This window comes from Pelagibacterium montanilacus (assembly GCF_003992665.1).
GTDB classification, from domain to species: Bacteria; Pseudomonadota; Alphaproteobacteria; order Rhizobiales; family Devosiaceae; genus Pelagibacterium; species Pelagibacterium montanilacus.
Map to the genome: position 1 here is coordinate 167224 of NZ_RZMX01000014.1, position 56071 is coordinate 223294.

At 62.2% G+C, this 56071-nt stretch carries 53 protein-coding genes, 3 tRNA genes and 2 pseudogenes (1 of these 58 cut by a window edge); 33 read left to right on the top strand and 25 right to left on the bottom strand.

The features are described from left to right. Positions 1–545: the 5' portion of an ATP-binding protein gene (locus EO136_RS05715; RefSeq protein ID WP_127143685.1), read on the bottom strand. It extends 286 nt beyond the left edge of the window; 545 of the gene's 831 nt are visible here — the first part of the coding sequence; the start codon lies at positions 543–545; its stop codon lies beyond the left edge, outside the window. Positions 546–755: 210 nt separating this feature from the next. On the opposite strand from EO136_RS05715, the pseudogene yajC reads away from it, so the two are divergent. From yajC to EO136_RS05740, 5 genes and pseudogenes are all read left to right on the top strand, one after another. Further along, positions 756–1085 (top strand): annotated as a pseudogene (gene yajC, locus EO136_RS05720) (preprotein translocase subunit YajC); the annotation flags it as partial. A gap of 312 nt (positions 1086–1397) precedes the next feature. Next, positions 1398–3938 carry a protein translocase subunit SecD gene (gene secD, locus EO136_RS05725; RefSeq protein ID WP_127143502.1) on the top strand — a complete coding sequence of 847 codons (2541 nt, stop codon included), beginning with the start codon at positions 1398–1400 and terminating at the stop codon, positions 3936–3938. Between the two features lie 5 nt (positions 3939–3943). Then, positions 3944–4333, top strand: a complete 390-nt coding sequence (locus EO136_RS05730; RefSeq protein ID WP_127143503.1) for an Mth938-like domain-containing protein — start codon at positions 3944–3946, stop codon at positions 4331–4333. A gap of 33 nt (positions 4334–4366) precedes the next feature. Then, positions 4367–5197 carry a phytoene/squalene synthase family protein gene (locus tag EO136_RS05735; protein ID WP_246018279.1) on the top strand — a complete coding sequence of 277 codons (831 nt, stop codon included), beginning with the start codon at positions 4367–4369 and terminating at the stop codon, positions 5195–5197. 102 nt (positions 5198–5299) lie between these two features. Further along, positions 5300–5602 carry a DUF6958 family protein gene (locus tag EO136_RS05740; RefSeq protein ID WP_127143505.1) on the top strand — a complete coding sequence of 101 codons (303 nt, stop codon included), beginning with the start codon at positions 5300–5302 and terminating at the stop codon, positions 5600–5602. A 7-nt stretch (positions 5603–5609) separates the two neighbouring features. On the opposite strand, the gene trmFO is transcribed toward EO136_RS05740, so the two are convergent. The 3 genes and pseudogenes from trmFO to EO136_RS05755 all read right to left on the bottom strand — a co-directional run bounded on the left by trmFO (position 5610) and on the right by EO136_RS05755 (position 7925). Next, positions 5610–6989, bottom strand: a complete 1380-nt coding sequence (gene trmFO / locus EO136_RS05745) for a methylenetetrahydrofolate--tRNA-(uracil(54)-C(5))-methyltransferase (FADH(2)-oxidizing) TrmFO (RefSeq protein ID WP_127143506.1) — start codon at positions 6987–6989, stop codon at positions 5610–5612. Between the two features lie 82 nt (positions 6990–7071). Further along, positions 7072–7632 (bottom strand): annotated as a pseudogene (locus EO136_RS05750) (type 1 glutamine amidotransferase domain-containing protein). Positions 7633–7775: 143 nt separating this feature from the next. Further along, positions 7776–7925 carry a DUF1127 domain-containing protein gene (locus EO136_RS05755; protein ID WP_127143507.1) on the bottom strand — a complete coding sequence of 50 codons (150 nt, stop codon included), beginning with the start codon at positions 7923–7925 and terminating at the stop codon, positions 7776–7778. A 146-nt stretch (positions 7926–8071) separates the two neighbouring features. Here EO136_RS05755 and EO136_RS05760 point away from each other — a divergent pair, with 146 nt between their 5' ends. Continuing rightward, on the top strand, positions 8072–8722 hold the full coding sequence (locus EO136_RS05760; protein WP_164730460.1) for a glutathione S-transferase family protein: 651 nt from the start codon (positions 8072–8074) through the stop codon (positions 8720–8722). Between the two features lie 96 nt (positions 8723–8818). Here EO136_RS05760 and EO136_RS05765 read toward each other — a convergent pair whose 3' ends face one another. Together EO136_RS05765 and uvrA are read right to left on the bottom strand one after the other, a co-directional pair. Then, positions 8819–8968, bottom strand: a complete 150-nt coding sequence (locus tag EO136_RS05765) for a DUF1127 domain-containing protein (RefSeq protein WP_127143509.1) — start codon at positions 8966–8968, stop codon at positions 8819–8821. A 567-nt stretch (positions 8969–9535) separates the two neighbouring features. Next, positions 9536–12430, bottom strand: coding sequence for an excinuclease ABC subunit UvrA (gene uvrA / locus EO136_RS05770; RefSeq protein WP_127143510.1), 2895 nt, complete (start codon positions 12428–12430; stop codon positions 9536–9538). 395 nt (positions 12431–12825) lie between these two features. Here uvrA and ssb point away from each other — a divergent pair, with 395 nt between their 5' ends. Next, positions 12826–13305 carry a single-stranded DNA-binding protein gene (ssb, locus tag EO136_RS05775; RefSeq protein ID WP_127143511.1) on the top strand — a complete coding sequence of 160 codons (480 nt, stop codon included), beginning with the start codon at positions 12826–12828 and terminating at the stop codon, positions 13303–13305. A gap of 61 nt (positions 13306–13366) precedes the next feature. Here the strand turns inward: ssb and EO136_RS05780 are convergent, their stop codons facing one another. The 3 genes from EO136_RS05780 to EO136_RS05790 all read right to left on the bottom strand — a co-directional run bounded on the left by EO136_RS05780 (position 13367) and on the right by EO136_RS05790 (position 15982). Further along, positions 13367–14206 (bottom strand): YihY/virulence factor BrkB family protein, encoded by an 840-nt coding sequence (locus EO136_RS05780; RefSeq protein ID WP_164730461.1) that lies wholly within the window; start codon positions 14204–14206, stop codon positions 13367–13369. Positions 14207–14322: 116 nt separating this feature from the next. Next, the gene (locus tag EO136_RS05785; RefSeq protein ID WP_127143513.1) at positions 14323–14775 is read right to left on the bottom strand and encodes a baeRF12 domain-containing protein; all 453 of its coding nucleotides are present in this window, start codon (positions 14773–14775) and stop codon (positions 14323–14325) included. 61 nt (positions 14776–14836) lie between these two features. Next, positions 14837–15982, bottom strand: a complete 1146-nt coding sequence (locus tag EO136_RS05790; protein WP_127143514.1) for an MFS transporter — start codon at positions 15980–15982, stop codon at positions 14837–14839. A gap of 125 nt (positions 15983–16107) precedes the next feature. Here EO136_RS05790 and EO136_RS05795 point away from each other — a divergent pair, with 125 nt between their 5' ends. From EO136_RS05795 to map, 11 genes are all read left to right on the top strand, one after another. Continuing rightward, complete coding sequence (locus EO136_RS05795; RefSeq protein WP_127143515.1) at positions 16108–17127, top strand: LacI family DNA-binding transcriptional regulator; 1020 nt, start codon at positions 16108–16110, stop codon at positions 17125–17127. Between the two features lie 197 nt (positions 17128–17324). Then, the gene (gene gyrA / locus EO136_RS05800; protein WP_246018280.1) at positions 17325–19991 is read left to right on the top strand and encodes a DNA gyrase subunit A; all 2667 of its coding nucleotides are present in this window, start codon (positions 17325–17327) and stop codon (positions 19989–19991) included. A gap of 100 nt (positions 19992–20091) precedes the next feature. Further along, positions 20092–20712: a LysE family translocator gene (locus tag EO136_RS05805; protein ID WP_127143517.1), complete on the top strand. Its 621-nt coding sequence runs from the start codon at positions 20092–20094 to the stop codon at positions 20710–20712. A 13-nt stretch (positions 20713–20725) separates the two neighbouring features. Next, positions 20726–21214, top strand: a complete 489-nt coding sequence (coaD, locus tag EO136_RS05810; protein WP_127143518.1) for a pantetheine-phosphate adenylyltransferase — start codon at positions 20726–20728, stop codon at positions 21212–21214. Beyond that, positions 21214–21828: a peptidylprolyl isomerase gene (locus tag EO136_RS05815; RefSeq protein WP_127143519.1), complete on the top strand. Its 615-nt coding sequence runs from the start codon at positions 21214–21216 to the stop codon at positions 21826–21828. The genes coaD and EO136_RS05815 overlap by 1 nt, the downstream gene beginning before the upstream one ends. Before the next feature lie 27 nt (positions 21829–21855). Continuing rightward, complete coding sequence (locus tag EO136_RS05820) at positions 21856–22332, top strand: peptidylprolyl isomerase (protein ID WP_127143520.1); 477 nt, start codon at positions 21856–21858, stop codon at positions 22330–22332. A gap of 2 nt (positions 22333–22334) precedes the next feature. Next, positions 22335–22715 carry a hypothetical protein gene (locus EO136_RS05825; RefSeq protein ID WP_127143521.1) on the top strand — a complete coding sequence of 127 codons (381 nt, stop codon included), beginning with the start codon at positions 22335–22337 and terminating at the stop codon, positions 22713–22715. Beyond that, positions 22716–23795, top strand: coding sequence for a tRNA preQ1(34) S-adenosylmethionine ribosyltransferase-isomerase QueA (gene queA / locus EO136_RS05830; RefSeq protein ID WP_127143522.1), 1080 nt, complete (start codon positions 22716–22718; stop codon positions 23793–23795). Continuing rightward, positions 23788–24921, top strand: coding sequence for a tRNA guanosine(34) transglycosylase Tgt (gene tgt, locus EO136_RS05835; RefSeq protein WP_127143523.1), 1134 nt, complete (start codon positions 23788–23790; stop codon positions 24919–24921). Before queA ends, tgt begins: the two co-directional genes overlap by 8 nt. 10 nt (positions 24922–24931) lie before the next feature. Beyond that, positions 24932–26581 (top strand): glucose-6-phosphate isomerase, encoded by a 1650-nt coding sequence (gene pgi / locus EO136_RS05840; protein WP_127143524.1) that lies wholly within the window; start codon positions 24932–24934, stop codon positions 26579–26581. Further along, positions 26578–27327, top strand: a complete 750-nt coding sequence (gene map, locus EO136_RS05845; RefSeq protein ID WP_127143525.1) for a type I methionyl aminopeptidase — start codon at positions 26578–26580, stop codon at positions 27325–27327. The genes pgi and map overlap by 4 nt, the downstream gene beginning before the upstream one ends. 18 nt (positions 27328–27345) lie before the next feature. Here map and EO136_RS05850 read toward each other — a convergent pair whose 3' ends face one another. From EO136_RS05850 to EO136_RS05865, 4 genes are all read right to left on the bottom strand, one after another. Further along, positions 27346–27882, bottom strand: a complete 537-nt coding sequence (locus EO136_RS05850; protein ID WP_127143526.1) for a hypothetical protein — start codon at positions 27880–27882, stop codon at positions 27346–27348. Between the two features lie 131 nt (positions 27883–28013). Beyond that, on the bottom strand, positions 28014–28442 hold the full coding sequence (locus tag EO136_RS05855) for a DUF2147 domain-containing protein (RefSeq protein ID WP_127143527.1): 429 nt from the start codon (positions 28440–28442) through the stop codon (positions 28014–28016). Positions 28443–28507: 65 nt separating this feature from the next. Then, positions 28508–29035, bottom strand: a complete 528-nt coding sequence (locus tag EO136_RS05860; protein WP_127143528.1) for a hypothetical protein — start codon at positions 29033–29035, stop codon at positions 28508–28510. A gap of 65 nt (positions 29036–29100) precedes the next feature. Beyond that, positions 29101–29177 (bottom strand) — tRNA-Arg (locus EO136_RS05865). Positions 29178–29358: 181 nt separating this feature from the next. On the opposite strand from EO136_RS05865, the gene EO136_RS05870 reads away from it, so the two are divergent. From EO136_RS05870 to EO136_RS05885, 4 genes are all read left to right on the top strand, one after another. Beyond that, positions 29359–30114, top strand: a complete 756-nt coding sequence (locus EO136_RS05870; RefSeq protein ID WP_127143529.1) for a sugar phosphate isomerase/epimerase family protein — start codon at positions 29359–29361, stop codon at positions 30112–30114. A 3-nt stretch (positions 30115–30117) separates the two neighbouring features. After that, complete coding sequence (locus EO136_RS05875; RefSeq protein WP_127143530.1) at positions 30118–31254, top strand: Gfo/Idh/MocA family protein; 1137 nt, start codon at positions 30118–30120, stop codon at positions 31252–31254. Between the two features lie 133 nt (positions 31255–31387). Beyond that, complete coding sequence (locus EO136_RS05880; protein ID WP_127143531.1) at positions 31388–32443, top strand: sugar phosphate isomerase/epimerase family protein; 1056 nt, start codon at positions 31388–31390, stop codon at positions 32441–32443. A 9-nt stretch (positions 32444–32452) separates the two neighbouring features. Further along, on the top strand, positions 32453–33601 hold the full coding sequence (locus tag EO136_RS05885; protein ID WP_127143532.1) for a Gfo/Idh/MocA family protein: 1149 nt from the start codon (positions 32453–32455) through the stop codon (positions 33599–33601). A gap of 64 nt (positions 33602–33665) precedes the next feature. On the opposite strand, the gene EO136_RS05890 is transcribed toward EO136_RS05885, so the two are convergent. Beyond that, complete coding sequence (locus EO136_RS05890; protein ID WP_127143533.1) at positions 33666–34460, bottom strand: DUF4394 domain-containing protein; 795 nt, start codon at positions 34458–34460, stop codon at positions 33666–33668. A 186-nt stretch (positions 34461–34646) separates the two neighbouring features. Here EO136_RS05890 and EO136_RS05895 point away from each other — a divergent pair, with 186 nt between their 5' ends. Together EO136_RS05895 and EO136_RS05900 are read left to right on the top strand one after the other, a co-directional pair. Next, the gene (locus EO136_RS05895; RefSeq protein ID WP_246018268.1) at positions 34647–35201 is read left to right on the top strand and encodes a sigma-70 family RNA polymerase sigma factor; all 555 of its coding nucleotides are present in this window, start codon (positions 34647–34649) and stop codon (positions 35199–35201) included. Further along, positions 35198–35914, top strand: coding sequence for an anti-sigma factor (locus EO136_RS05900; protein WP_127143534.1), 717 nt, complete (start codon positions 35198–35200; stop codon positions 35912–35914). The genes EO136_RS05895 and EO136_RS05900 overlap by 4 nt, the downstream gene beginning before the upstream one ends. Positions 35915–35966: 52 nt before the next feature. Here the strand turns inward: EO136_RS05900 and EO136_RS05905 are convergent, their stop codons facing one another. Then, positions 35967–36272, bottom strand: coding sequence for an ETC complex I subunit (locus EO136_RS05905; RefSeq protein ID WP_127143535.1), 306 nt, complete (start codon positions 36270–36272; stop codon positions 35967–35969). Between the two features lie 29 nt (positions 36273–36301). Continuing rightward, positions 36302–36378: transfer RNA gene (locus EO136_RS05910), tRNA-Pro, on the bottom strand. A 96-nt stretch (positions 36379–36474) separates the two neighbouring features. On the opposite strand from EO136_RS05910, the gene EO136_RS05915 reads away from it, so the two are divergent. Next, positions 36475–37269: a phosphatase PAP2 family protein gene (locus EO136_RS05915; RefSeq protein WP_127143536.1), complete on the top strand. Its 795-nt coding sequence runs from the start codon at positions 36475–36477 to the stop codon at positions 37267–37269. Here EO136_RS05915 and metC read toward each other — a convergent pair. Next, positions 37245–38432, bottom strand: a complete 1188-nt coding sequence (gene metC / locus EO136_RS05920; RefSeq protein ID WP_127143537.1) for a cystathionine beta-lyase — start codon at positions 38430–38432, stop codon at positions 37245–37247. The two genes, EO136_RS05915 and metC, sit on opposite strands and share 25 nt — an antisense overlap. A 244-nt stretch (positions 38433–38676) precedes the next feature. Here metC and EO136_RS05925 point away from each other — a divergent pair, with 244 nt between their 5' ends. From EO136_RS05925 to EO136_RS05945, 5 genes are all read left to right on the top strand, one after another. Further along, complete coding sequence (locus EO136_RS05925; protein WP_127143538.1) at positions 38677–39696, top strand: amino acid ABC transporter substrate-binding protein; 1020 nt, start codon at positions 38677–38679, stop codon at positions 39694–39696. Positions 39697–39813: 117 nt separating this feature from the next. Next, entirely contained in the window at positions 39814–41019 is a 1206-nt protein-coding gene (locus tag EO136_RS05930) for an amino acid ABC transporter permease (protein ID WP_127143539.1), read from the top strand. Between the two features lie 3 nt (positions 41020–41022). Then, positions 41023–42180 carry an amino acid ABC transporter permease gene (locus EO136_RS05935; protein ID WP_127143540.1) on the top strand — a complete coding sequence of 386 codons (1158 nt, stop codon included), beginning with the start codon at positions 41023–41025 and terminating at the stop codon, positions 42178–42180. Between the two features lie 5 nt (positions 42181–42185). Then, a complete protein-coding gene (locus tag EO136_RS05940) occupies positions 42186–42980 on the top strand; it encodes an amino acid ABC transporter ATP-binding protein (protein WP_127143541.1) in 795 nt (264 codons plus the stop codon). A 164-nt stretch (positions 42981–43144) separates the two neighbouring features. Beyond that, positions 43145–44185, top strand: a complete 1041-nt coding sequence (locus tag EO136_RS05945) for an amino acid ABC transporter substrate-binding protein (RefSeq protein WP_164730462.1) — start codon at positions 43145–43147, stop codon at positions 44183–44185. A 56-nt stretch (positions 44186–44241) separates the two neighbouring features. Here EO136_RS05945 and cls read toward each other — a convergent pair whose 3' ends face one another. From cls to EO136_RS05960, 3 genes are all read right to left on the bottom strand, one after another. Then, the gene (gene cls, locus EO136_RS05950; protein ID WP_127143543.1) at positions 44242–45681 is read right to left on the bottom strand and encodes a cardiolipin synthase; all 1440 of its coding nucleotides are present in this window, start codon (positions 45679–45681) and stop codon (positions 44242–44244) included. 9 nt (positions 45682–45690) lie between these two features. After that, positions 45691–46734 carry a cysteine synthase A gene (locus EO136_RS05955; protein ID WP_127143544.1) on the bottom strand — a complete coding sequence of 348 codons (1044 nt, stop codon included), beginning with the start codon at positions 46732–46734 and terminating at the stop codon, positions 45691–45693. A gap of 155 nt (positions 46735–46889) precedes the next feature. Next, positions 46890–48290, bottom strand: coding sequence for a cryptochrome/photolyase family protein (locus EO136_RS05960; RefSeq protein ID WP_127143545.1), 1401 nt, complete (start codon positions 48288–48290; stop codon positions 46890–46892). 201 nt (positions 48291–48491) lie between these two features. Between EO136_RS05960 and cysD the strand changes: the two genes are divergently transcribed. Both cysD and cysN read left to right on the top strand, forming a co-directional pair. Next, complete coding sequence (gene cysD / locus EO136_RS05965; RefSeq protein ID WP_127143546.1) at positions 48492–49406, top strand: sulfate adenylyltransferase subunit CysD; 915 nt, start codon at positions 48492–48494, stop codon at positions 49404–49406. 2 nt (positions 49407–49408) lie between these two features. Further along, the gene (cysN, locus tag EO136_RS05970) at positions 49409–51301 is read left to right on the top strand and encodes a sulfate adenylyltransferase subunit CysN (protein WP_127143547.1); all 1893 of its coding nucleotides are present in this window, start codon (positions 49409–49411) and stop codon (positions 51299–51301) included. 42 nt (positions 51302–51343) lie between these two features. Here cysN and EO136_RS05975 read toward each other — a convergent pair whose 3' ends face one another. The 3 genes from EO136_RS05975 to EO136_RS05985 all read right to left on the bottom strand — a co-directional run bounded on the left by EO136_RS05975 (position 51344) and on the right by EO136_RS05985 (position 54242). After that, positions 51344–51778, bottom strand: coding sequence for an SRPBCC family protein (locus EO136_RS05975; RefSeq protein ID WP_127143548.1), 435 nt, complete (start codon positions 51776–51778; stop codon positions 51344–51346). Positions 51779–51787: 9 nt separating this feature from the next. Beyond that, positions 51788–52984, bottom strand: coding sequence for an MFS transporter (locus EO136_RS05980; RefSeq protein WP_127143549.1), 1197 nt, complete (start codon positions 52982–52984; stop codon positions 51788–51790). Between the two features lie 211 nt (positions 52985–53195). Next, on the bottom strand, positions 53196–54242 hold the full coding sequence (locus EO136_RS05985) for a TerC family protein (protein ID WP_127143550.1): 1047 nt from the start codon (positions 54240–54242) through the stop codon (positions 53196–53198). A gap of 361 nt (positions 54243–54603) precedes the next feature. On the opposite strand from EO136_RS05985, the gene EO136_RS05990 reads away from it, so the two are divergent. After that, a complete protein-coding gene (locus EO136_RS05990; protein ID WP_127143551.1) occupies positions 54604–55071 on the top strand; it encodes a hypothetical protein in 468 nt (155 codons plus the stop codon). A 219-nt stretch (positions 55072–55290) separates the two neighbouring features. Here EO136_RS05990 and EO136_RS05995 read toward each other — a convergent pair. After that, positions 55291–55366, bottom strand: a tRNA-Lys gene (locus tag EO136_RS05995). Between the two features lie 78 nt (positions 55367–55444). Next, positions 55445–56011, bottom strand: a complete 567-nt coding sequence (locus EO136_RS06000; protein WP_127143552.1) for a hypothetical protein — start codon at positions 56009–56011, stop codon at positions 55445–55447. Positions 56012–56071: the final 60 nt, after the last annotated feature.

The window sequence follows — 56071 nt, forward strand, 5'->3', positions numbered from 1 at the left end:
TCGCGCGGCATCAAATGGCGCCGGTTCGAGGTCGCATAGAACAGCGTGTTGCGCGGCCGGCCCTCTAGCCCGCCATCGAGCACGGATTTGAGCGCCTTGTAGCTCGTCTCGTCGCGGTCAAAGCTCAAGTCGTCGCAATAGATCACGAACCGCTCGGGCCGGCTGGCGATGAAGCGCAGCAGGTGGGGCAGGGTGCCCAGATCCTCTCGGTTGATCTCGATGAGAATCAGCGTCTCGAGCTCTTCATCTTCCATCCCGTTGATGTGGGCGTGAACCGCCTTGACCATCGAGCTCTTGCCCATTCCCCGCGCGCCCCACAGCAGCGCGTTGTTGGCCCCGTGCCCGCGGGCGAAGGCCAGCGTGTTCTCGAGCAGGATGGCCTTGAGGTTCTCGACCCCGGCCAGCAGGTCGAGCGGCACCCGGTTGACCGACCGCACCGGCACGAGCTGTCTCGCCCCCGCATCCCAGAGATAGGCATCCGCCTCGGCGTCGAGCGCGATGGGCCGGTCGTCCCCGCCTGCGATCCGGGCGAGCGATCGCGCCATGCTTTCGAGATTGGCTGCGATGCCGGCGAGGTCGGGAAGGGTGGTCAACGGTGGTCCTCCTTGGCGCGGTCCGATAGGCTTTGCGTTTCGCAGGCCTCGCTTGTATAGTCCGCGCAAATTTTCAGGGGCATGTTCGGCCTCTGTTTAAACGCGCCCCTATATGGGGCAAGCCGTTGCGCTTTGACAAGCAGCCTCAAGGAGTCGTTGTTTATGTTCGTTTCTCCCGCTTTCGCCCAGGGAGCAGCCGCCCCTTCCGGTGGAGACTTTATCGCCAGCTTCGTTCCGATCATTCTGCTGATCGCCATTTTCTGGTTCCTGATCTTTCGTCCGCAGCAAAAGCGCATGAAGCAGCACCGGCAGATGCTCGAGGCCATCAAGCGGGGAGACACCGTGGTCACCAGCGGCGGCATCGTCGGCAAGGTGACCAAGGCGACCGATGGCGAAGACCTCGAAATCGAGATCGCAGCCGGCACCAAGGTCAAGGTCGTGCGCTCGATGATTTCCGACGTGCGCACACGGACCGAGCCGGTCAACGACAATGGCGGCCAGGCGCCCGCAGCCGAGCCCAAGCGTCAGGACAACAAGCGCCAGGAAAAGAAAAAGGGCGGTCGCAGGGCCGAAGCCGACAGGATCGAGCCCCAGGCCGAGCAGGTCGAGCCCGCCCCGGCCGTCGAGCCTGCGCCCGAAACCGAGACCACGAGCGAGCCTGCATCCGGGGATGACAAGAAGTCCACCTGAGCCGATCGCGCACGCTCTGGCCACAATTGAGGTTCAGGGCAGTCGACATTTCCAGCTTCTGGGCCGCGCGCATGCGGCCCAGCATGCTTTTCCGGGCCATTCAGGACACCACGCATGAAGTTCAACCCCATCCGGACCGCCGTCATCATACTGGTCGCACTCGCAAGTGTGCTGATGCTGGCGCCAAATTTTCTTGACGACGACACCGTCGCGGGCTGGCCGGATTTCATGCCCAAGCAGCAGATCGTGCTTGGCCTCGACCTGCAGGGGGGATCGCACCTTCTGCTTCAGGTCAATCGCGACGATATTGTCGAGGGCCGGATAGGCGACATCCGCCGCGAGGCGCGTTCGATCCTCATCGATGAAGGCATCGGCAGCGTCATCACCACTCAGGGCCAGACTCTCTCGGTCGAACTGACCGACAATGCCCAGGCCGCTGCCGCGCTCGCGGCGCTCGAGCCGCTGACCGAGGTCGGCGACGGCACCATGTTCGCTGGCACCGCCATCCAGGAAGTGACGCTTGAAACAGCTGGCGACGGCATCCTCAGCATCGCGCTGAGCGACGAGGCGGTCGCTGACCGCATGTCTACCCTCGTCGCCCAGTCGGTCGAAGTCATCCGCAACCGTATCGACGAGGTGGGCACCACCGAGCCGGTCATCCAGCGCCAGGGACAGGACCGCGTTCTGGTCCAGGTGCCGGGTTTCGATGATTCCGAGCGTCTCAAGGACCTCATTTCGCAAACCGCCCGCCTGACCTTCCACATGGTCTATCCGGGCATGACCGCCGAGCAGGCTCAGGCCCAGGGCGTGCCGCCGGGAACCATGATTCTGCCGAGCAACGACGGCACCAACGAACTGCTTTATGAGGACGTCAGCCTGGGCGGCGAGCAACTCGTCGACGCCCAGCCCGCGTTCGACGACCGCAACCAGTCGGTCGTGACGTTCCGGTTCAACACCCAGGGCGCCATCACCTTCGGGGAGATCACGACGCAGAATGTCGGGCGGCGCTTTGCGATCGTCCTTGACGACCAGGTGATCACCGCACCGGTGATCCAGCAGGCCATCACCGGCGGCACCGGTCAGATTTCGGGCAATTTCACGCCCGAGACAGCCAGCGATCTTGCCGTTCTGCTCCGCGCAGGCGCTCTGCCGGCCACGCTCGATGTGGTCGAAGAGCGCACGGTGGGCCCGAGCCTTGGTGCCGATTCGATCTCGGCCGGTTTGACGGCCGGTGCCGTGGGGCTCGTTGGCGTGGTCATCTTCATGGTCGCCGCCTATGGCCTGTTCGGCGTGTTCGCCACCGTCGCGCTTATCCTTAATGTGGGCATGATCCTGTCGGCGCTCTCGACATTGGGGGCGACACTGACCCTGCCTGGCATCGCGGGCATCGTCCTGACCGTCGGCATGGCAGTGGACTCCAACGTGCTCATCTTCGAGCGCATACGTGAGGAAGCGGCAGCCGGACGATCTCCTTATCAGGCGCTCGAAACGGGCTTCAAACGCGCGATGACCACCATTGTGGACGCCAACGTCACCACGCTGATCGCGGCCGTCGTCTTGTTCTTTTTGGGTTCGGGTCCTGTTCAGGGCTTTGCCGTCACGCTCGCCATCGGCGTCGTGACCACCGTCTTCACCGCCTACCTCGTGACCCAGCTCCTCGTCGGCTACTGGTTCCAGTTCAAGCGGCCCAAGACGCTCAGGGTCAACATGCTCGAAAAGGTCATCCCGCTCGAGCCCAAGATTCCGTTCATGAACTGGCGGATGATCGGCTTTGCGGTGACAGGGCTTTTGTTCGCCGGCACGCTTGCGCTCGAAACCACGCGCGGGCTGAATTTCGGCATCGATTTTACCGGCGGCAGTGCCATCGAGTTGCAGGCAAGCGAGGGGGCGGCCGATATCGCCGATCTGCGCGAGCGGCTCGGCGGGTTGGGGCTTGGTGAAATCCAGGTTCAGGAGTTCGGCACGCCCGAAGACGTTCTGGTCCGTATCGGCACGCAGGAGGGCGACGACGCCCAGCAGGCCGCCGTGGCCCAGATCACCGAGGAAGTGGCCGAGGATTATGAGGTCCGGCGCGTCGAGGCGGTCAGCGGGACCGTGTCCAGCGAACTGGCGTTCAACGGCGTGGTCGGCATCCTCGTGGCCATGCTGGGGATCGTGGTCTATGTCTGGTTGCGATTCGAGTGGCAGTTCGGCGTGGGCGCGATCGTTGCGCTGATCCACGACGTCATATTGACCGTCGGCCTGTTTGCCTTGCTGCAACTGGAGTTCAACCTCTCGAGTATCGCGGCGGTGCTGACGGTCATCGGCTATTCGCTCAACGATACCGTGGTCATCTACGACCGAATTCGAGAGAATCTGATCAAGTACAAACGCATGTCGTTGATGGAGATCATCAACCTCTCGCTCAACCAGACTCTGGCCCGCACCATCCTAACGGGCGGCACAACGGCTCTGGCGCTCATCGCGCTGGTGGTCTTTGGCGGCGAGGTCATCCGCAGCTTTACCCTCGCCATGGCCTGGGGCGTGTTCGTGGGCACGTATTCGTCGATCTTCGTCTCGGCGCCAATTCTCATGTATCTGGGAGTCAAGACCCGCAGCCAGGCCGAGGTCGAGGCACCCAAGCCCGAGCGCCGTGCTGATGGAGCATCGGTCTGAGTGCGATGAACTGGGAGAAGGGGCAGGGCCACTATCCCCATCAGGCAACAATCGATGCCTATGGGAACGAGGGCTTCCGCTTCGCGGACATGTCCCATCGCGGCTCTGTCCTCTGCCTGCCCTCGGGCATGTATGCCTGGCCCGTCACCTCGAGCGCGGAGATCACGCTCGAGGCGCTGGCAAGGGTGTTCGAGGAACCGGCACTCGATGTGTTGCTGGTCGGCATGGGCCCCGATATCGCCCGGCTCGATCCAGCCATCCGCTCAGCTTTGCGCGAACGCGGCATCATCGCAGAGGCCGTTTCGACGGGCAGTGCCGTGAGAACCTACAATGTGCTGCTCAACGAGCACCGGGCTGTCGGTGCGGCGTTGGTCGCGGTCGATAACCCCCGGTAGAGCCGTTTGACAGATGAGCGCACCTTGACCGACGTGGAGCATGCGGCGCGCATGCTGCGCGATCTCGATTTCGGCCATTACGCCGCCAGCCTTGCCATCCCCAAAGCGCACAGGGGTGCTGTTCAGTCCCTCTGGGCGTTCGCCGCCGACGTGGCCGCCATCCGCGAGCGCGTCAGCGAGCCCGCCCCCGGCGAGATCAGGCTGCAGTGGTGGGTCGATGCCCTCGAAGGCGAGGGCCACGGCACGGTGCGCGCCAACCCGGTCGCCGCAGCGCTGCTCGACACCGTCGATCATCACGGCCTGCCCGCCGGCCCGCTGCTTCGGCTCCTGGCCGCGCGGCGGTTCGATCTTTTCGACGATCCAATGCCCGACATGGACCAGTTCGAGGGCTATGCCGGTGAGACGATCTCTGTGCTCTATCAATATGCCGCCATGATGCTGAGCGGTGATACAGCCGAAGCCGCAGCTGATGCCTCGGGTCATCTGGGCGTCGCCCATGCGCTCGCCGGCCATGTCCGGGCTTTCGGGTTCAATGCCTCACGCGGACAGATCTACCTGCCCCTGTCGGTGTTCTCCGCCCATGGGGTGCGCGAAGTCGATATCCTTTCGGGCACTCCGGGTCCGGAGATCGACGCCGCGCTCGCGCAATTGAGGGAAATCGCCGGCGACCACCTCGCAAAGGCGAAGGCGCAGATTGGGGCCTTGTCTGCAAACGTCCGCCCGGCCTTCGCTTCCACCGCGCTCGTCGAGCAATTGCTGCGTGCCGAATCGCGCCGCACTGGCCCGGACGTCTTCGCGATCCCGGCGGAGATTCCCGCTTTCAAACGCCTCGTTGCCGTGTTCTGTTGGATGGTGCGGCAATAGCATCGCGTCGGTGCCAGACCCGAACGCGCTTGGCTTGATCGAGACCACAGTCCAACTTAGCCACCTGCAGGACGGCAGTCATCGCAACATTGGGGGAGTCTGATGGCCAAAGGCGCCGACACGATTGAGATCGAAAGCATCACGACCCCGGGCCGCAGTGCGCGCGTCGATCGCGCGAAATACGAGGCAATGCGCACCGCGCTGCTCGCTGTCCTGCCCAAAACGGCCCCGGGCATGACAGTGGCTGAGGCAAAAATGGCACTCATGCCACATTTGCCTCAGGACCTTTATCCGGACGGGGAGAAGGCCGGCTGGTGGCTCAAGGCCGTGCAACTCGATCTCGAAGCCAAGCACATCATCGCCCGCGAAGAGACCAAGCCGCTCAGGCTGCATCAGGTCGCTTAAGCCGGACCTACAGCCACCCCGCCAGATCGGCGAGCGCGCGGGTCGTTGTTGCCTTTTTCTTGGCCTTGGCCTTTTCCGGGCCACGCCAGCGGCCGGTCAGGCCTTCGGGCTTTTTGATCTCGACGGTCGGGAGCAGCCCGAAATTGACGTTCATCGGCTGGAAGCTCCGCGCGCCCGAATACGCCTCGGCTTCGAGGTGGCCACCGGTAATGTGTGCCAGCAGCCCGCCGAACGCGGTTGTGGCCGGAGGAGGCGTAATCGATTCGCCTCTGGCCTTGGCCGCCGCGAATCGACCAGCCAGCAGGCCCATCGCGGCGCTCTCCACATAGCCCTCGACGCCCGTCACCTGGCCGGCAAAGCGCAGCCGCGGGTCGGCCCGCAGGGTCAGATCGGCCGACAGCACCTTGGGGGAATTGATGAATGTATTCCGGTGCAGGCCGCCCAGCCGTGCGAACTGAGCGTTCTGGAGCCCGGGGATCTTCCGGAATATTTCGGTCTGGACGCCGTAGCGCATTTTGGTCTGAAAGCCGACCATGTTCCAGAGCGTGCCCAGTGCATTGTCCTGCCGCAGTTGCACGATGGCATAGGGCTTGGTTTCCGGATCGCGCGGATTGGTCAGGCCCACCGGCTTCATGGGGCCATGGCGCAGCGTCTCGCGCCCACGTTCCGCCATCACTTCGATCGGCAGGCAGCCGTCGAAATAGGGGACCTTCTCCCAGTCCTTGAACTCGTGCAGCGGCGCTGAGAGCAGCGCGTCGATGAAGGCGTTGTACTCGTCCTCGGTCATCGGACAATTGAGATAATCCGCGCCTGTGCCGGCCGGGCCGGGCTTGTCGTAGCGCGATTGGGCCCAGACGATATCCATGTCGATGCTGTCGGCATGCACGATCGGCGCGATCGCATCGAAGAACGCCAGCGAATCCTCGCCCGTGAGCTTCTGGATCGCATCCGCCAGCGCGGGAGATGTCAGCGGGCCGGTGGCTATGATGACATTTTCCCAATCCGCAGGCGGAAGTCCCGCCACTTCCTCGCGGGCGATGGTGATTCGCTCATGGCTTTCGATGGCCTGGGTCACAGCCTGGGAAAACGCGTCCCGGTCGACCGCCAGAGCTCCGCCAGCAGGAAGGGCATGGGCATCGGCGCATTTCATGATGAGCGAGCCGGCGCGCCGCATTTCCTCATGGAGCAGTCCGACGGCGTTGTGCTCGTGGTCGTCGGACCGGAAACTGTTGGAGCACACCAGTTCGGCCAGCCCATCGGTGTGGTGGGCGTCGGTGGGGCGCACGGGGCGCATCTCGTGGAGCACCACGTCGACGCCGCGTCCGGCGACCTGCCAGGCCGCTTCGGACCCCGCGAGCCCACCACCGACGATATGCACGACTGTCATGGCCTGTTATGCCTCTCTTGCACGTAGATCATGCCCTGATATACGCGCGCCGGCCGTGCAAACCAACCTCAGTCTGGCGCGCTCACGCGACGCGCTTTTCGTGTTTTCCTTCAGCGATTTCTTCCGCGATCTTGGCACAGAAAGCGTCCAGATCGCCCGGATTCCGGCTGGTCACCAACCCCTGATCGGTCACCACCGCGCTGTCTTCCCACTTCCCACCGGCATTGATCACATCGGTCTTGACCGATGGGTAGGAGGTCACCTTCCGGTCCCGCACAATGCCAGTCTCGACCAGCAGCCACGGCGCGTGGCAGATGGCGGCCACGACCTTTTTCTATGTCCAGAAGTCCTTGATAAAACTCAGAACTTTGTCTTCGACCCGCAGCAGGTCCGGATTGATCTGACCGCCCGGGAGCACGATGGCGTCGTAGTCGTCGGCGCTGACCGAATCGATTGTCTTGTCGACCGGGACGGCCCGTCCCCAGTCGTCAGTGTCCCAGCCCTTGATATCGCCGGCTTCCAACGCAATCACCTCAACGGTGGCGCCAGCCTGCTTCAACCGGTCCCGCGGCACCTCGAGTTCGGACTGCTCAAACCCGTGAGTCGCCACGATCGCGATCCGCTTGCCTGAAATGTCATGCATGTCGTTTCTCACACTCTCAATTATTGGGTGTGGTGAAACGATCATATCCCGCCCGCGTTCCGAACAACCTGAGAAGGAAAAAATAAAGGCACCCGGTACGCCCGGATGCCCTTCAAGCTTGGCAATTATGTGAGGTTATCAGCTCAGAGCGATCCGGCATGATCGCGTGCAATGCGCTGAATGTCTGCCCGGTTGATGCCGAGATCACTCAGCTCGCGATTGCCCAGAGCATTCAGCTCACGAACGGTTTGCTGATACATCGACCATCTCCTGAACGACTTGCGAATATCCATGTTCCTACTCCTTTGCGTCTTGCATGGTCTAGATAGACCAGGAGGGCGGTGATGAGCAGATGGGGTTTGCTCAACTCGGGCTTGCAATCTATGCATGACTTCCCGCTGGCGGCGGTAACGCAGTGTTAACAGGAGAGGAGGCGCGCGTGAGCAATCCGGAATTGGTGGTCTGGGGCAGGGAGAGTTCGGTCAATGTGCAGAAGGTCCTCTGGGTGCTCGAGGAGATGGGCATCGCCTATGAGCGCAGGGATGCCGGCGGAAAATACGGCAAGGTCGATACAGACCACTTCGCGGCAATGAACCCCAACCGGCTCGTGCCTGTCATCGAACATGAGGGGCTGGTGCTCTGGGAGAGCCATGCCATCGTTCGCTACGTCTGCGCGCGCTTCGGGCAGGCAGGCCTTTGGCCCGAAGACCCGGTGGATCGAGCGCTGGTCGATCAGTGGACGGACTGGACCGGATCCACGTTCCAGCCGGCATGGCTCAAGCTGTTCATCTTGCTGGTGCGCACCCCGTCATCCAAGCGAGACCCGCAGGCGGTGATCGAAGCGCAGGCGGCGGCGACCCGGTGTGTTGTGAAACTCGAAGACCGGCTGACCCAAACGCCATATCTGGCCGGGGAGACGCTGAGCTATGCCGATATCGTGGCCGGATCGTCACTATACAGGTGGTTCACCATGGATATGGAGCGCCCGCCCATGCCGGCCCTCGAGACTTGGTACGCGCGACTTCGCGAGAGGCCCGCGTTCGAAAAGACGGTGTGCGTCTCGTATGAGGAGCTGCGGGCGGTCGAATAGGCCTCGGTAAGAAGCCCGGCAGACCCCGGGAATCAAAAAAGGCATCCTTGATCGGGATGCCTTTTTTCTGTCCGCACGTTGGAGGTCGTATCGAACTTAAAGCTGGCTTGCATGGTCGCGAGCGATGCGTTCGATGTCGCCGCGGATGATGCCGAGGTCGTTCAGTTCACGGTTGTCCAGAGCCTGAAGCTCGCGCACCGTGCGCTGGTAGGCCGACCACTTCTTGAAGGTCTTGCGAATGCTCATGTTTGTCTCCTTGCTTTCGATGAGAGCTATATAACCTGACTTACACTACCTTTGTAGTCGTGTTTAAGCAGCGCCGACATGCATTTTTTGCAAGGCTCATAGCTGGAGGGCGTCGGTTCGAACGAAATCAACGCCGAGGGCTGCTGCGGATCGAGCCTGCAGACCGAGTTCGGGCGGCTTAGAGCATATCCTCTGATCACATCAGAACTGGAGCTCTAAGACTTTGATTTGTCGGGTTTACGAACCGGAGAACTGTTTCAGTTCCACCCGGAGCCGTTCTAGTCGTGCGGATCGAAGAGGGAGCGGGTCATCCGGCCGAAGTCGGTCGGGGGTACTCCCAGGTCGCTCGCAGCCCTGCGGCCGGGCAGGGAGGGGCGCCGCAACTCGGGTTGTGCGGCGGGGCCGGGTCGGTCTTTCCAGATCAGGCGGACAAACATGGATCCCTCCATGTGGATGACCAGTGGCCTCAGTCTACCGGCGAATCATGACCGTGCGATATTGGGCGGAGCGCATGCTGCCCATGCATCCCGCGCAATGATCGAGACCGGTTCTGAAAGACTCGTCGCCCTATTCGGCGGCGCTGGTCATGCCGTCGTGCCTTCGGGCCATGACTTCCCGAAGGAACCGGCCGGTGTGGGAGCGCTCGTTCGTGGCAACCTCTTCCGGTGTTCCTGCCGCAACGATTTCACCGCCGCCATCGCCGCCTTCCGGCCCCAGATCGATAATCCAGTCGGCGGTCTTGATAACCTCCAGATTGTGCTCGATCACCAGCACGGTGTTACCCGTTTCCACGAGTTGCTGCAGAACCTCGAGCAGCTTGGCGACATCGTGGAAATGCAGGCCCGTCGTCGGTTCGTCCAGAACATAGAGCGTGCGGCCGGTGGCCCGCTTGGAGAGCTCCTTGGCCAGCTTCACACGCTGGGCCTCGCCACCCGACAGGGTCGTTGCCTGCTGGCCGATTTTGACGTAGCCCAAACCGACGCGCTGGAGCGTGACAAGCTTGTCCCGGATCACGGGCACGGCAGAGAAAAAGTCTACGCCTTCATCCACGGTCAGCTCGAGCACGTCGGAAATCGACTTGCCCTTGAACTGCACCTCCAGCGTCTCGCGGTTATAGCGCTGGCCCTTGCAGACGTCGCAGGTGACGTAAACGTCGGGGAGAAAGTGCATTTCGATCTTGAGCACGCCGTCGCCCTGGCAGGCCTCGCAGCGGCCGCCCTTGACGTTGAACGAGAAGCGGCCCGGCGCATAGCCGCGCGCCTTGGCCTCCGGCATGTTGGAGAACCACTCGCGAATGTGCGTGAAGGCGCCGGTATAGGTCGCGGGATTGGACCTCGGGGTACGCCCGATCGGGCTTTGATCGATGTCGATAACCTTGTCGAGGAACTCCAGACCCGTGAGGCTCTCATGGGGGGCCGGATTGACGCGCGCGCCGTTCAGACGCCGGGCAACTGCCTGGTAGAGCGTATCCACGATCAGCGTCGACTTGCCACCGCCCGAAACACCGGTGACGGCCACGAACATACCGAGCGGTATGTCGACCGAGACGTTCTTGAGGTTGTTGCCCGTTGCCCCCGATACGGAAAGCGCGCGGCCTTTCTTGGCCTTGCGGCGCTCTGCGGGCAGAGGGATGGCCTTGCGGCCGGAAAGGTACTGGCCTGTGAGGCTGTCGGGGTGAGCGAGAATGTCGCTTGGTGTGCCCTGAGCCACGATCTCGCCCCCATGCACGCCCGCTCCGGGCCCGATGTCGAGCACATGGTCAGCCGTGAGGATCGCATCCTCGTCGTGTTCGACCACGATCACTGTGTTTCCCAGATCGCGAAGCCGCCTGAGCGTATCGAGAAGTCGTGCATTGTCGCGCTGATGCAGGCCGATCGACGGCTCGTCGAGAACATAGAGCACGCCCGTGAGTCCTGAGCCGATCTGGCTGGCCAGCCGGATGCGCTGGCTTTCCCCACCCGACAGCGAGCCGGAATTGCGCGACAGCGTAAGATATTCGAGGCCAACATCGTTGAGAAAGTCTAGGCGTTCACGGATTTCCTTGAGAACCCGCTCGCCGATCGCGTACTGGGTTTCATTGAGGTCCGCCGGCAGCTCCGTGAACCAGGTCGCGGCGGCCTTTATGGAAAGGTCGGAGACCTCGCCGATATGCCGGCCGGCGATCTTGACGGCCAGGGCCTCGGGCTTGAGGCGATAGCCATCGCACGAAGGGCAGGGCGCAGCCGACATGTAGCGTTCGATCTCTTCGCGAGCAGCCGAGGATTCCGTTTCGCGGTACCGGCGCTGAAGGTTGCCCACCACGCCTTCGAACGGCTTTCGGGTGGTGTATTTGCGCATGCCGTCGTCATAGACAAATTCGATCGCGGTCTTGTCCGTCCCGAACAGAATCGCGTGCTGCACTTCGAGCGGGAGGTCCTGCCAAGGAGTGCCGGTGGACGCCTTGTAGTGCCGCGTTACGGCCTTGAGCGTCTGCAGGTAATAGGGCGAGGAGGTCTTGGACCAAGGCAGGATTGCGCCGTCCCGAAGCGACAGGTTGGAATCGGGGACCACCAGGTTGGGATCGATCTTGGCTTCAGTGCCAAGGCCTGCGCAAACCGGGCAAGCACCGAATGGATTGTTGAACGAGAACAGGCGCGGCTCGATCTCCGCAATGGTGAAGCCGGACACTGGACAGGCGAACTTTTCCGAGAACGTCATGCGCCGCGGCGCGCCGTTGTCGTCGGTCTCGTCGGCAAACTCTGCGATTGCAATGCCGTCGGTCAGTCGCAAGGCAGCCTCGAAGCTCTCGGCCAGCCGTGATCCGATCTCGGCATTGACCACGATGCGGTCCACGACGACTTCGATGTCGTGCTTGAGCTTCTTGTCCAGCGCCGGGGCCTCTTCTATCTCGTGGAATTCCCCGTCGATCTTGACGCGCTGGAACCCCTTCTTGAGCAGTTCGGCCAATTCCTTGCGGTACTCGCCCTTTCTGCCCCGGACGATCGGCGCGAGCAGGTAGAGACGGGTGCCTTCATCGAGCGCCAGCACCTTGTCGACCATCTGCGAGACGGTCTGGCTTTCGATGGGCAGTCCGGTCGCCGGGGAATAGGGGATGCCTACACGGGCGAAAAGAAGGCGCAGATAGTCGTAGATTTCCGTGACCGTGCCCACGGTCGAGCGTGGATTGCGCGACGTGGTCTTCTGCTCGATGGAAATGGCCGGGGACAGCCCGTCGATCTGCTCGACGTTTGGCTTCTGCATCATCTCCAGAAACTGGCGGGCATAGGCCGACAGGCTCTCGACATAGCGTCTCTGTCCCTCGGCATAGATGGTGTCGAAGGCGAGAGAGGATTTGCCCGAGCCTGAAAGCCCGGTCATAACGATCAGCTTGTCGCGAGGTAAACGGACGTCGATGCCCTTGAGATTGTGCTCTCTGGCCCCCCGGATGACGATATCGCGATTGTGGTGGGGTATGTCGGTCATCGGCCAAATCCGTGTTGGGCTGCTCGGGAGAGACCCGGACAGTGAATCATCAAGTGCTGGAACGGGCATATCGGGCGTCGGGTTCACATAAGCACCCGATGTCCGGTCCGCAAGCGCGGGACGCTCAGCAACAATCGCGAACATAAGCGGAACAATCCGGTGCGGGTCAAGGGTGTATTCGCGCCGACGGCGTAGCTGCGCATCGAATACTTGACGGTATAGCAGATTGGAACATAAAGTGAACATAGCCGTATGGCCGGCGTTGGAATGCAGTCGAGTGCAGATTGGGTTGTGCAAAAAATCGACGCGGGTCCCAAAGCGGCAGTCGACCCGCGTATAGTGAGTGCATGTGACTGGCCGGACCCCTACCGGCGGACAAGAGACAGGAAAGAAACATGTCGGGAAGCGTCAACAAGGTAATTCTGGTTGGAAATCTGGGAGCAGATCCCGAAGTGCGGACGCTCCCAAACGGGGGGGCCGTGGCCAATCTTCGTATCGCCACCTCCGAACGTTGGCGTGATCGCAACAGCGGCGAGCAGCGCGAGCGTACCGAATGGCACCGCGTGGTGATCTTCAGCGAGGGCCTCGTGAAGGTCGCGCAGAATTATCTGCGCAAGGGCTCCAAGGTTTATATCGAAGGCCAAATCCAGACACGTAAGTGGGAGCGGGATGGCCAGGACCAGTATACGACCGAAATCGTGCTCCAGGGCTTCAACTCGACGCTGACCATGCTCGACGGGCGCGGCGGCGATTCCGAGATGGGGAGTAGTGGTGGAGGCGGCGGATATGGTGCGCCTTCGCGCCAGACCGAAAGCCGCCGCCCTTCGAGCGCGCCGGCGTTCGAGCCGGGTGGGGACGACGACATCCCGTTCTGAGGCTCTTTCGGTTCGTCAAGTTCGCTGTCGCCAGCTGCCGACCCTGCGTCGTGTCAAACTATCAGTCGGGGCGCTCGTCCGCCACGACTGCGCCGCGTGCTCCTCGTGGCCTGGGCTGGCCCATAGTGGAATCTTTCGCGGTCTGAAATTCGATCTCCGCATTGAGCGATGCGCCGAGAATGAAAATGAGCGCCGAGAGATAAAGCCAGAGCAGCAGCACTACGGCGGCGGTCAGCGAGCCGAACGTCGCCTCGAAGTCTCCGATTTTCTCGACATAGAGCGAGAACACGAAGCACGAGGCTAGCCACAGAACGGACGCGAGAAGTGCACCCGGCCATATCCACTTAAGTTTAGGCGGGCGGCGGTTGGCGGTGTAGTAGAGTGCCGTGATGCCCACCATCGCCAGGGCGAGAAGCAGCGGCCAGCGGAGGATCATGGTGATCCGCTCCTGTGTGCCCGGGATCGGCGACAGCCCGGCAATCGCGGGGAGAGCGGCAATGATCGAGAGCGCCAGCAGCAGGAAGATCGTCCCGATCAGGGTCACTACGATCGAAAGCAGCACAGAGACGAGGAACGATCGCTGGTTGTCCTCGTGGTTGGCCGCAGAGGTCGCATAGATCAGAGCATCCATACCCCGTGATCCGCTCCACAGCGCGATGACGAGCGAAACCGCCAGCCCTATTCCGAGCCCGGCCTGCGGCTGATCCAGCAATAGATCCAGCCGTTCGCGGAGTACCCCAAGCGCGATCTCGGGCAGGAACATCGACACACGATCAAGCTGCTCGGCCACGAACTGACGGCTGGCGAACAAGCCGAAGAGAAAGACGCCTATACCGATCGCCGGGAAAAGAGAGAGAAAAATGAAATAGGCGACCCCAGCGCATCGGAGTGTGGTTTCCATCCGTCCCATGTTGCGGGCGGTCCGGACAGCAATGGCCTGCCAACCCTTAGGCGGGATCTGAAAGGGATTGCGCGCGGCGCTTCCCGGCAAGGTTTTTGGCGGCACGCTGGTTCCCTCTAGCTGCTCAAGATTCGCTCGATCTGGTCGACGGGGTGGTTGGTGAGCGTTTTTGGCACTTCTCCAATCACACGGGTGCGCACTTCCGAATGCAGCTCCTTGCGCAACTCCCCAAGGACCCGCGGCGCGGCGCACAGGACGATCTGCTTGAAGCGCTGCTTGTGGGCATAGCGGTAAAGCAGGTCTGCCGCATCCTTTGCAAACCGCTCTTCGGCCAGCCTGTGCCAGTCTGTCTCGTCCATCGCGCTGCGTTGGTTGACCCCGGAATCGCTCATGCGCCCGGGCGTGTCGGTGCCCTGCTCGCGGCTCGGCGGATTATCTTGCTCCATTTCCCTGATCACCTTGAAAACCGGAGTTTGCCGGGTGCCGGTGTTCTCGAAAAACAGGGCTTTCTCACCGTCGGCGACCAGTACCCAGACGCCACTGTCGACGTCGAAATCCATCTGCTGCATCGTCCTGCTCCGTTCGTTGGGGCGTGAACCGGTAGAACTAGCGGGGCGCGGCACAGTTCCTTTATCGATCGGACGCGAATTCTGCATATCGCGCAAGCGGCGAGAGAACGAAAGGCACCACCAGCAGCGCGGCAACGCCGAGAAAGACCGGGCGGAACCCGGTCCATTCGCCGACAAAGCCTATGATTCCGGGCGCCAGCAGCAGGCCGCAATAGCCAGTGACCGTGGCGATCGACAGGCCTATGCCGGAAGGAATTCCCGGGAGATTGCCGGCCGCGGAAAAGGCGATCGGCACAAGATTGGCAATCCCGACACCCGCGAGTGCGAAGCCGGCAATGGCCATTGCCGGTGTTTGCGCCAAGCCCCCGACGAGAAGGCCGGCTAGGGCAATGCCCGTGGAGATGCGCAGCGTGCGGACCGCGCCGAGCCGTTGCCGGACGGCATCGCCGACAAAGCGCATGGTCGCCATTGTCGCAGAGAAAGCTGCGAACCCCAGTGCAGCCACCGATATATCGGTGCCTAGGCTGGTGCGGAGGTAATGGGCCGACCAGTCGAGAATCGTGCCTTCCGGCACCATTGAGAACAGTGCCATGATGCCGATCAGATAAGGCAGGGGGACCCGGGGCAGGGCCAGCGGCGCGCGCTTTGCCATGCTCTGGGGCTCGGAATCGTCCAAAACGCCCGGGAGCGCCAGTACGATCACGAGGCCCGTCACTGCCGTCAGCGCCACCGCGTGAACCGTCTCGCCCCATTGTCCGAGCAGCGCACCGGCCAGTGCCGCTCCCATTAACCCGCCGATGCTCCAGAAGCCATGGCACGATGACATGATCGCCTTGCCCAGTTTTCGCTCGACGGCAACCGCATTGGCATTCATCGCCACGTCCATGCCGCCGATGATTCCCCCGAACAGGAACACCGTGAACGCCGCGATTGACAGGGACGGGGCCAGCGTGACGGCGAGCAGGGTCGGAATCACGGCGATGGATGCAAACCGCACGACCATCCTCGATCCATGGCGGGCCGTGATGCCGCCAAAGACCGGCATCATGACGACCGATCCAACGCCAAAGGCGACGATGAGCATGCCCATGACGGATTCCGTGATGGCAAGCCGATCCATCATCACGGGAATCTTCGGAGCCCAGCTGCCGATCAGGAAGCCGTTCGCCAGAAAGAGAGCCGAGATCGAGTATCGGGCCGGGGTCATCGAGGAATCCTTGCTTGCAACGTTTGATCTTGAATCGATTCAATAGTGGCCGAATACGACCATCGGTCACCGGCCTCTGTCAACGCCGTATTGAATCGATTCAAGCGGTCCTCTAAACTCGGGACATGGGTGCTGTCCGACTGATCGATGTTGCCAAGGCTGCCGGGGTTTCCCAGGGCACGGTTTCCAACGTTTTCAACCGTCCCGAGCTCGTGCGCGAGACCGTGCGCGAGAAGGTGCTGGCGTGCGCAGAAGCGTTGGGATACCGGGGGCCCGATCCGGCAGGGCGCCTGCTGCGGGCCGGGCGGGTAGGGGCAATAGGTGTCGTCACCTCCAACCCCGTCGAGTATTTTTTCGAGGACCCGTTCGCCCGCGTGTTCATGTCCGGCGTCGCTTCCGCGGCGAGCCGCGCGGGGAGCGGCCTGATGCTGATATCCAGCAGGGATACCGCGTCGGCCGAACGGGTTATCGCGAACGCGCTGGTCGACAGTTTCATCGTGCTTTGCGCCGAGGAGGGAGACCCCTTGGCCATTGCAGCCGGGCGCAGGGGGCTGCCGCTGGTGCGCGTGGACGCACCTGCCAGCGAGTCGGCCAGCGGGCTGGTGGTGGACGACCGGGAGGGGGCGCGGCTTGCCGCGAGCCACCTTCTGGGCCTGGGGCATCGCAGCCTGGCAGCAGTAGTGGCGCCGATGGACAGGTCCACCGATCATTATTGCGGCGCTGCGCCGACGCGGCTCGATGGCTACAGAGATGCTCTCGCGGCGGTGGGATTGCCACGCGAAAGCCTTACGGTTCTAGAATCGGGGGCGGATCGAAACCTCATCCGGCGCTTCATGATCGACTCCTGGCAGGGGAGTGAACCCGTCACCGCCATACTGGCGATGTCGGACCGTATCGCGTTCGAGGTTCTCGACGTGGCCTCCTCACTGGGGCTCGATGTTCCGGACGACGTTTCGGTGGTGGGATTTGACGATGTGCCCGAAGCCAAAACATCCCGGCCACCGCTGACCACGGTGCGACAGCCCGTGGAGGAAAAGGGGCGGCTGGCAGTGGAGTTGCTTTCGGCCCAGAGGACGCGCACGGTGACGCTGCCCGTGGAACTCGTCGTAAGGGCTTCAAGTGCAGCGCCGCCCGCCCGTAGATGACGCCATATGCACTTTCCGGTGGACGCAGGCCGCTTGCTGCATCACAACCGGTGCCAGACATGGTGCGCGGCAGCGGAATCGCCTAAACAAGTCCCAAGGTCCAACAACGCAGAACGGCCATCGTGACAGATACGCCAGAGGATACGCCGGGAGGCCCGGTGCCTTCCGATATCAATCCGATCTCGATTACCGACGAAATGCGCAAGTCCTATCTCGACTACGCTATGAGCGTGATCGTGAGCCGGGCTCTGCCTGATGTGCGAGACGGGCTAAAGCCGGTGCACCGGCGTATTCTCTACTCGATGCACGAGCAGGGATACGAGCACAACAAGCCTTACCGCAAATCGGCCCGCGTGGTTGGTGACGTAATCGGTAAGTATCACCCGCACGGCGACTCGGCCGTATATCATTCACTCGTGCGCATGGCTCAGGACTTCTCCATGCGCCTGCCGCTGATCGACGGTCAGGGCAATTTCGGCTCGGTCGATGGCGATATGCCGGCTGCCATGCGGTACACCGAAGTGCGCATGGAGCGCGTGACCGGCACGCTGCTCTCGGATCTCGACAAGGATACCGTCGATTTCCGCGACAACTACGATAATTCGGAACGTGAGCCGACGGTTCTGCCGGCGCGGTTCCCCAATCTTCTGGTCAACGGCGGTGGCGGTATCGCCGTGGGCATGGCCACCAACATCCCCAGCCACAATCTGGGGGAAGTCGTCGATGCCCTTCTGGCGGTGATGGAAAATTCCGAAATCACGGTCGATGAACTCATGGAGATCATGCCGGGCCCCGATTTTCCGACGGCGGGCATCATCCTTGGCAAGGCCGGCATCCGTTCAGCCTATGAGACCGGCCGCGGTTCGGTTCTCATGCGTGGCCAGGTCGCGATCGAGGAGGTTCGCAAGGAACGCGAAGCGCTGATCATCACCGAGATTCCCTATCAGGTGAACAAGGCCTCGATGATCGAAAAGATCGCCGAAATGGTACGCGACAAGCGCATCGAGGGCATTGCCGATATCCGCGACGAGTCCGATCGCCAGGGCATGCGCGTGGTGATCGAACTCAAGCGGGACGCGGTGGCCGACGTCGTCCTGAACCAGCTCTATCGTTTCTCGCTCCTTCAGACGACGTTTGGCTGCAATTTCGTCGCGCTGAATGGCGGCAAGCCCGAAGTCATGTCCTTGCGGGCCATCCTGCTGGCGTTCCTCGAATTCCGCGAAGAAGTCGTTACGCGGCGCGCGCGGTTCCAGCTCAACAAGGCTCGCGACCGGGCCCACGTGCTGGTCGGGCTGCTCGTTGCGGTCAACAATGTTGACGAGGTGATCCGTCTCATCCGCTCGTCGCCCGACCCTGCGACGGCCCGGGAAAAACTGCTCGAGCGCGACTGGCCGGCAGGCGATATTCTGGATCTGATCCATCTGATCGATGATCCGCGCCACACCACCAATGACGACGGCACGTTCCGGCTCTCCGATGAGCAGGCCCGCGCGATCCTCGCTTTGACGCTGTCGCGACTGACAGCCTTGGGACGCAACGAAATTGGCGACGAGCTGAACGGTCTCGGCGAGCAGATCGCGGACTATCTGGACATCCTTCGCTCTCGTGAGCGGGTCCTGGGTATCGTGCGAGACGAGCTGATTGAGGTTCGGGATCAGTATTCCACGCCGCGACGCACCCAGATCGATGAATTCGCCGGCGACATGGACGATGAGGATCTCATCGCCCGAGAGGACATGGTGGTCACCGTCACGCACGCGGGTTACATCAAGCGCGTGCCGCTCTCGACCTATCGGGCGCAGCGGCGCGGCGGCAAGGGCCGCTCAGGCATGAGCACGCGCGACGAGGATTTCGTATCGCGGCTGTTTGTAGCCAACACGCACACGCCGGTGCTGTTCTTTTCGTCACGCGGCATCGTCTACAAGATGAAGGTCTGGCGGTTGCCCGTTGCCGCGCCCAATGCGCGCGGCAAGGCCCTTATCAATATGCTGCCGCTCGAGAATGGGGAGTATATCACCTCGATCATGCCGTTGCCCGAGGACGAGGAATCCTGGGACGCGCTCGACGTCATGTTCGTGACGACGCGGGGCAATGTGCGCCGCAACAAGCTTTCTGACTTCGTGGAAGTGCGCCAGAACGGCAAGATCGCCATGAAGCTCGACGAAGGCGATGGCATCGTTGGTGTCGAGACGGCCAGTGAAATGGACGACATCCTGCTCACGACTGCCAACGGCCAGTGCATCCGCTTCGCGATCACAGACGTGCGCGTCTTCAAGGGCCGCGATTCGACGGGTGTGCGAGGCATCAACCTCGCCGATGACGATACGGTTATCTCGATGTCGATCCTGCGGCACTTCGATGCCAGCGCCGACGAGCGTGCGGCATACATCAAGATGAGCCGCGCCGTACGCGGTGAGTCCGATGACAGCGTTCAGGACTCCGATGAAGACGGGGCCAGCGATGCGCACCTGACCCAGGAGCGCTACATCGAGATGAGTGCGTCTGAGCAGTTCGTGCTGACGATCTCCGAGAACGGCTTTGGCAAACGCACGTCCTCTTTCGAATACCGGGTCACTGGGCGCGGCGGCAAGGGGATCGTGGCCATGGCCGTCAATGCCCGCAATGGCCAGCTTATCGGTTCGTTCCCGGTCGAGAACCATGATCAGCTCATGCTGGTGACCAATGCCGGCCAGGTGATCCGTGTGCCTGTGGAAGGCATCCGGATCGTTGGGCGCTCGAGCCAGGGCGTGACGATCTTCAAGACCGCCGCAGATGAAAAGGTGGTCTCTGTCGAGCGGATTTCCGAGCCGGAGAACGCGGACGGCGAGGGCGACGTGCCAGAGGCCGAGAACCCGACCGAATAAGAGAAGGCCGCCCTGATGGGCGGCCTTTTTCGTCAACGGTCGATAGAGCTTGCCAAGGGACCGAGGTAGTGTCTAGCTCCGGATAAATGGAGCGCAGCCGATGGCCGATGCAGCCTCGCTTTTTGCCTTTGTCACAGCAGCCTTGTTCATCGCCGTGGTGCCGGGGCCAACGGTTACTATCATCATCGCGAGTGCCCTCTCATCCGGCACCCTGGCGGGGCTTGCCATCATTGTCGGCACGCAGATCGGGTTGGCCAGCATGATATTCGTGGTTGCACTGGGGCTCGAGGCGGTGATGAGCTTCATGGGCTGGGCCTTCGACATCATCAAGCTGCTGGGCGCCGCGTATCTCGTCTGGATCGGCATCGGCATGATGCGCTCGCGCGGCGAGCTCGGCGGGGTTCGTGCCGGCAAACCGCGGTCCTTGCGTGGCCATGTTGTGCAGGGGTTTTTGGTGATCTGGGCCAATCCCAAGGCGCTGCTGTTCTTTGGGGCGTTCCTGCCTCAGTTCGTGGTCGGCGCTGGACCCGCGCTCACCCAGATCATCATGTTGGGCGGGCTGTTCATGCTCGTGACCACACTCAGCGATTCCGTTTATGCGGTGCTGGCCGGTCAGGCGCGGCACTGGATCACCGCTGCCCGCATTCGGCTGGTCAATCGGGTGTCGGGTGCCGTTCTGATCGGCGGGGGCATCTGGCTTGCGCTGCAAAAGCGAGCGTGACACAACACCGCCCATGAAAATGCGCATCGGCTTTTACCCGGGGTCGTTCGATCCCCTGACCAACGGACATGTGGACATCATCGATCGGGCCTGCGGGCTCGTCGATCGGTTGGTGATTGGCGTTGGCGTGCATGCCCAGAAAAGCCCGATGCTCGCAGCCGCCGAGCGCGTCCGGATGATCGACGAGATCACCGGTCCGATCGCTGCCGGGCACGAGACCGAAGTCGCGATCATGGAATTCGACGGGCTGATGGTCGACGCTGCTCTGGCGTCGGGCGCAGGCATCGTCATCCGGGGTCTTCGTGACACTACGGACTACAATTACGAGATGCAGATGGTGGGGATGAACGCCAGGCTCGCGCCCGACCTGCAGACCGTGTTTCTTCCTTCAAGCCCGGCGGTGCGCCATATTTCCGCGACGCTGGTCCGCCAGATTGCAGGCATGGGCGGTGACATATCGCACTTTGTCCCGGCCCGCGTTCTCGAACTCATGGAGATGTAATGGCAGCACATGCCCCCCAACCGTTGAACCGCCGGATCGTGTTTCTGGTCGTTGCCTTCGTCGGCCTTTTTGCGGCCACCGCCGCATGGTCGCTGCTCTCGCTCGGGCACAGCCAGCCGGCTGTGGCCCAGACGAGCGACGCGGAAGGACCTTTTGCCACGCTCACGCTGGAGGAGGGCGAGGTGCTGATCAGGCTGCGGCCCGATCTGGCCCCCAATCACGTCGAGCGCATCACGACCCTCGCCAATGACGGCTTTTACGATGGCCACCTCTTTCACCGCGTGATCGAGAACTTCATGGCGCAGACTGGCGACCCCACGGGCACCGGCGCCGGCGGATCGGATCTGCCGGATCTTGAAGCCGAGTTCTCGTCCGAGCCGTTCGTGCGGGGCACGCTTGGTATGGCGCGGTCCACGGACCCTAACTCCGCCAACTCCCAGTTCTTCATCGTGACGGGCGATTCCTCGCATCTGAACGAGCAGTACACCCTGTTCGGCGAGGTGATAGAAGGCATGGACCTCGTGGACGCCCTTGCGAGTGGTCCGCAGCAGGCCAATGGCATGGTGCCCGACCCCGACACGATGGTGTCGCTTCGCGTTTCCGACAGTCTCTGATTTGCATCAACAGGATCACCCAGACCAATGACCAGCTATTCCGATCCCGAAAACATCCTTCTCATGGAAACGACCAAGGGCGATGTCGTTATCGAGCTCCGCCCCGACCTCGCGCCCGGGCACGTTGAGCGCATCAAGGAACTCGCCCGTGAAAAGTTCTACGACGGGATCGTCTTTCATCGCGTGATTGACGGCTTCATGGCGCAGGCCGGCTGTCCCAAGGGCAACGGCACCAGCGGATCGAGCAAGCCCGATCTCAAGGCAGAGTTCTCCAGCGAAAAGCATGTGCGTGGCACTGTTTCGGCTGCCCGCACGGCCAATCCGGATTCGGCCAATTCCCAGTTCTTCATCTGCTTTGGCGAGGCTCCCTGGCTGAACCGGCAGTACTCGGTCTGGGGCCAGGTCATCGAAGGCATGGACCATATCGACCAGCTCGAGCGCGGCGAGCCCGTGCGCAATCCCGACCGGATCGTCAGCCTGCGCGTTGCAGCCGACGTCGCCTGAGAATGCTCAGGCTTTTCGGACTTGCGATGGTGGCGGGGGCGGCTTTGGCCGCTCCCGCGCACGCGACCGGAACCATATCCTGCGTCTCTGAAGATGGCGCGACCATCGACATGGCGATCGGCAGCCTGCCAATCCTCGCGGTGATCAGCGCCTACATTCAGGTGGGCGGCCAGGAATGGACGACCGCCGAAGGCGCCATCGGATCGGTTCAGGCGTTCGGCGACGCGGAAACGGTCCGTGTCGATTTCACCGATGCCAACATCAACGAGATCGTGGCGCGCCTGCGTCTGTTCAGGGTCCTCGAAGAGAGCGATTTTGCCATGGGGGGTACACTCCAGATCGTGGGCACTGGTGCCTATGCAGTTACCTGCATCGGGCCCTGAATGCGCGTCGACCTTTTCGATTTCGACCTGCCTGAAGACCGGATAGCGCTTCACCCCGTCAGTCCGCGCGACAGCGCGCGCATGCTTGTTGTCGATGCAATCGGTACACTGGAAGATCGCGTGGTCAGGGACCTTTCGACCGTGCTCGATCCGGGCGACGTGCTGGTGCTCAACAACACGAGGGTGATCCCGGCGGACCTTCGAGGTGTGCGGCACCGGGGCGAGCTGACGGCCAATGTCTCTTTCAACCTGCACAAGCGGATCGACCCGTCCCGGTGGCTGGCCTTTGCCCGTCCTGCCAAGCGGCTCAAGCCGGGGGACCGCATCATCTTCGGTGAGAGCACCGGCAACATCTGCGCGCTCGATGCGCTGGAAGCGACTGTGGCTTCGGTGCACGAAGGCGAGGTTACGTTGGCCTTCGACTTCTCGGGGGCCGTGCTCGACGAGGCGATCAAGGCGCGCGGGGCCATGCCGCTGCCGCCCTATATCGGCGCCAAGCGCGCCATCGAAGAGCGGGACGGAGAGGACTATCAGACGGTCTATGCCGAACGCGACGGCGCAGTAGCGGCCCCAACTGCTGGCCTGCACTTTACCCGCGAACTGCTTCGGACGCTCGAAGCGCGCGGCGTCGCGATCGAGGAGGTCACCCTGCATGTGGGCGCGGGGACGTTCCTTCCCATGAAAGCCGACGATACCGACGATCATCGCATGCATGCGGAATGGGGCGTCGTAACGCTGCCCACGGTGGAGCGCATTCGCGCGGCGAAGGCGGCGGGCCGGCGGATTGTGGCTGTCGGCACGACAAGCCTGCGGCTGCTTGAAAGTGCGGCGCGCGAGACCGGAGAGCTGGTCCCGTTCGAGGGGGACACCGATATCTTCATCACGCCCGGCTTCGATTTTCGCGTGGTCGATGCGCTGATGACCAATTTCCACCTGCCGCGCTCGACGCTGTTCATGCTGGTGTCCGCGTTCTCGGGCCTCAAGACCATGCGCAACGCTTATGCGCACGCTATCGAGACAGGCTACCGCTTCTATTCCTACGGCGATGCCTCGCTGCTTTTCCGGGCCAACCATGACTGAGCATTTCCAGTTCGCTCTCCTTTCGACCGGTGGCAGCGCACGGCGCGGGCGGATCGACACGCCGCGCGGAGAGATCCGGACCCCTGCCTTCATGCCGGTGGGCACGGCGGGCACCGTCAAGGCGCTTTATCCCGAGCAGGTGCGCGACACCGGCGCGGATATCGTCCTGGGAAACACCTATCACCTGATGCTGCGGCCCGGTGCGGAGCGTGTGGCCCGCCTCGGCGGGCTGCACCAATTCATGGAATGGCCCCGGCCGATTCTCACCGATTCGGGCGGGTTCCAAGTCATGAGCCTCTCCAAATTGCGCAAGCTCGAAGAGAACGGTGTCACGTTCAAATCCCATATCGACGGGTCGAGCCACAGTCTAACGCCAGAGCGTTCGATCGAAATCCAGAAGCTTCTGGATTCCGATATCATCATGCAACTCGACGAATGCGTGGGACTGCCTGCCGAGCGGGACGAACTGGATCGGGCCATGCAGTTGTCACTGCGCTGGGCGGAGCGCTCCAAGCGCGCGTTTGACGATGCAAAGGGCAGAGCGCTTTTCGGGATTGTGCAGGGCGGGGATGATGCCGGGCTGAGGGCCATCTCGGCTGCCGCGCTGGCCGACATCGGCTTTCACGGCTATGCGGTAGGCGGGCTGGCGGTGGGTGAGCCTCAGGAGGTCATGTTCCGCGTACTCGATGAGGTTGTGCCTCATCTGCCGCAAGACCGTCCGCACTATCTGATGGGCGTCGGCAAGCCCGATGACCTGCTGGGCGCCGTGGCGCGTGGCATCGACATGTTCGATTGCGTCCACCCCACACGGGCCGGGCGACACGGACACGCCTATACCCGCTTTGGCGTGGTCAATTTCAAGAATGCCCGGCACAGGGATGATCCGCGTCCTCTGGACGAAGCCTCGTCCAACCCCATCGCCCGGCGGTTCTCGCGCGCCTATCTGCATCATCTCGTCAAGTGCGAGGAAATTCTCGGTGCAATGATACTCTCGCAGGTCAACCTGGCCTATTATCAGGAGTTGATGAGCGGGATGCGAAGTGCAATTGAAGCCGGCCGGTTCGACGATTTCGTCGCCGAAACCCGGGATGGGTGGGCGCGCGGCGACCTGCCGGCAGTCGAGTAAGGGAAACAAGATGTCCAACAAGGCCCGCAAGCAGGCATTCGCCGACCTCGAAAAGCACCGCTCGCGCCTCCAAGGCACGAACATGCGCGAGCTGTTCGCGCACGACCCGGAGCGCTTCGCGACGTATTCGGCGCGGTTCGGGGACATATTGCTCGACTATTCCAAGAACCGGATCGACAGCCAGTCGCTCAAAGCGCTGTTCGCGCTGGCCAAGGCTGCCGATGTCGAAGGGCGGCGCGACGCCATGTGGGCGGGCGAGCCCATCAACAGGACCGAGGGCCGGGCTGTGCTGCACATGGCATTGCGCCATTTCGGCGACGAACCCGTCACGGTCGACGGCGAGAATGTGATGCCCGGTGTGCGGGATGTGCTCGCGCGCATGAAGGGCTTCTCGGAGGCTGTAAGAAGCGGCGAGGTCCGAGGTGCTACCGGCGAGGCCTTCACCGATGTGGTCAATATCGGGATTGGCGGCTCCGATCTCGGCCCGGCGATGGTCACTCTGGCGCTGGCGCCCTACACGCGCCAGGATTTGCGGGCTCACTATGTATCCAACGTCGACGGCGCACACATTGCCGATACCCTGAAGGGCCTCGACCCGGCCAGAACGCTGTTCATCGTGGCGTCCAAGACCTTTACCACCGACGAAACCATGACCAATGCGGGCTCGGGGCGGGCCTGGCTGGCCGAGGCGCTCGGCGAAGACGCGGTGAACGCCCACTTTGCCGCCGTTTCAACCAATATCGAAGGCTGCAAGGCGTTCGGCATCTCCGAGGACCGGATTTTCGGGTTCTGGGATTGGGTCGGCGGCCGCTATTCGGTCTGGTCCGCGATCGGCCTGCCTGTGGTGATCGCCGTGGGTTTTGATAGTTTCGAGGCATTTCTGCGCGGCGCAGGGGAGATGGATCACCATTTCCGCTCCACCCCGCTCGAAAAGAACCTGCCGGTCATCATGGGCTTGTTGGGTATCTGGTATCGCAACACCTGGGGCTTTGCGACCCATGCGGTGCTGCCCTACGACCAGCGCCTGTCACGATTTGCCGCCTATCTCCAGCAGCAGGATATGGAATCAAATGGCAAGTCGGTGACGCTCAAGGGCAAGGATGTGCCTTGGGACACCGGGCCGATCATCTGGGGCGAGCCCGGGACGAACGGGCAGCACGCGTTTTATCAACTGATCCACCAGGGCACGAGCGTGATTCCCTGCGATTTCCTCGTGGCGGCGACACCGCACGAGAATCTCCCGCCTCACCACGCCAAGCTGGTTGCCAACTGCCTCGCGCAGTCCGAAGCGCTGATGCTCGGGAAATCACAGAGCGAAGTGGAGGCCGAACTGAAGGCCCAGGGGCTGGCCGACGAAGAGATCGCGGCGCTGGTGCCGCACAAGGTGTTCCCGGGTAATCGGCCGTCTAACACCATCATGTACGAGAAGCTGGACCCCGCAACGCTGGGCAGGCTGGTTGCGCTCTACGAGCACAAGGTATTCGTTCAGGGCACGATCTGGAACATCAACTCCTATGATCAGTGGGGCGTTGAACTGGGTAAGCAATTGGCCAAGGCGCTGCTTCCCAAGGTTGAGGAGCAGCAGCCTGGCGACGATCACGACAGCTCGACCACGGGCCTGCTGGCTCATTTCCATGCTTTGAAGGGCAGCTCGACGTGACGATCACCTCCGAAGAGGAACTGAACCGCCTCAAGGCCATCGGGCGCATCTGCGCGGTGGCGCGCGATGCCATGGCGGCGGCGCTGGAGCCCGGGATCACGACCCGTGAGCTCGACGATATCGGGCGGAAGATCCTCGACGAGAACGGTGCCCGCTCGGCGCCGGAGGTCACCTATGGCTTCCCCGGTGCGACGTGCATCTCGGTCAACGAGGAGATTGCGCATGGTATTCCGGGTGATCGGGTTATAGAGGCCGGTGATCTGGTCAATATCGACGTGTCCGCGGTCAAGGATGCGGTCTATGCCGATACCGGGGCTTCCTATCTGGTACCGCCGGTTTCGCGGCGCACCCAAAAGCTGTGCCGGGACGGCAAGCGTGCCATGTGGGCGGGGATTCGGGCCGTGAAGACCGGGGCAGGCCTCGCCGATATCGGGAAGGCAATCGGCAAGTTCGCCGGGATGAACGGCTACACCCTGATCCGCAACCTTGCCAGCCATGGGGTCGGCGACAGCCTTCATGACGAGCCGTCCACCATTGCCACATGGCCGGACCGGGCCGAGCGGCGTAAGATGACCGAGGGGCTGGTGTTCACGATCGAGCCGTTCCTCTCGCTCGGGGGGCGCTATGCCGAGGAAAAGGACCCCGACGACCCCTGGACGCTAGTCAGCGAGCCTGCCGCGCTCTGCGTGCAGTTCGAGCACACCATCGTGGCTACCCGGCATGGAGCCCTCGTGGTCACCAACTGAGGTTCGCAGCTCCCAAACTCACCAGGTGTTATCGAGGCCTGCCTGCTCACGCTCGTCCCTGATCAGGTCGACATTCTCGAGCAGATAACCGCGGAGATCCTGAAGTCCCGAGACGACCTCCATATGGGCCTCGGGGCACTTTTCGCGCGGATTGATCGGGTTCTCCGTCGCCTCGTCCCATTCGACGACCGCTTCAAGCGTTCCTGCAAGGGCCTCGACGTCGCCGAAGGCGTAGCGGTTGATCTCGTTGCCGATCACCTCCGAGAGTGCGCCGAAGAGGGCTGGATCGCCGTCCGGCGCGAGGTCGGGATTGCACTGCAGATGGATGCGGTAGCGCAACTGGCCAGCATAATACCAGAAAACGGCATCGGACCTCGCACCGGTATCGAACAGCCGTGAGGCCAGCACGTAGAGGGCCGAGGGGTGCTCGGATGCTGCAGTCTCCTGCAGTTTGGCAAGCGGCACGTCCGCATAGTCCTGAGCTTTGACCGGTACCGAGGTTGCCATCGCCAGAAAGATCGCGACGGGGGCAAGTGCTCGGGCGAGGGATGTCATGACGCTGCTCCTGTTGTCGGGGAGCACACAATCGTTCCATTGCGTCGCCAGTGGGGCAACTCCCCGCCACCTGACAGGCCAGGGCGCGGGTGCTTGCTACAAGTTGCATAAGAGCAACATGGTACCAGCGGTCAGATCCGCGTCAGCTCCATGGTCCGGCAGAATATGCCCTGGCAGCCCTGCAGGCTAATGGTATCGGGCGCGTCGAGCGTCAGGCGCCCCGAGTAGCTCGAGCCCTCATAAAGCACCGTGCCGCGCCATGTTCCGGCCCCCGCAGGGGCGGCGCCGTCAAGCACTCTGGTGCCGAGATAGGCGGCTGTTTCGCTGTCGCGGAGGTCTTCTGCAAGCCAGGTCATGGTCGCGCAGAGTTCATCTCCGCCCTGACACGCGAATATTTCGAATCTGGATTCCCCGCTAGCCAGTTCCCACTGGCCGACGGGCGTTGGGGACTGGGCATGACTTGCTGGCGCGAGGGCAAGCGCCGTGGCAACGGAGAGGATGGCGGTTCCGGCGGTGAACACGGACTTGAGCATGATGAAGCCTCTTGGCGATTTCGACATGCGCGCCACCCTAGCGAATGGGCATTGAACGCCGCTCGTATCGCCTGTTCAGATCGCGTTCAGGCTCAGGGGTTCCAGAGCAGCACGATCGGTGCGGCGAAGACCAGGGCCAGAACGGTCAGGATGCGCAGCGGCAGGGGCCAACGGAGCCGCTCCATCGGGATCGTGCTGAGGAGGAAGATGACGGCCGGGCAGATGAGGTATGAGAGCCCGTATTCCACGGTCAGGAAGTTCTGGTACCCCGCCAGTCGCAGCAGCACCCAATAGCCGATCACGAACCCGGCCATCGCCGCAAACATCATCAGGAGCACATCGGCCAAGATGGCCAGCATCCTGTCGCAATACTGGGTGTTGATCAGAACCACGAGGGCCGTGGCAACGAGATAGGCGGCGGTCAGAACGAAGGATGCCCTGAGGTCCGATACCGCCGCGATCGAATCATGGGGGCTGTAGGACCCGATCGCCGCCAGCCCGGGAACGGTGAAGGGCAGGGCATCAATGCCCCACACGATACCTAGAAGGACGAACGCGCTGATCGCAAAGAACAGCAAGGTGACCGCGATCGCCTTGATACGATTGCCTGTTGCGTTCATCCTGCTGTCCGTATTCCGGGGCCCGTGATGGTCTGGCCCGCCAGCCGACGGCAGGCGTACCGTGATGGCGACCCCGGCAGGACTTGAACCTGCGACCAATAGCTTAGAAGGCTACTGCTCTATCCAGCTGAGCTACGGGGCCACAAAGTTCCTCTAGCGCATAATCGCGTCAATGTCAGTCATTGGCTTGGGTGTTGCGGGAGGACTGAACCAATTTCCAAGGCTGGTGACGAAACCGGCTTTATGCCGTCGATGTAATCGATTACAAGCCTGTGTTCCGGCGGCCGTGCCGTCGGGGATGCCAACCGATGAAAGCCAGTCTGATGAGCAATTTATCGTTTCAGCTGTACAGCGCCCGCAACTTCAACCCGATCGGAGAGGTGTTCGCGCTGTTGTCCCGCGTGGGCCTCGGCCATGTCGAGGGATATGGCGGACTTTATGAAGACCCCAAGGCAATGCGCGGCCTGCTTGATGCTCACGGACTTGCCATGTCCAGCGGCCATTTCGGACTGGACCAGCTGCGCGAGAGGAAGGCGACGGTCGAAGCCGCCCGCACGATCGGGATAACGGACATTTTCTGCCCGGCGATTCCCAACGATCAGTGGAAGCAGGATGAGAATGCGTTCAACGCCCTGGCCGACGAACTGGCCGACCTCGGACGCTTCTACAAGCAGGAGGGGTTCGGGTTCGGTTGGCACAATCACCATTTCGAGTTCTGGCCGGCTGAAAGCGGGCGGCTGCCTATGGACATCATCCTCGAGCGCGCACCAGAAATCGACTGGGAGATGGACGTTGCATGGGTCGTGCGCGGCGGCAACGATCCGCTGGAATGGATCGAGCGGTACGGCAATCGCATCACCGCGGCGCACGTCAAGGATCTGGCGCCTGAAGGCGAGAATGCAGATGAGGACGGCTGGGCCGATGTCGGTCACGGCACCATGGACTGGAAGGCGATCATGGCGGCGCTCGACCAGCATTCGCGCGTCAAGCATCTGGTGCTCGAGCATGACAACCCCGCCGATCTCGAACGATTTGCGCGCCGGTCCGTGGACGGCGTACGCGCAGCAATGGAAGGCTGAACCATGACCGCTCCTTATGGCGTCGGAATTCTCGGCGCGGGCAACATTTCCACTGCCTATCTGAAGCTGTTGCCGCTTTTTCGCGGGCTCGAGGTTCGTGCAGTCGCCGATATCATGCCGGCGGCTGCTGAAGCGCGGGCCACCGAGTTCGGCGTGGATGCACGCACGCCCGAGGCGCTGCTGGCGAGCGATGACATCGATGTCGTGGTGAACCTCACGATCCCGGAGGCGCATTTCCGCGTCACCCGGCAGATCGTGGAGGCCGGCAAGCACGCCTATTCGGAGAAGCCGCTCGTGCTTTCGGTCGAGGAGGGGCAGGCGCTCAAGGCCGCAGCCGAAGCTGCCGGGGTTGTCGTCGGATGTGCGCCGGATACATTCCTGGGTGGCGCGCATCAGCATGCGCGTGCTCTGATCGATGAGGGAAGGGTGGGCCGCATCGTCTCGGGCACCTGCCATGTGATGAGCTTCGGGATGGAGCATTGGCACCCCAATCCCGATTTCTTCTTCAAGCCGGGGGCAGGGCCCATTCTTGACGTCGGTCCCTACTATGTCGCCAATCTAATCAATCTGCTCGGGCCCGTCAGCCGGGTAACGGCACTCGCCTCAACTCCCCGGATACAGCGCGAAATCGGCAACGGTGCGCGTAAGGGCGAGTTCGTCTCGGTCGAGACGCCGACCACGATCCATGCGGTCCTCGAGTTCGAGGCTGGTGCCGTGGTCAGCTTGGGGGCATCCTGGGACGTGGAAGCTCATCGCCACGGCCACATGGAGCTCTATGGTGAAACCGGTTCGCTCTATTTGCCGGACCCCAATTTCTTCGGTGGGGAGCTGGCCGTCGCCAGCCGGGGCGGTGCGGAGCAGCGCGTGGAGCCCTGGGCTCACCCGCTCGAAGTGGCCAATTGGGAGAGAGACGACGGGCCTCCGTTCGCCAACTACCGCGCAGCCGGCCTTGCCGACATGATGCAGGCTATCGAGCAGGGCCGTAAGCCGCGGTGCTCGCTCGATATGGCGCTGCACGGTGTCGATATCATGCTGTCGGTTCTCAAATCGGCCGAAACGGGGGCGGCAGTGACCCTCTCCACTCGCTGCGAGCGGCCGGACGCTCTGTCGCCTGAGATGGCGCAGGCCCTTCTCAAGTAAGGGCCCGTCGGGCGCTTGCGCTTGACAGCCAAACGGGTGGAGATATCGTGTTCATCGAAATGATGAACGTACATCATTGACGGTGGGGCGCTCGACAGAGCGGCCCGATCGTTCAAGCACTGGAGGAGAAACCATGCGTACCATCAAGGGCCCGGCCATTTTTCTGGCCCAGTTCGCCAGCGATCAGCCCCCGTTCAACTCGCTCGATACCGTTTGCGAGTGGGCTGCAGGTCTGGGCTACAAGGGTATCCAGCTGCCGAGCTGGGTCGGTGACTACATCGACCTCGAAAAGGCAGCAACGTCCAAGGACTACTGCGACGAGCTCAAGGGCATTGCCGGGGCGCACGGGATCACCATCACCGAACTCTCCACACATCTGCAGGGCCAACTCGTCGCCGTGCACCCCGCCTATGACACGGCGTTTGACGGCTTTGCCGCGCCGGAAGTTCGCGGCAATCCCAAGGCCCGGCAGGAATGGGCGGTTCAGCAGCTCAAATGGGCTGCCGCGGCCTCCCGGAACATGGGCATGACGGGACACGCCACTTTCTCGGGCGCGCTAGCATGGCCCTATGTCTATCCCTGGCCACAGCGTCCTGCCGGTCTGGTTGAAGAAGCCTTCGACGAGCTTGCCCGCCGCTGGACGCCGATCCTGGGTGCCTTCGACGATGCGGGCGTGGACGTGTGCTACGAAATCCATCCGGGCGAGGACCTGCATGACGGGGTCACCTACGAAATGTTCCTTGAGCGGGTGAACAACCACGCGCGGGCCAACATCCTCTATGATCCCAGCCATTTCGTCCTGCAGGCGCTGGACTACATTGATTTCCTCGACATCTACGAGGACCGGATCCGGATGTTCCACGTCAAGGATGCCGAGTTCAACCCGACGGGCCGTCAGGGCGTCTATGGCGGCTACCAGAGCTGGGTCGATCGGGCAGGGCGGTTCCGTTCGCTCGGGGACGGGCAGGTCGATTTCGGCGCGATCTTTTCCAAGCTCGCGGCCATGGACTTCGATGGCTGGGCCGTGCTCGAGTGGGAATGCGCTCTCAAGCACCCCGAGGACGGGGCCCGCGAAGGCGCGGAATTCATCGCCAATCACATCATTCGGGTCACCGATCACGCATTCGACGATTTCGCGAGTGGCGGCACCGACAAGGCAGCCAACCGCAAGATGCTCGGCCTGGATTAGGAGGAAGTCATGGCAGAAAACGGAAAACGCCCCATCAGGCTTGGCATGGTCGGCGGCGGCACTGGCGCCTTTATCGGCTATGTGCACCGCGTCGCATCGCGGATCGATGGCGACTATCAACTGGTGGCCGGCGCGCTGTCGTCCCGTCCCGAGGTCGCGCGCGAGAGTGGCCGGAATCTGGGTCTGGCCGATGACCGCATATACACCGATTACGAGGAAATGGCGCGGGCTGAGGCCGCCCGCGAGGACGGCATCGAGGCGGTTGCGATCGTCACGCCCAATCACATGCATTTCGGGCCGGCCAAGGCGTTTCTCGAGGCCGGTATCCATGTGATCTGCGACAAGCCGCTTACGGCGAAGATCGACGACGCCCATGCGCTGTCCAAGGTGGAGCCCAGGAATGGCGCGCGGTTTCTGCTGACCCACAACTATACCGGCTATCCGCTCATCCGGCAGGCCCGCGAGCTGATCGAATCCGGTGCGCTGGGCAAGATCCGCGTGGTTCAGGCAGAGTATCCTCAGGACTGGCTGGCCGAGCCGACCGATGATGACAACAAGCAGGCTGCGTGGCGGACCGATCCGGAGCGTTCGGGCGCCGGTGGCTGTATCGGCGACATCGGCACGCACGCCTACAATCTGCTGCGGTATGTGACGGGGCTCAAGACGTCGGCCGTTTCAGCGGATCTGGATGCCTTCGTTCCCGGCCGCAAGCTCGACGATAACGTCCACATCATGCTGCGCTTCGAGGGCGGAGCAAAGGGCATGCTCTGGGCGTCCCAGGTTGCGGTGGGCAACGAGAACGGGCTTCAGTTGCGGGTCTACGGCGAAAAGGCCGGGCTGGAATGGCGGCAGGACAATCCCAACTACATGTGGTTCACCGAGTTCGGGAAACCCAAGCAGCTTCTGACTCGCGGCGGTGCGATCCAGGGCAATGCGGCCAATGCGATGAATGTGCGTATCCCTGCAGGTCATCCCGAAGGCTATCTGGAAGCCTTTGCCACGCTATACAGCCAGTTCGCGGCTGTCATTCGTGGGGAGGGGGCCGATTACGAGGGGTTGCTGCCGACCTTGGACGACGGCATTGAGGGCATGGAGTTCATCATGGCTTCGGTCAAATCGAGCCAGGACGATAGTCGGTGGACTGCGCTGGGCGCATAACGCCCAACGCAAGACCTTGGAGGTGAGCGAAGCCAGGGCGGGGGCCCGGCTTCGCTCTGGCCGATCACATCTCGGCCGGGAGGACCGTCATGTCACGAAGGGGGGCATCGAGACCCTCGATGGGCCCCCATTCGGTGGCCATGCCGGATTCCAGATCGACAGTATAGAGCACCGTGCCCACTGCGAGGTAAGCCGTGTTCATGTCTACGTCCTCAGCGTAGATGTCCCAGGCGATCGACTCGGCGGAGTCGATGCCGAGTTCGCCGATCACTGCCAGGGTGCCGTCATTCGGCGCGGTCTGCTGGAGCAGGGCGAGCATGTCCATGTCGATGTCGTACATGGCAGTGGCTTCGGGCGAGCCGACCGAATTGGTGTAGGCGGTGGCGACTACGTTGTGTGCGTCGCCAGCGTTGTCGCCGGCTTCGTCGAACTGCAGGCTGCCGTCGACGATGGTTTCACCGGTCTCGACGTTGATCCGCAGGTTGGTGCCATCGCTGCCCATGAAGCGCAGACGATCGGCGACCGGGTTGAAATCGACGGAAGGCATTGCGCCATCGCCGATCGACTCGGTGATGGTCGAGGAAACGGTCGCTTCGCCGGAGTCCAGATCGATGGTCACGATGTTGTTTTCGGAGTCAACGCCATAGACCCAGCCGTCGGCGGGCCGGACGTCGATGCCGTGAAGCCGATCAACGCCGGTCACATCCATCATACCGTCGACCATAAGGGTCTCGGTGTTGAACATGACCAGTGTGCGGTCGCCGATCAGGCCGACAGCGGAATTGGCGTGGGCGGCGCCGGCGAGGGCGATGGTTCCGACCCCGGCAAGTGCGATGCGCGTAAGAATGGCAAAAGACATGATGTTCTCCCTGGTTCAGTTGCGGCAGGATGTTGCTTTCGAGCGGCTCGATCCTGCATGCTCACATATGCCCTACCCGCGGGGGGACGCGATTGGATGCACGGACGCGATATTTTTTTCTGATGGTTGCGTCGAATGCGATTTTTCGCGTTTAATATCAAAGCATAAGAAAACGAGCAGACAGTCGTGACCATCCAGGACATAAGCGAAGACGCGACGGATCACCTTCTCGCGCAAATCTCGAACGGAGACCGCGACGCACTCGAGGCCCTGTTCCGGGCCGAAGCGGGAAGGATGGTCGCGATCGCTCGCAGAATCGTGAGGCGAAGCGATCTGGCCGAGGAAGTGGTGCAGGAGGCCTTCGTGCTGATCTGGCAGCGCGCCTCCCAGTTCGATTCCGGCCGTGGGCGCGCGCGCGCCTGGATGACGCGGATCGTGCGGAACCGCGCGCTCAATCTGATCCGGGACGGATCGCGCATGGATTTTCATGACGGCGCCACGCTCGAGGCGATTGGAGATCGGGAGCAGGATGCCTCCCATGCCTATGCCGCGCTTCCCGAGCGGCACGCGCTCAAGGTCTGTCTCGACCAACTCGAGACCGGCAAACGTCGCTCCATCCTGCTCTGCTATGTGACGGGTATGAGCCATGGAGAGGTCGCCGAGAAACTCGGCGCGCCGCTCGGGACAATCAAGGCCTGGATCAGGCGGGGCATGGCGAGCCTGAGGGAGTGCCTTGGATGAACAGTGAAGCCCTGCGCGCCCAGCGAATAGCCGATTATATCGTCGGCGCCATGGAAGAGCATGATGTGGCGCAGTTTGAGGCCGAACTGGCCACTGATCGCCATCTTGCGGATGATGTGCGTGAACTCGAACGGAAATTCTCGGCGCTCGACGATACGGCCAAGGCGGAAGCCGTGCCGGATCGGCTGTGGCAGTCGATCAGCGAGCGGGTGCAGACCACCGAACAGCCGAAGGCCGCCAACAGCAATACGCCCCCGCGCACCAAGGCTGGCTGGACCACGACGCTGCGCCCCGCCGCAATGGCTGCCAGCCTCGTAATTGCCGTTGGTCTCGGTTTCGCTGGTGGAATGCTGACCCAGCCTGACGAGGAACCTCCCGTGGTCATCGCAGTGCTTTCAGGCGACGACATGCGCCCGGGTGCCATCGTCGAGGCCTTCGCCAACGACAGCGTCCGTATCGTGCCGCTCGAAGCGCTCAGCGCCCCGCAAGGGCAGGTTCTTGAGGTCTGGACGTTGCCGGATGAGGAAACCGGGCCGGTGTCCCTTGGCACGTTCGCGGAGGCCCGCGAGCTGGTGCTGACCGGGCCCAGTCTGCCCGCGCCGCAGCCCGATCAGCTTTACGAGATCACGCTAGAGCCCGAGGGTGGCTCGCCGACCGGGCGCCCGACCGGACCTGTGCTGCTGCTGGGCAATGCGAGAGTGCCGCAGGTCTGACCGGCCTGCGACTGCGCGCTCATGACGTGAGCGTGAATTGTGCGACTTGCGGTCAGTGGGTCCAGGGGGCCTTGCGGTCGTGCCGGAAATTGTCCGGATAGCTTACCTTCTTGACCGTCGATTCCTGGACGGGCTGCACGATATAGGGAATTCCTTCCCTCTGTGCGTAGCTTTCCGCATCTTCGAGCGTGTCGAAGCGCAGCTTGATCTGCTGCTTCATGTCAGAGCTCGAGGTGTATCCCATGAGCGGATCTATCCCGCGCGGGGTTTCGGGCTCGAAGACGAGCATCCATTCGCGGCTTCCGGCTTTGCCGGACTGCATTGCATTGCGTGCAGGACGATAGATGCGTGCGACCATGGACAATTTCTCTCCGGCACTTATGCGAATGGTCGGGGCAGCAAGATTCGAACTTGCGACCCCCGGTTCCCAAAACCGGTGCTCTACCAGGCTGAGCTATACCCCGACATCGTGAGCATGCGATACACATTCTTTAAACACAGGGCAAGACATGATACCGCTCGCCGCTCGCAGGTAAGGACCGTCTGGCGGGGCACACGATTTGTTTGCAGACAACACGTTCACCGCACGGCTTGCGCGCAGTTTTCTCGACAGCAACCGACGGCACGGCACGTTGCTGACCTGGCCGCTTCTCGCCATTGTGGCGTTCATCGTCTGTGCGGTGTTCTTCGACGGGCCGCTGATCGAGGGGCTGGGGCGCTGGCCGGACCATGAGCGCGACTTCTTCCGCTGGCTCACCGATTTCGGAAAGTCCGACTGGATACTGATCCCGGCCCTCCTGGGCGTCTGTGTGGCCTGGGCAGCGCGACGGGTGAACTTAACCTACAGCTGGCGCTGGGCCGCCATTTCGCTCCAGCAGATATCGGCTTTCGTCTTCCTCGCCGTGGGGCTTTCAGGTCTGGCGACAGTGGTGCTCAAGCGCATCATCGGACGCGGGCGTCCTCTGTATCTGGAGGAGAAGAACGCGCTCCATTTCGAGCCGTTCAACATCGTGGACTGGACGATGCACAGCTTGCCTTCCGGGCACTCCACCACGGCGCTTGCCTTCTCGATCGTGCTGCTGACGCTGACGGGACGCCGCTGGCAGCGCCTGATCATATCATTTGGCCTGGCGATCGGCTTCAGCCGCATCGTGGTCGGCGATCATTTCCTTTCCGATGTGGTAGCGGGCATAGTGGTCGGCGTGATTGGTGCGCTGATGGTGAGGGACTATTTCGTTACCCAAAACTGGGGTTTGCGGCAGCAAGGCAGACGGGTGCACAGCCGAATGCTCCATGGCTTCCTGCCTCTGTTGCGCTGGCTCCGGCGCGGTCACATCCCAAGGATCATGAAGTAGCGGTCAAGCCCGGCGGCCAGATCGGCCTTCAACGCGTCGAGGCCCTCAAAGCCGACATGCACGCGGAAAAGGTTTCCGGCTTCGGTCCATGGTGTCGCTGTTCGAATTCGAGCCGGATCGGCCGGAAGGATCAGGCTCTCGAAGCCTCCCCAGGAATACCCCATCCCCCACACGTCGAGATGGTCCACCATGGCCGCAACCGCTGCTCGCGGCGCCTGGGGCAATACAAACGAGAAGAGGCACCCCGAACCCTGGAAATCACGTTTGAACAAGGCGTGGTCCGGGTGAGATGGCAGGGCGGGGTGCAATACCTCCTGGACGCGCTCATCCTCTTCGAGCCAGCGCGCCAGGTCGAGTGCCCTTTCTTCGTGCGCCTGCATGCGAACCGCAAGGGTTCGCATGCCCCGCGTTGCCAGAAACGCGTCGTCCGGCGAGGCGATCAGGCCCAGCCGATAGTGCGCCTTGCGCAGTTTCTGCAGCGCTTCACCCGATGCGGATGCCGTCCCGATCATTGCGTCAGAATGGCCGACGAACATTTTCGTGCCTGAATGCACGACGATGTCCGCGCCCAGATCAAGCGGTCGGCAATAGAGCGGAGACGCCCAGGAATTGTCGGCGACGACCAGAGCCCCGGCCTCGTGCGCCGCGGCGGAGAGGGCGGGGATGTCCTGAATCTCAAAGGTCAACGAGCCGGGGCTTTCGACGAAGACCACACGCGTCTTATCGGACAAGACGTCATGAATCTCGTCGCCGGCACGCGGGTTGAAATATCGGGTCGAGATTCCGAACCGTTCAAGCAGCGAATCGGCGAGGGCGCGTGTGGGCTCGTAGACGCTGTCGGTAACCAGCAACTCGTCGCCAGTGGACAGGCAGGCCATAAGCGCCAGCGAGATGGCAGAGACGCCCGATGGTGTCAGCACCGTGCCCTCGGCGCCTTCGAGCGAGCTGATAACGTCTTCAAGCCCGGAGGTAAGGGGCGTTCCCTGACGGCCGTAGCGATAGCGGATCGTCTGGTCTTCAAGGGCGTCGAGCGATGGAAAAACCACCGTGCTGCCCCTGTACACGGGCGTATTGACGAAGCCGTGCTGGGCTGCGGGATCGCGGCCAGCATGAGCCAGCAAGGTCTCGAGGTCCGGATATGATTTGAGATTGCCTGAGGACATCTGTTTTTTCGTTCCGTGCCGATAGGTCAGCACTGCTGCATTCAGATTAGGCGTTCTGCCGGAATGATTAAATTCTTACCGTGACCTGGACAGTTGGGTATTGACGGCATGGGCAAAGCGCGGTTCGATGCTGGACGGCATTGGTTCCGATGGCAATAGGAAGCAATGCCCGGTGCCCGGATAAACAATGCGGCTTCAGCCGCGCAGTGGCATCATCCAAGGGTTAGGAAACAAAGGCAAAGCAATGAAAAAAGCAATGGTGACTATGGCCGTCGCATCGGCGATGGCAGTGACCGGAACGGCCGCGCATGCGCAGCTTCTGGGCGAGATCATGGATCGGGGCTATCTGCAGTGCGGTGTTACCGAGGGCGTCCCGGGCTTCTCGTTCCCCGACGACAACAACGTCTGGACTGGCATCGAGGTTGACTACTGCCGTGCCTTGGCCGCTGCGATGTTCGATGATCCTGATGCGGTACGCTACACGCCTCTGACCTCGCAGGTTCGCTTCGAAAGCCTTGCGAACGCCAATATTGACGTGCTGTCGCGCCAGACGACCTGGACCATGACCCGCGATACAGATCTGGGCATCTCCTTCGTGGGCACCATGGTCTATGACGGCCAGGGCTTCATGGTCCGCGAAGACGCCGGCGTGACTTCGGCGCTGGAGCTTTCGGGCGCCGCAGTCTGCATTGAGGCCGGCACCACCACCGAGCTGAACGCTGCCGATTATTTCGCCAGCAATGGTATGGACCTGTCCAATGCCGTGGTCTTTGTTGGTCAGGACGAAGTTGAACAGGCCTATATCGATGGTCGCTGCGACGTCTACACTACGGACTCTTCTGTGCTCGCAGCTTCGCGGTCGACATTCCCAGATCCCGACGCGCACATCATCCTTCCCGAGATCATCTCCAAAGAGCCGCTTGGCCCCTCGATTCGTTCGGGTGACACGGAATGGCTGAACGTAACGCGCTGGACGTACTTCGCACTTCTCAATGCTGAAGAGCTTGGCGTGACGTCCGAGAACGTTGACGAAATGCTGGGCTCGGATAACCCCGCGATCCGTCGTCTGCTCGGGGTCGAAGGTGACTTCGGTGGGCCGATAGGCCTGCCCACCGACTGGGGCTACCGGATCATCAAGCATGTCGGAAACTACGGTGAGCTTTATGAGGCTCACCTCGGTGAGAACACGCCCATCAACATCCCGCGCGGCATCAACGCGCTGTGGACCGATGGCGGTATCCAGTACGCTCCGCCGATCCGCTAAGATCGTTACCTGTTTGACCCGGGCAATTGCGCCCGGGTCACTCTTCCCAAAAGCCCAGGGCGACGCGTACCTCCTAGGGAGCTGCGCGCACATTGCCGGCATGGCAGAGGTATCGATATGGCCGCCCCGACGGACAACCGCCCGACTAGCAGTGCCGGGTCCAATATAGATTCTTCCCTTTTCTACAATCCCACCGCACGCGGGATTTTCTACCAGGGATTGCTCGTAGCGCTGGTCGCGCTCGCTGCCTGGTGGTTGCAGTCCAACGTTTCAACCAACCTCGCGGCGCAGAACAAGACGCTTGGGCTGGACTTCCTGTCCCAGACGGCGGGCTTCAACATCAGCTTCGGGCTGCTCGAGTTCGCGCGGACATCCACATATCTCGATGTCTACCTCATCGGAATCCTGAACACTCTTCTGGTGGCCGTCGTGGGCATCGTCCTCGCAACGCTTCTGGGATTCATCGTCGGCATCGCGCGCCTTTCGAGCAATTTCCTCATTCGCAAGCTGGCCATGGTGTACGTCGAGATCATCCGTAACGTGCCGCTGCTGCTACAGCTCTTGTTCTGGTACTTTCTCGCGCTGAACGCCGTCCCGGGCATCCGCGAGAGCATCGAAGGGCCGTTCGGAATCGTGCTCAACCAGCGTGGGCTGTATCTGCCAGCGCTTGAGACCGATCAGCGAATCCTGTTCGCTATCGCTGCGCTGGTCGTCGCGATCTTTCTGGCGGTGATCTGGCGTCGTTGGCGGATAAAATCCATGGAAGAGGCAGGGCGCCGAAAGCCGGTGCTGTTGCCGATGCTCGCGATCATGATCGTGCCCGTGGTGGCCGTTGCGTTGATCGTGCAGCTTCCTGTGGCTTTCAGCGTGCCCGAGCTCACCGGCTTCAATTACACCGGCGGCGTCGTGGTCCCGCCCGAGCTTACGGCGCTTGTGGTCGGGTTGGTGGTCTACACCTCCTCGTTCATCGCCGAGATCGTTCGCGCCGGTATCCAGGCCGTGAACTACGGCCAGGTGGAAGCGGCGGCCGCGCTAGGCCTGCGAGACAACGACCGGTTGCGCCTCGTCGTAATTCCCCAGGCGCTGCGCATTATCGTACCTCCGCTGACCAGCCAGTACCTTAACCTGACAAAGAACTCCTCGCTCGGCGCAGCCATCGGCTTCCCTGAGCTGGTGAATGTGTTCATGGGCACCGCACTGAACCAGAGTGGCAGGGCCGTCGAGATCGTGATCCTGACGATGGCGGTCTATCTGACGTTCTCGATGGTCACCTCGCTGTTCATGAACTGGTACAACAGCCGTGTTGCCATGGTGGAGCGTTGAACGATGAGTTCTAGTCAAAGCGGGTACGTTCGCAGCACCATGGCCGAGGCTTTGCCGCCTCCCCGGAGCACCACCGGTGTCGGGGCGTGGATGCGGGCGAACCTGTTCTCGACACCGGTGAATTCGGTGTTGACCATTGCCGGTGCTGCGCTGGTGATCTGGTTGGCCGTTCCGCTCTGGAATTTCCTCGTCGCAGACGCGGTCTGGAGCGATCCGGAAGGGATACGGGGCGAAGCCTGCCGTTTCGACGGCGTCGGTGCGTGCTGGATCTTTATCCAGGCGCGGATCAAGTTCTTCATTTACGGGTTCTACCCCAATGCCGAGCTCTGGCGCGTCAACCTGATGTTTGCTATCGGCGTCGTCCTGCTGATTCCGCTGCTTACGCCCAAAGCGCCGTTCGTGCGGACCGCGGCGGTGCTGTTCTTCATCGTCTATCCGTTCGTTGCTTATTTCCTGATGGCGGGCGGTGATCTCCTGGGTCTCGGGGTCGTGGAGCTGCGCCGGGTTCCCACTGCGGAGTGGGGCGGGCTGACACTGACGCTGATCATTTCGCTGATCGGCATCATCGTTTCGATGCCGGTCGGCATACTCCTTGCGCTCGGACGGCGCTCCGAGTTGCCGATCGTGAAGACGTTCTGCATCGCCTTCATCGAGCTCTGGCGCGCCGTGCCGCTGATCACCGTGCTGTTCATGGCCTCGGTGATGTTTCCGCTCTTTACCCCGCAAGGCGCAGATCCCGACGTGCTGCTGCGCGCGATCATCGGCATCTGCCTGTTCGAGAGCGCCTACATGGCCGAGGTGGTCCGCGGCGGATTGCAGGCCATGCCGCGGGGACAGTACGAGGCCTCCCAGGCCCTGGGCTTGAGCAAGGTCAAAACGCTCGGGCTCGTGATCCTGCCCCAGGCGCTAAAGCACGTCATTCCCGGCATCGTGAACACGTTCATTGCCCTTTTCAAAGACACCTCGCTTGTTTCTATCATCGGCATCTTCGACCTCCTCAATACGGTCAGAGCCGCCGGTTCGGACATGGCATGGAGATCACCGACCCATGCTGTGACGGGCTACATATTCGCGGGGTTCGTCTTCTGGATCTTCTGCTTTGCCATGTCGCGATATTCGATATTCATGGAGAATCGCCTCCATACCGGACATAAGAGGTAGCTTCGATGTCAGTGGACACCGACAACGGTCTTGAGACCGACCGCCCCAAGATGACCGTCTCCTCGACCGAGGTAGCCGTCGAGATCGTGGGCATGAACAAATGGTATGGAGATTTTCACGTCCTGCGTGACATCGACCTCAAGGTCATGAGCGGGGAGCGCATCGTCATTGCCGGGCCCTCGGGCTCGGGGAAATCGACTCTGATCCGCTGCATCAATCGTCTCGAGGAGCATCAGGACGGGCAAATCGTCGTGGATGGCATCGAACTGACCTCGGACCTGAAGCGGATCGACGAAGTGCGCCGAGAGGTCGGCATGGTCTTCCAGCATTTCAATCTGTTCCCGCACCTCACCATCCTCCAGAATCTTACGCTGGCGCCAATCTGGGTGCGGGGTACGCCTAAGGCCGAGGCCGAGGCCGAGGCCATGAAGTACCTCGAGCGAGTGAAGATTCCCGAGCAGGCGAACAAATTCCCAGGACAGCTTTCGGGCGGCCAGCAGCAGCGCGTAGCCATCGCGCGCTCATTGTGCATGAACCCGAAGATCATGCTGTTCGACGAGCCGACGTCGGCTCTCGATCCGGAAATGATCAAGGAAGTTCTCGACGTGATGGTCGGCCTGGCCGAGGAAGGCATGACGATGCTGTGCGTGACCCACGAAATGGGCTTTGCGCGTCAGGTGGCCAACCGGGTGATCTTCATGGATCAGGGGCAGATTATAGAGCAGAACGAGCCCGAGGAGTTCTTCTCCAATCCCCAGCACGAGCGCACCAAGCTGTTCCTCAGTCAGATCTTGCACTGACGGATCATCTGGCTGAGAGCGTCGACGCCACGAATGCGCCGGCGCTGTCGCAGGCCATTTGCCGCCTTGACCCACCATGGTCACATGACAATATGCGCGCCGGATTAGAGGAGCGGCCCTGGGCCGTCTGGATAGTGCCGCTGACATATCGGCTTGGACACGCTATGGCCGCCTTGGCCATCGGACTCGTGGCGTACTTGGTGCCCGTGGCCGCATCGGCGCAATCGAATGGCGAGTCCGAGACACCGTTCGTGATTTCCACGCTCGATCAGGTCCGGACCCGGGGCTATGTGATCTGTGGCGCATCGCGTCCGATTCCCGGCTTCGCGCAGGTCAGTCCTGAGGGGTTGTGGTCGGGCTTTGATGTCGACGTATGCCGTGCCGTCTCGGCCGCGGTGTTCGGCGATCCGTCGCGGGTAGAGTTCCGTCCGCTGGCTGGAGATGGTCGGTTCGCGCAACTTGCTATGGGCGATCTCGATATGATGGCGCGCAACGCTCCGTGGACGATGACCCGTGACACCGCCTATGGCGGCGTCTATACCGGGGCCACGTTCTTTGACGGTCAGGCGTTCATGGTGCGCTCGGATCTGGGCGTGGTCTCCGCCTATGAGCTCGAGGATGTCACGGTCTGCGTTGCGTCTGACAGCGAATCGCAAGGCCGTGTCCGGGACTTTTTCTTTGAGATCCAGACGAGCTATGAGGAGGTGCTTTACGAGGATCGCGAGGATCTCGCCGTGGTCTATCGCAATGGCGCCTGCGATGCATTGTCCGCGCCTGCAAGTTGGCTGCACGGGGTGCGCCGCAGCCTGGCCGAGCCCTTGGGGCACCGGATTCTGCCCGAGCGGCTTAGCAAAGACCCCTATGGGCCAGTCGTGCGCGCTGGCGACGATCAGTGGGCTGATATCGTCCGCTGGACCGTTCATGCGATGATCAACGCTGAGGAACTCGGGGTCAATTCGGTGAACATCGAGTCCATGCTCTCGGCCCGGACACCCGCGATCCGGCGTTTGCTGGGCGCGGAGGGCGATTACGGTTCGTCCCTGCAGTTGAGCCGAACCTGGATGCGGGACGTTATCGCCAATGTCGGCAACTACGGAGAAGTCTACGAGCGACACTTCGGCGCCGCCAATGGCGTTCCGCTTGCTCGCGGCCAAAATGCGCTGTGGGGCAATGGGGGCCTGATGTTCGCCCCACCAATGAACTGACCCATATCCGGCAGCCAGCCGCCGGGAGAAGGCCTCGCTGGTTGCCCGCGTGCGGTCTACAAGATCGGTGAGAGCAATTTTGCGCCCTGGCAGGCGAGCCTGAAGGCGAACGGGCGGCGCTTGAGATGCGCTGTAGTGGTCAGGCTCGATTCGGCGAAATCGGCCTGCAGCATATCGGCGACCCGTTCGGTCATGGCCGTGCCTGTCATCCACACAGTGACTTCGAAATTGATGTTGAACGAGCGGTAGTCGAAGTTGACGGTACCCACGCCCGCGATCTCGTCATCGCAGAGAATGACCTTCTGGTGGAGGAACCCGCCGCGGTACCGGTAGACCTTGATTTCGTGGGAAACCATCTGGTCGGCATGGGCGTAACTCGCGAGCCAGACGAGGAGATGGTCGGCCTTGGCAGGCAGCAATATGCGCACATCAACCCCGCGGAAGGCTGCGGCGTAAAGCGCGGTCTGGACCTCGATGCCCGGCACGAAATAGGGGCTGACGATCCACAGCCTCTTGCGCGCGCGTGAGATGACTTCGGTGAATGCAATGGCGCAGTCCTCCAGCTTGTCGGCAGGGCCGGTCGGCATGACGAGCACCGGCTGGTCACCGGGGGTGGGAACGTCCGAAGGGAACCGCAACGGAACCTCCGTGCCGGTGGACCACAGCCAATCCTCCCGGAACATCAGCGCGCAGGCAAGCGCCGCAGGTCCTGACATATGGACATGGGTATCGCGCCAGCGCCCGAATGCCGGATCCTTGCCCATGTACTCGTCGCCGACATTGTGTCCGCCGATCCAGGCCTCGCGGCCATCGATCACGACGTTCTTTCTATGGTTGCGGTAGTTCATCCGGGTCGGGCCGTAGAGCCGGAGAAATTTATGCCGATGGTTGAAGGTGTAGCAATGCACGCCATTGTCGCGAAGTCGCTGCTTGTAGGCGTGCGAGAGCTTGTGGCTCCCCACATCATCCAACAGCACATAGACATCGACGCCGGCGCTCGCGCGCTCGATCAGTGCGTCGGCGAATTTGCGCCCCAGATCGTCGTGCCGGACGATGTAGAACTGGACGAGGATGTATTCCTTGGCGCGGGAAATGCCATCGAGAATGGAGGCGAACGTTTCATCGCCATCGACAAGCAGCGATGTAGCGTTGCCGTAGAGAAATGGAAGCTCAGCGACCCGGCAGAGGACAGGCCATTGCTCGCCGGTCGCATTGTCAACGATCCTGAGATCGTCTGAACGGGCCAGACGCCAGCTCCTGCCCGAGTGAGTCTGGGATTCCGCATAGTCGTCGAAGAGTTTCCATCCGAAGACCAGATAGATAAACGTGGTCGGAAACGGAAGAACCGCCAGGGCAATCAGCCAGGCGATCGACCCCTGTGATGTACGGGAGTTCATGATCTCACGCGCTGCGCAGACCGCGGCGAGGAAATAATTGGCCAAGTATAGAGACGCGATGAAGCTGAAATTGTCGATGAACGCGCGCGCGAGATCCAAGCCCAGCCTCTATTCTGTCTCCATGACCGCCCCGATATCCACGGTCGGTTCGGCAGTCAGCCACTCCGGCACCGGCAGGTTCTTGGCGCGCAGAAACTCGGGATTAAACAGCTTGGACTGGTACCGGTTCCCGTAATCGCACAATATCGTGACGATCGTTTTCCCCGGTCCGAGGTCCCGGGCCATGCGCACTGCCCCCGCGATATTTATCGCCGAGGAGCCACCCAGGCACAAGCCTTCCTCCCCGATGAGATCGAAGATATAGGGAAGCGCCTCCGAGTCGGGGATCTGATAGGCGTGGTCGACGTCGAGATCCGCCAGATTGGCGGTGATCCGGCCCTGACCAATGCCTTCGGTGATCGAGCCGCCCGAAGACTTGAGCTCTCCATGGGCATAATAGTTGTAAAGCGCTGCGCCCTCGGGATCTGCGATCCCGATCTGGATATCCTTGTTGCGCTTCTTTAGCGCCAGCGCCACGCCGCCCAGTGTGCCGCCCGAACCGACCGCGCAGATAAATCCGTCCACCTTGCCCTCGGTCTGGTCGAAAATTTCGGGGCCCGTAGTTTCGACATGGGCCTGGCGATTGGCGACGTTGTCGAACTGGTTGGCCCAGATCGCACCGCCGGGCAGCTCGGCCGCCAGCTTTTCGGCCAGGCGCCCGGACACACGCACATAATTGTTGGGGTTCTTGTAGGGACGGGCGGGGACCTCGAGAAGCTGCGCGCCGGCAAGCCTGATCGCGTCCTTTTTCTCCTGGCTCTGGGTTTCAGGGATGACGATGACCGTTTTGAAGCCCAGAGCATTGCCGACGAGGGCAAGCCCGATGCCGGTATTTCCAGCAGTGCCTTCCACGATGGTGCCGCCGGGTGCCAGCTCTCCACGGGCGATCGCATCGCGGATGATGTAGAGCGCGGCGCGGTCCTTGACCGATTGACCCGGATTGAGGAACTCGGCTTTGCCCCAGATTTCGCAGCCGGTCATCTCGGAGACCTTGTTGAGTCGGATCAGCGGAGTGTTGCCGATGGCGGATGTAATGTCTTTGTGGCGGGTCATTTCAGCCTGCAATCAGTCAATGTTGGACTAGATGGTAGTGAGGCCCCGCACTCGGGACAAGGACGAAGCCGCCCATTGGGCAGCTCATTTCCGGTTCGTGTTGCTGGGCGCAAACCCGTCGCGCGTCGCAGCGGCAATGCGCAAACGGGTACCTCTCAGCGTGCCAGGGCCTCAAGCGCGCGCTCCCGCGTGCCTTTGAGGTCGAGGATGGCCTCGGGATACGTCTCACCAAGGGTGATATCGGCCGCTTCCAGCGCTGCACGCGGGGCTGCAGACGGATCGTGGACGTGCTTGTCGTCGAGTCTGGCGACCTCGGGCACCCAGCGGCGCACGTAGTCTCCCTTGGGATCGAAGCGATGGCCCTGTGTGACCGGGTTGAAAATCCGGAAATAGGGGGCCGCATCGGCGCCGCAGCCAGCGACCCACTGCCAGCTTGCCGGGTTGTTGGCGACATCGGCATCGACCAGCGTGTCCCAGAACCAGGTCTCGCCCTGGCGCCAGTCGATAAGGAGATTCTTGGCGAGCAGTGAAGCGACGAGCATGCGCACGCGGTTGTGCATCCAGCCGGTTTCCCAGAGCTGCCGCATCCCGGCGTCGACCATGGGGATGCCCGTACGGCCTTGGCTCCAGGCCTCGAAACGTCCGGGATCCTCGCGCCATGCGACTTTCTCGAACCGCTCCTGCATCGGCGTGCGGGAGATATCCTTGCGATGATAGAGCAGGTGATAGGAGAATTCGCGCCAGGCGATTTCCGAGAGGAATTTTTCTGCGGGGCTGGCGAGGCTGGGGTTCTGGTCGGCGGCATGGCGGACGGCGTGCCAGATCTGGCGGGGGCTGATCTCGCCGAAGGCCAGGTACGGGGAGAGGGTGGAGGTGGTGTCGCGGCCTGGGACATCGCGGCCGTCCGGGTAGCCGGCCATGCGCTCCGCGATGAAGGTTTCGAGCTGTTCTGCAGCGCTTTTTTCACCGATTTCCCAGTGCGATAGGACCTTTTTTGCCCAAGCCGGATGGGCGGGCAGGTCCAGGGTGGGGGCTTCGATCCGGGGGGAGCCTGTGGCCACGCGGGCCGGGCGGGGGATCTCTTTTTCCCTAAGGGCTTTCCAGAAGGGGGTGAATACGGAGAAAGGCCCGCCCGCCTTGGTGGTTATGTCCCAGGGTTCCACGAGGAGGCTCGCGTTGAAAGACCGCACAGTCACGCCAAGAGACGTCTGATCGGCCTTGATCTGGGTGTCGATCGACCGGCCCGCATGGTCATATCGGCGGTTCCAGAACACAAAGTCGACACTATTGGTCCGGACGTAATCGGCAAGTGTGTCCTTAGCCGGTCCGTGAGCCAGGTCGAGGGTGACGCCGCGGCGCGCGAGGGACACGGCGAGCGCGCGCAGGCTCTCGGTCAGCCAGGCCTTCGATGCGGCGCCCCGCTCGCGACCGTCGCCACCGGTCTCCACTATATAGAGCGCGCGGGTAGCCTCGCCATGCTCGAGGGCGGCGTTGAGGGCGGGGTTGTCCTCGATTCGAAGGTCGTTCCGGAACCAGACGAGGGCTGTTTTGGCCATGAAACAGTTTTCTCCATATCGGCTGTCGCCGCGCCTGGGCTCGCCCGGCAGTCGCGCGGTTTAGGTGCGTATTTTGACATTCCCTGCTTTTACGAAACCCGGGCCGCAGAGATCACCGGCACGGCATTTTCGCGCCTTGCAACGGCCCTATGCCGGGCGTATCCCAACGGTCGTGTCCAACCGGGTCCGGGGCGGAATGCCATGACTTCCAAGCGCCAGGCGCTCACTCATCTCGAGCGCCTCGAGAGCCAGAGTATCGAGATTTTCCGAGAAGTGGCGGCGAGTTTCGAGCGGCCGGTGATGATGTATTCGATCGGCAAGGATTCGAGCGTCCTTCTGCATCTGGCCCGCAAGGCGTTCTTTCCCTCCAAGATCCCGTTCCCCTTGCTCCATATCGACACCACCTGGAAATTTCGCGAGATGATCGCGTTCCGCGACCGCATGGCGGAGGAATACGGGTTCGAGCTGCGCGTCCATACCAATCAGGAGGGCGTTGCCAACAACATCAACCCCTTCGACCATGGCTCCTCGCGCTATACCGACATCATGAAGACCGCGGCGCTGCGGCAAGCGCTGTCGGCGGGCCAGTACGACGCGGCGATCGGCGGCGCGCGGCGGGACGAGGAGAAGAGCCGCGCCAAGGAGCGCATCTTCTCCCATCGCAATGCCGCTCATGCCTGGGACCCCAAGAACCAGCGCCCCGAGCTCTGGCGCGTGTTCAACACACGGATCAACCCGGGCGAAAGCATGCGGGTGTTTCCGCTCTCGAACTGGACCGAGCTCGATATCTGGACCTATATCCACGCCGAGCAGATTCCGATCGTGCCGCTCTACTTCGCCGCCAAACGGCCCGTGGTCGAGCGCTCGGGCACGCTGATCATGATCGACGACGACCGCTATCGCCTCGAGGACGGGGAGCGCCCGCGCGAGGAGATGGTGCGGTTCCGGACGCTGGGCTGCTATCCGCTGACCGGCGCCATCCGCTCCAATGCCGCCTCGCTCGCCGAGATCATCATGGAAATGCAGGCCTCGACCACCTCCGAGCGCGAGGGCAGGCTGATCGATTCCGATCAGGCCGGGTCGATGGAAAAAAAGAAGCAGGAAGGGTATTTCTGACCATGACCGCGCAGATCGCCCCCGCCGCCGAGACCGACATTGCCCAATGGCTCGAGGAGCAGACCGACAAGTCGTTGCTGCGTTTTTTGACCTGCGGCAGCGTGGATGACGGGAAATCGACCCTTATCGGGCGGCTTCTCTATGACAGCCAGCTTATCCTCGACGATCAGCTCGCCAGCCTCCAGAGCGACAGCCGCAATCGCAATGTGGGCGAGGAAGGAATCGACTTCTCGCTTCTGGTGGATGGTCTGGTGGCCGAGCGCGAGCAGGGCATCACCATCGATGTGGCCTACAGGTTCTTTTCGACCGACAAGCGCAAGTTCATCGTGGCGGATACCCCGGGCCATGAGCAATATACGCGAAACATGGCGACGGGCGCATCCAATGCCGACGTGGCCCTGCTGTTGATCGACGCGCGCAAGGGGATCCTCACCCAGACCCGGCGCCACAGCTTCATTCTTTCGCTGCTTGGCGTGAAGCACGTCGTCCTCGTGGTCAACAAGATCGACCTGGTGGATTACGATCGGGAGACTTTTGCGGCGATCGACCAGGGCTTTCGCGCCTTTTCCGCCGATCTGGGCTTTGAGAGCATCGTTTCGATCCCGGTTTCGGCCCTGCGCGGCGACAACATCGTGACGCGCAGCGAGCGCACGCCCTGGTTCGAGGGCCAGCCGCTTCTTGGATATCTCGAGACGCTCGAGGTCGGACAGCAGGCGCAGGATCGGCCGTTCCGATTCCCCGTGCAGTGGGTGAACCGCCCCAACCTCGACTTCCGCGGCTTTTCGGGCACCGTGGCGTCGGGCACGGTCAAGTTGGGCGACGATGTGCTGGTGGCCTCATCGCGCAAGCCGGCGCGGGTCGATCGCATCGTCACTATGGATGGGGACAGGGCCGAAGCGCTCGCCGGGGAGGCCGTGACGCTGGTGCTCGACCGGGAGGTCGATATTTCGCGCGGGGACGTGCTGGCCCAGCCCGGCCGCGTGCCGGATTATTCCAACCAGTTCCAGGCCCAATTGGTCTGGATGGCCGACGAACCAGCTTATCCGGGGCGGTCCTATCTCCTGAAGCTGGGCAGCCAGTTGGTGCCCGCGACGCTGACCGATCTCAAGCACCGCACCAACGTCAACACGCTCGAGCGCAGCGCCGCCAAGAACCTTGCCCTCAACGAGGTGGGGACCGTGACGCTGGCGACCGACAAGCCCATCGCCTTTGACGCCTATGGCGAGAACGAGACCATGGGCGGGTTCATCCTGATCGACAGGATCAACAACCTCACGCTCGGGGCCGGCACGATCAGCTTCGGGCTGCGCAGGGCCCAGAACCTGAGCTACCAGCAGTTCGACGTGAACCGTGAGGTCCGCGCGCGGCTCAAGGGGCAGACGCCACAGATCGTCTGGTTTACCGGGCTCTCCGGATCGGGCAAGTCCACGGTCGCCAACCTCGTGGAGAAGCGCCTGACCGCGGAAGGGCGCCACGCCTATATTCTGGACGGCGACAATGTTCGGCACGGCTTGAACAAGGATCTCGGCTTTACCGACGCTGCGCGTGTAGAGAACATCCGGCGTGTGGCCGAGGTGGCACGGCTGATGGCCGATGCGGGGCTGATCGTGCTGGTGTCCTTCATTTCCCCGTTCATGAACGAGCGGCGCATTGCCCGCGAGATTGCCGGGGATATCGACTTCATCGAAGCCTATGTGAACACGCCGCTCGATGTGTGCGAAGCCCGCGACCCCAAGGGCTTTTATGCAAGAGCGCGCGCGGGAGACATCAAGAACTTCACGGGCATATCCAGCCCGTTCGAAGCTCCGGAACAGGCCGACATCATCCTCGAAGGCGCGACCGAAAGCCCCGAGGCGATGGCCGAGGTGCTTTATCGGAAGATGGTCGAGCGGTAGGGCAGTTCCGGGCTCGCAACAGAGTGGTCAGGAGGCGGAAGGCTATTCGAGCAGTTCCGCCAGGTCCTCGATGGCGGCGCTCCACGCCTCGATCGAAAAGATCCGCGATTGCGGGTCCTCGTGCGTCGCCGATCGTTCGTTGAGCACGATCTCGGTGCGGTCCGGCGAAAGCGCGTTGAAGGTGACCATGAGGATGGAGCTGTCGAGGTCCGAGCCGTCCCCGGCGTAACGCCAGCGCTCCACGAGCTTCTTGTCCTGCTCGAATTCGAGGACCGTGCCGGTGACAGTATGCACGATGGCGGGGTCTTCCTCGTCATGGCTCTCGAACCGGAACTCGCCGCCTTCGAACGCCTCGAAGCTGACGATGTCGGCCTGCCATTGCTCAAGGAGTGCCGGGTCGGTCCACGCGGCGAAGACTTCTTCGGCGGGGGCATCGATCGTGCGCTTGATCGTGATGGTGATCTCGTCTTCTGACATGGGAGATGCCTATCTGATTTTGCGTGGCAGGAGAATGGTGAGAAAGCCCAGCAAGGGCAGAAACGCGATCAGCCTGAAGACAAATTCCATGCCGTGCCAGTCCGCAACGAGACCAAGAAGGGCCGCGCCGAGTGCGCCCATGCCGAACGCCACTCCGAACATCATGCCCGACACCAGCCCCACCTTGCCCGGCAGCAATTCCTGGGCGTAGACGACCAGCGCCGAGAATGCCGAGGCCATCACAAGCCCGATGATTATGGTCAGCGCGATGGTGGCGGGCAGGGGCACGTAGGGCATTGCCAGTGCGAAGGGCAAGGGCCCGACCATCGACACCCAGATCACCGCGCGGCGGCCGAACCGGTCGGTGGCCGGGCCGCCAAAGAAGGTGCCGACGGCGACCGCCCCCAGAAACAGGAACAGATTGATCTGCGCGGTGCCCGCGTCCAGCGCGAACCGTTCCATGAGAAAGAAGCCGTAATAGCTCATCATCGCCGCCACGTAGACGTTCTTGGCGGTGACCAGCAGACCGATGGCGATGAGCGCCACAACGAGGTCCCGTCGTCCGATCGAGGGATCGCGGGCGGCGACGGGCGCGCGCGGGCGCCGATTCTGGCCCGAATACCAGCGGCCGACCGTGGCGAGAAGGATAATGGCGGTCAATGCCACCAGCGCGAACCATGAAATGGTGCCCTGTCCGCGCGGCAGTATGATGAAGGCGGCCATGAGCGGGCCGATGGCCGTGCCCAGGCTTCCGCCCACCTGGAAGAAGGCCTGCGCGAAGCCCAGCCGGCCGCCGGACGCCATGCGCGAAACGCGCGAGGCTTCAGGATGGAAAATGGCGGAGCCGATGCCGATCAATGCGGCGGCGAGGAGCAACTGGGCGAAGCCGTCGGCGCGGGCGAGCACGAGCAGGCCGGCCAGTGTCGAGCACATGGCGATGGGCAGGGAATAGGGCTGGGGGCGCTTGTCGGTGTAGAGCCCGACGAGCGGCTGGAGCAGAGAGGCCGTGAACTGGTTGACCAGGGTGATCATCCCGATCTGCGCGAAATCGAGCGCATAGGCATCGCGCAGCAGGGGATAAATCGCAGGCAGGAGGGCCTGCATCAGGTCGTTGAGAAAATGGGACGAACTGACCGCGCACAGAATCCAGAATGACGTCTTCGGCGCTGAGGGCAGCGCCGCCCCGGTTGCGGATGTCGTGCTCATGGAGGTTCGGTCTCATATAGGCGGCATGACCGTCACAGTATCGGTGCTGCCCGAGAGCGGCAAGACCGTGAAAGCAGCCGCGCCCGTGGGTGCGGATGCGAAGTGGAGCCCGATTGGAGCTCCTGTACTGATTGAATCAGACAGGAGCTCCACGTCTTTGATTTGTCGCGTTTCGAACCGGAAAAGTGTTTCCACTTTTCCTGGCTGCGCTCTAACGGGGCGTGTTGTCCTCGGAGAACGGCTCGTGCGGGTTCTCTGCGTCTACCTGTGCATCAAGCGGCGGGTCGTTGCGCGTCTTCCAGAGCGAGTAGCCCACGCCGCTGGCGAGGATCGAGATGGTGACGATCAGCGAGAACAGCGTGTCGATGTGGATGTGGAGCGGCACGAGGAAGATCTTGATGCCGATCAGCACGAGCACCACCGCCAGCGCCGTCTGGAGATAGCGGAACCGGGCCATGGCCGCCGAGAGGGCAAAGAACAGGGCGCGCAGGCCGAGCACGGCGAACACATTCGAGGTGTAGACGATGAACGGGTCCTGGGTGATCGCGAAGATGGCGGGCACGCTGTCGACCGCAAACACCACGTCCACGATCTCGACCATGATCAACGCGACGGCGAGCGGGGTGAGGAACAACACCATCTTGCCGGTCGTGGGGTGGGGCTGCTCGACCAGGAATTTGTTGCCGTGGAACTGCGGCGTGATCCGGAAGCGCTTGCGCAGGAATTTCAGGATCTTGTTGTGCTCGATATCGAGGTCGTCGCCCTCCTCGACTTTCTTGAACATCTTGACGCCAGTGAAGACGAGGAAGGCGCCAAAGAGAAACAGAATCGGCTCGAACCGGGTGACGAGCGCCACGCCGGCGCCGATCAGGATGGCCCGGAACAGCAGAACGCCCACGATGCCCCAGAACAGCACGCGGTGTTGATAGATCCGGGGGATGCCAAAGTAAGCGAATATGGTCGCGATGACGAAGATATTGTCCATCGCGAGGCTCTGCTCGATGATGTAGCCGGTGAAGAATTCAAGGCCGGACTCGGCCCCGCGCTGCACCCACACCCAGATGCCGAACGCCACCGCAATGGCGACGTACAGCCCGTAGAGCATGAAGCTTTCCTTGGCACTGATCTCTTTTTCCTCCTTGTGAAGGACGCCGAGATCGAAGGCCAGGACGGTGACCACGATGGTGATGAATGCCAGCCAGAACCAGGTTGGCGTGCCGAGAAACTCGGAAAATATGAATGCGTTGAGGACTTCCATGTCCGGACCTTCTCCATGAGATGCTGGAGCAGTTCCGACATCACGATCGGCTCAAGGGCCGACCGCCAGAGGGGCCCGGCGCTGCACTGCGACCTATAGTCCTGATGGGTCCTGTTGGAAAGGGGTGTCGCGAGCGTGGGCCGCAAGGATTTCGCTCGCCGGATAGCGCGTCGCACCCGGAGCCCATCTTTACTTTAGCAATTAACCAAGTTCCGAAGCGGCGCTTGCGTTAATAGTTTGTTCACCATTAACTCATTTCCAGGAGTTTTCCACAGAAAACTTCTAAGCCTTTGTTATTCTGACGCTTTCGAGCGTGGGAGCAGGCTTCGTTTGGCCAAAATTCCAACTTTGGGAGAGTAAAATGAAAACAATCATCGCAGCAGTCATCGCCCTAGGCATGACGGGTCCCGCCGTGTCCTGGGAGCTCACAGGGAGCGGGTACAACTCGATCGGGATCGATCCGGTCACGCTCGAGTGCATCGTGGATGGAAAGGTCACGTCCCGCTACACGGACCGGAACGGGAATACCTTCATCTCCTGCACCGGCGGGCCCTCGACCGGCCGGATGATCGAGTCCTCGCTGGGGCGCAGCAGCGGCTCGAGCACGCCGATCGTGGTCGTGGAAGACGACAAGGATTGGAAAGGCAAGGGGCCGAAATGGGGCAAGAAGAAGCACCATGGCCACCATTTCGGTCCCGGCAAGGGGAAAGGCAAAGGCAAGGGAAAAGGGCCACATGGTGGGCCGCCGTCCCACACCCCGCCGGCCCAGACGCCCCCAGGCAATGGCGGCGCTTGTCCTCCGCAATCGAATGCTCCGCATTGCCGCTAAATGGCCATTTGAGTCGGCCGGTCGGGCTTTGGTGACCGGCGTCTGAATATCGAACACTTATAGACAGAGCCATGGACTATCCTGAACTCGAGCCGTGCACCCTCTACAGTGGCGTGCACGGCTTTTCCGTTGTGTGTTCGAAAGAGCGCTTTTCGCGGATCTCGGCGCCATGACGGACGCACGAATAATAACGACAGGGTGCGGGATGTCCTGGGCGAGTGGTGGGCTCGTCGGGATTCGAACCCGAGACCATTCGATTAAAAGTCGAGTGCTCTACCAGCTGAGCTACGAGCCCCACGCCGGCCGCCGATGACGACCGTCTCGGAATGGCGCGGAACATAGATGCTCGTTCCGTAGTGTCAACCCAATTCACTCACAATCCGGCGGGCGCTTCGAGCTCTCCGGCGGGTGTTTCGGGCGCCGGCGCCGAGCCAGCGGTTTGCACGGCCGCTGGCATGGGCTGGGGGGCGATGGCCGGGTCCTCGGCCGGCACGGCATCCTCTGAGTCAAAGAGCGCGCGCAGCCTGACCGCGACGGTGCGCCCGGCCGGGGCCGGGGCTGCGGTTTCCCCGGTGGATGCCGTGATTGCGCCGTGGTCGATGTCGGCGTCCGGCGGCAGGGCTTCGAGGAGGATTGGGACGCTGCGCTCGACCGCGGAGACGCGGCGCACGAGATCGCGGCGGCCATCGTCCATGAAGTCGAACCGGGTGGCGAGAGCGCGGTAGTCGCGGGCGAGGCGGGCGTTTTCGGCCTGGAGGTCGGCGAGTCGGTTGCGCATCTGGCTCAGGCTCATGCCCGAATGGCTGGTGGCGTGCAGGCCGGACACCACGCCCTCGGGAATGAGGCGCGAGACATTGGTGCTCAGCAGCGCCAGGGCGCCGCAGACAAGCGCGATGATGCCCCAGAGGACAATCTGGTGGCGCTCTGCCGAAAGGCTCATGGTTCGTCCCCCGATATTTCCGACCCAGCCGAATCGCTTCATCGAGTATAGGGCCTTCGG

Bases quoted from the DNA above. Each gene is read 5' to 3' on its own strand.
- secD (WP_127143502.1), top strand. From the start codon at position 1,398: ATGAAGTTCAACCCCATCCGGACCGCCGTCATCATACTGGTCGCACTC.
- EO136_RS05730 (WP_127143503.1), top strand. From the start codon at position 3,944: ATGAACTGGGAGAAGGGGCAGGGCCACTATCCCCATCAGGCAACAATC.
- EO136_RS05740 (WP_127143505.1), top strand. From the start codon at position 5,300: ATGGCCAAAGGCGCCGACACGATTGAGATCGAAAGCATCACGACCCCG.
- trmFO (WP_127143506.1), bottom strand. From the start codon at position 6,989: ATGACAGTCGTGCATATCGTCGGTGGTGGGCTCGCGGGGTCCGAAGCG.
- EO136_RS05755 (WP_127143507.1), bottom strand. From the start codon at position 7,925: ATGGATATTCGCAAGTCGTTCAGGAGATGGTCGATGTATCAGCAAACC.
- EO136_RS05765 (WP_127143509.1), bottom strand. From the start codon at position 8,968: ATGAGCATTCGCAAGACCTTCAAGAAGTGGTCGGCCTACCAGCGCACG.
- uvrA (WP_127143510.1), bottom strand. From the start codon at position 12,430: ATGACCGACATACCCCACCACAATCGCGATATCGTCATCCGGGGGGCC.
- ssb (WP_127143511.1), top strand. From the start codon at position 12,826: ATGTCGGGAAGCGTCAACAAGGTAATTCTGGTTGGAAATCTGGGAGCA.
- EO136_RS05780 (WP_164730461.1), bottom strand. From the start codon at position 14,206: ATGGAAACCACACTCCGATGCGCTGGGGTCGCCTATTTCATTTTTCTC.
- EO136_RS05785 (WP_127143513.1), bottom strand. From the start codon at position 14,775: ATGCAGCAGATGGATTTCGACGTCGACAGTGGCGTCTGGGTACTGGTC.
- EO136_RS05790 (WP_127143514.1), bottom strand. From the start codon at position 15,982: ATGACCCCGGCCCGATACTCGATCTCGGCTCTCTTTCTGGCGAACGGC.
- EO136_RS05795 (WP_127143515.1), top strand. From the start codon at position 16,108: ATGGGTGCTGTCCGACTGATCGATGTTGCCAAGGCTGCCGGGGTTTCC.
- gyrA (WP_246018280.1), top strand. From the start codon at position 17,325: ATGCGCAAGTCCTATCTCGACTACGCTATGAGCGTGATCGTGAGCCGG.
- EO136_RS05805 (WP_127143517.1), top strand. From the start codon at position 20,092: ATGGCCGATGCAGCCTCGCTTTTTGCCTTTGTCACAGCAGCCTTGTTC.
- coaD (WP_127143518.1), top strand. From the start codon at position 20,726: ATGAAAATGCGCATCGGCTTTTACCCGGGGTCGTTCGATCCCCTGACC.
- EO136_RS05815 (WP_127143519.1), top strand. From the start codon at position 21,214: ATGGCAGCACATGCCCCCCAACCGTTGAACCGCCGGATCGTGTTTCTG.
- EO136_RS05820 (WP_127143520.1), top strand. From the start codon at position 21,856: ATGACCAGCTATTCCGATCCCGAAAACATCCTTCTCATGGAAACGACC.
- EO136_RS05825 (WP_127143521.1), top strand. From the start codon at position 22,335: ATGCTCAGGCTTTTCGGACTTGCGATGGTGGCGGGGGCGGCTTTGGCC.
- queA (WP_127143522.1), top strand. From the start codon at position 22,716: ATGCGCGTCGACCTTTTCGATTTCGACCTGCCTGAAGACCGGATAGCG.
- tgt (WP_127143523.1), top strand. From the start codon at position 23,788: ATGACTGAGCATTTCCAGTTCGCTCTCCTTTCGACCGGTGGCAGCGCA.
- pgi (WP_127143524.1), top strand. From the start codon at position 24,932: ATGTCCAACAAGGCCCGCAAGCAGGCATTCGCCGACCTCGAAAAGCAC.
- EO136_RS05850 (WP_127143526.1), bottom strand. From the start codon at position 27,882: ATGACATCCCTCGCCCGAGCACTTGCCCCCGTCGCGATCTTTCTGGCG.
- EO136_RS05855 (WP_127143527.1), bottom strand. From the start codon at position 28,442: ATGTCGAAATCGCCAAGAGGCTTCATCATGCTCAAGTCCGTGTTCACC.
- EO136_RS05860 (WP_127143528.1), bottom strand. From the start codon at position 29,035: ATGAACGCAACAGGCAATCGTATCAAGGCGATCGCGGTCACCTTGCTG.
- EO136_RS05870 (WP_127143529.1), top strand. From the start codon at position 29,359: ATGAGCAATTTATCGTTTCAGCTGTACAGCGCCCGCAACTTCAACCCG.
- EO136_RS05875 (WP_127143530.1), top strand. From the start codon at position 30,118: ATGACCGCTCCTTATGGCGTCGGAATTCTCGGCGCGGGCAACATTTCC.
- EO136_RS05880 (WP_127143531.1), top strand. From the start codon at position 31,388: ATGCGTACCATCAAGGGCCCGGCCATTTTTCTGGCCCAGTTCGCCAGC.
- EO136_RS05885 (WP_127143532.1), top strand. From the start codon at position 32,453: ATGGCAGAAAACGGAAAACGCCCCATCAGGCTTGGCATGGTCGGCGGC.
- EO136_RS05890 (WP_127143533.1), bottom strand. From the start codon at position 34,460: ATGTCTTTTGCCATTCTTACGCGCATCGCACTTGCCGGGGTCGGAACC.
- EO136_RS05900 (WP_127143534.1), top strand. From the start codon at position 35,198: ATGAACAGTGAAGCCCTGCGCGCCCAGCGAATAGCCGATTATATCGTC.
- EO136_RS05905 (WP_127143535.1), bottom strand. From the start codon at position 36,272: ATGGTCGCACGCATCTATCGTCCTGCACGCAATGCAATGCAGTCCGGC.
- metC (WP_127143537.1), bottom strand. From the start codon at position 38,432: ATGTCCTCAGGCAATCTCAAATCATATCCGGACCTCGAGACCTTGCTG.
- EO136_RS05925 (WP_127143538.1), top strand. From the start codon at position 38,677: ATGAAAAAAGCAATGGTGACTATGGCCGTCGCATCGGCGATGGCAGTG.
- EO136_RS05930 (WP_127143539.1), top strand. From the start codon at position 39,814: ATGGCCGCCCCGACGGACAACCGCCCGACTAGCAGTGCCGGGTCCAAT.
- EO136_RS05935 (WP_127143540.1), top strand. From the start codon at position 41,023: ATGAGTTCTAGTCAAAGCGGGTACGTTCGCAGCACCATGGCCGAGGCT.
- EO136_RS05940 (WP_127143541.1), top strand. From the start codon at position 42,186: ATGTCAGTGGACACCGACAACGGTCTTGAGACCGACCGCCCCAAGATG.
- EO136_RS05945 (WP_164730462.1), top strand. From the start codon at position 43,145: ATGGCCGCCTTGGCCATCGGACTCGTGGCGTACTTGGTGCCCGTGGCC.
- EO136_RS05955 (WP_127143544.1), bottom strand. From the start codon at position 46,734: ATGACCCGCCACAAAGACATTACATCCGCCATCGGCAACACTCCGCTG.
- EO136_RS05960 (WP_127143545.1), bottom strand. From the start codon at position 48,290: ATGGCCAAAACAGCCCTCGTCTGGTTCCGGAACGACCTTCGAATCGAG.
- cysD (WP_127143546.1), top strand. From the start codon at position 48,492: ATGACTTCCAAGCGCCAGGCGCTCACTCATCTCGAGCGCCTCGAGAGC.
- cysN (WP_127143547.1), top strand. From the start codon at position 49,409: ATGACCGCGCAGATCGCCCCCGCCGCCGAGACCGACATTGCCCAATGG.
- EO136_RS05975 (WP_127143548.1), bottom strand. From the start codon at position 51,778: ATGTCAGAAGACGAGATCACCATCACGATCAAGCGCACGATCGATGCC.
- EO136_RS05980 (WP_127143549.1), bottom strand. From the start codon at position 52,984: ATGAGCACGACATCCGCAACCGGGGCGGCGCTGCCCTCAGCGCCGAAG.
- EO136_RS05985 (WP_127143550.1), bottom strand. From the start codon at position 54,242: ATGGAAGTCCTCAACGCATTCATATTTTCCGAGTTTCTCGGCACGCCA.
- EO136_RS05990 (WP_127143551.1), top strand. From the start codon at position 54,604: ATGAAAACAATCATCGCAGCAGTCATCGCCCTAGGCATGACGGGTCCC.
- EO136_RS06000 (WP_127143552.1), bottom strand. From the start codon at position 56,011: ATGAGCCTTTCGGCAGAGCGCCACCAGATTGTCCTCTGGGGCATCATC.